The sequence below is a fragment of the Streptomyces sp. NPDC053673 genome, from assembly GCF_055585225.1.
Map to the genome: position 1 here is coordinate 610,778 of NZ_JBVJKN010000001.1, position 55,683 is coordinate 666,460.

General features: G+C 71.0%; 50 protein-coding genes (2 of these 50 only partly in view). 29 read left to right on the top strand and 21 right to left on the bottom strand.

From position 1 onward, the window contains the following. Nucleotides 1–196 carry the end of an aspartate 1-decarboxylase gene (gene panD / locus ACZ6ZQ_RS02750; protein WP_469766721.1) on the top strand. 239 nt of this gene lie to the left of the window's left edge, so only the last 196 of its 435 coding nucleotides appear in the window; its start codon lies beyond the left edge, outside the window; its stop codon occupies nucleotides 194–196. A 741-nt stretch (nucleotides 197–937) separates the two neighbouring features. Here the strand turns inward: panD and gndA are convergent. After that, nucleotides 938–2,380 carry an NADP-dependent phosphogluconate dehydrogenase gene (gene gndA / locus ACZ6ZQ_RS02755; protein ID WP_469766722.1) on the bottom strand — a complete coding sequence of 481 codons (1,443 nt, stop codon included), beginning with the start codon at nucleotides 2,378–2,380 and terminating at the stop codon, nucleotides 938–940. 230 nt (nucleotides 2,381–2,610) lie between these two features. On the opposite strand from gndA, the gene ACZ6ZQ_RS02760 reads away from it, so the two are divergent. Then, entirely contained in the window at nucleotides 2,611–3,915 is a 1,305-nt protein-coding gene (locus ACZ6ZQ_RS02760) for a peptidoglycan DD-metalloendopeptidase family protein (RefSeq protein ID WP_469766723.1), read from the top strand. Here ACZ6ZQ_RS02760 and ACZ6ZQ_RS02765 read toward each other — a convergent pair. Beyond that, nucleotides 3,796–5,019 carry a DMT family transporter gene (locus tag ACZ6ZQ_RS02765; RefSeq protein ID WP_469766724.1) on the bottom strand — a complete coding sequence of 408 codons (1,224 nt, stop codon included), beginning with the start codon at nucleotides 5,017–5,019 and terminating at the stop codon, nucleotides 3,796–3,798. The genes ACZ6ZQ_RS02760 and ACZ6ZQ_RS02765 overlap by 120 nt on opposite strands. Nucleotides 5,020–5,137: 118 nt before the next feature. Next, on the bottom strand, nucleotides 5,138–5,779 hold the full coding sequence (locus tag ACZ6ZQ_RS02770) for a carbonic anhydrase (RefSeq protein WP_469766725.1): 642 nt from the start codon (nucleotides 5,777–5,779) through the stop codon (nucleotides 5,138–5,140). A 130-nt stretch (nucleotides 5,780–5,909) separates the two neighbouring features. On the opposite strand from ACZ6ZQ_RS02770, the gene ACZ6ZQ_RS02775 reads away from it, so the two are divergent. Genes ACZ6ZQ_RS02775 through glgC form a run of 3 tightly spaced genes read left to right on the top strand, consistent with a single transcriptional unit; the run spans nucleotide 5,910 to nucleotide 9,068 of the window. Beyond that, entirely contained in the window at nucleotides 5,910–6,590 is a 681-nt protein-coding gene (locus tag ACZ6ZQ_RS02775; protein WP_469766726.1) for a (2Fe-2S)-binding protein, read from the top strand. A 50-nt stretch (nucleotides 6,591–6,640) separates the two neighbouring features. Beyond that, nucleotides 6,641–7,804 (top strand): glycogen synthase, encoded by a 1,164-nt coding sequence (glgA, locus tag ACZ6ZQ_RS02780; protein ID WP_469766727.1) that lies wholly within the window; start codon nucleotides 6,641–6,643, stop codon nucleotides 7,802–7,804. 46 nt (nucleotides 7,805–7,850) lie between these two features. Continuing rightward, a complete protein-coding gene (glgC, locus tag ACZ6ZQ_RS02785; protein ID WP_469766728.1) occupies nucleotides 7,851–9,068 on the top strand; it encodes a glucose-1-phosphate adenylyltransferase in 1,218 nt (405 codons plus the stop codon). A 33-nt stretch (nucleotides 9,069–9,101) separates the two neighbouring features. Here the strand turns inward: glgC and ACZ6ZQ_RS02790 are convergent, their stop codons facing one another. The 3 genes from ACZ6ZQ_RS02790 to ACZ6ZQ_RS02800 form a co-directional block, all read right to left on the bottom strand. Beyond that, nucleotides 9,102–9,452 carry an SH3 domain-containing protein gene (locus ACZ6ZQ_RS02790; protein WP_469766729.1) on the bottom strand — a complete coding sequence of 117 codons (351 nt, stop codon included), beginning with the start codon at nucleotides 9,450–9,452 and terminating at the stop codon, nucleotides 9,102–9,104. Nucleotides 9,453–9,622: 170 nt separating this feature from the next. Beyond that, entirely contained in the window at nucleotides 9,623–11,164 is a 1,542-nt protein-coding gene (locus tag ACZ6ZQ_RS02795; RefSeq protein WP_469766730.1) for a protein kinase domain-containing protein, read from the bottom strand. Between the two features lie 64 nt (nucleotides 11,165–11,228). Next, entirely contained in the window at nucleotides 11,229–12,047 is an 819-nt protein-coding gene (locus tag ACZ6ZQ_RS02800) for a serine/threonine protein kinase (RefSeq protein ID WP_469766731.1), read from the bottom strand. 219 nt (nucleotides 12,048–12,266) lie between these two features. Here ACZ6ZQ_RS02800 and ACZ6ZQ_RS02805 point away from each other — a divergent pair, with 219 nt between their 5' ends. Beyond that, the gene (locus ACZ6ZQ_RS02805; protein ID WP_469766732.1) at nucleotides 12,267–13,763 is read left to right on the top strand and encodes an SDR family NAD(P)-dependent oxidoreductase; all 1,497 of its coding nucleotides are present in this window, start codon (nucleotides 12,267–12,269) and stop codon (nucleotides 13,761–13,763) included. A gap of 304 nt (nucleotides 13,764–14,067) precedes the next feature. After that, on the top strand, nucleotides 14,068–14,238 hold the full coding sequence (locus tag ACZ6ZQ_RS02810) for a hypothetical protein (protein WP_469766733.1): 171 nt from the start codon (nucleotides 14,068–14,070) through the stop codon (nucleotides 14,236–14,238). Between the two features lie 80 nt (nucleotides 14,239–14,318). Here ACZ6ZQ_RS02810 and ACZ6ZQ_RS02815 read toward each other — a convergent pair whose 3' ends face one another. The 3 genes from ACZ6ZQ_RS02815 to ACZ6ZQ_RS02825 are packed head-to-tail and all read right to left on the bottom strand — an operon-like array spanning nucleotide 14,319 to nucleotide 17,409. After that, entirely contained in the window at nucleotides 14,319–15,752 is a 1,434-nt protein-coding gene (locus ACZ6ZQ_RS02815) for a lipase maturation factor family protein (protein ID WP_469766734.1), read from the bottom strand. Further along, complete coding sequence (locus ACZ6ZQ_RS02820; protein WP_469766735.1) at nucleotides 15,719–16,297, bottom strand: DUF1990 family protein; 579 nt, start codon at nucleotides 16,295–16,297, stop codon at nucleotides 15,719–15,721. The genes ACZ6ZQ_RS02815 and ACZ6ZQ_RS02820 overlap by 34 nt, the downstream gene beginning before the upstream one ends. A gap of 17 nt (nucleotides 16,298–16,314) precedes the next feature. Next, nucleotides 16,315–17,409 (bottom strand): YndJ family protein, encoded by a 1,095-nt coding sequence (locus ACZ6ZQ_RS02825; RefSeq protein ID WP_469766736.1) that lies wholly within the window; start codon nucleotides 17,407–17,409, stop codon nucleotides 16,315–16,317. 443 nt (nucleotides 17,410–17,852) lie between these two features. Here ACZ6ZQ_RS02825 and ACZ6ZQ_RS02830 point away from each other — a divergent pair, with 443 nt between their 5' ends. The 4 genes from ACZ6ZQ_RS02830 to ACZ6ZQ_RS02845 all read left to right on the top strand — a co-directional run bounded on the left by ACZ6ZQ_RS02830 (nucleotide 17,853) and on the right by ACZ6ZQ_RS02845 (nucleotide 23,525). Next, nucleotides 17,853–18,917, top strand: coding sequence for a DUF6777 domain-containing protein (locus tag ACZ6ZQ_RS02830; protein WP_469766737.1), 1,065 nt, complete (start codon nucleotides 17,853–17,855; stop codon nucleotides 18,915–18,917). Nucleotides 18,918–18,972: 55 nt separating this feature from the next. After that, nucleotides 18,973–21,045: a SpoIIE family protein phosphatase gene (locus ACZ6ZQ_RS02835; RefSeq protein ID WP_469766738.1), complete on the top strand. Its 2,073-nt coding sequence runs from the start codon at nucleotides 18,973–18,975 to the stop codon at nucleotides 21,043–21,045. 108 nt (nucleotides 21,046–21,153) lie between these two features. Further along, on the top strand, nucleotides 21,154–22,545 hold the full coding sequence (locus tag ACZ6ZQ_RS02840) for a wax ester/triacylglycerol synthase family O-acyltransferase (protein WP_469766739.1): 1,392 nt from the start codon (nucleotides 21,154–21,156) through the stop codon (nucleotides 22,543–22,545). A gap of 116 nt (nucleotides 22,546–22,661) precedes the next feature. Further along, nucleotides 22,662–23,525: an Fpg/Nei family DNA glycosylase gene (locus ACZ6ZQ_RS02845; protein WP_469766740.1), complete on the top strand. Its 864-nt coding sequence runs from the start codon at nucleotides 22,662–22,664 to the stop codon at nucleotides 23,523–23,525. A gap of 1 nt (nucleotide 23,526) precedes the next feature. Here ACZ6ZQ_RS02845 and ACZ6ZQ_RS02850 read toward each other — a convergent pair whose 3' ends face one another. After that, complete coding sequence (locus ACZ6ZQ_RS02850) at nucleotides 23,527–24,198, bottom strand: zf-HC2 domain-containing protein (RefSeq protein WP_469766741.1); 672 nt, start codon at nucleotides 24,196–24,198, stop codon at nucleotides 23,527–23,529. A gap of 356 nt (nucleotides 24,199–24,554) precedes the next feature. Here ACZ6ZQ_RS02850 and ACZ6ZQ_RS02855 point away from each other — a divergent pair, with 356 nt between their 5' ends. From ACZ6ZQ_RS02855 to ACZ6ZQ_RS02875, 5 genes are all read left to right on the top strand, one after another. Continuing rightward, nucleotides 24,555–25,430: a LytR/AlgR family response regulator transcription factor gene (locus ACZ6ZQ_RS02855; protein WP_469766742.1), complete on the top strand. Its 876-nt coding sequence runs from the start codon at nucleotides 24,555–24,557 to the stop codon at nucleotides 25,428–25,430. 160 nt (nucleotides 25,431–25,590) lie between these two features. Next, nucleotides 25,591–25,893 (top strand): hypothetical protein, encoded by a 303-nt coding sequence (locus ACZ6ZQ_RS02860; RefSeq protein ID WP_469766743.1) that lies wholly within the window; start codon nucleotides 25,591–25,593, stop codon nucleotides 25,891–25,893. Between the two features lie 133 nt (nucleotides 25,894–26,026). Continuing rightward, the gene (locus ACZ6ZQ_RS02865; RefSeq protein ID WP_453663816.1) at nucleotides 26,027–26,407 is read left to right on the top strand and encodes a DUF485 domain-containing protein; all 381 of its coding nucleotides are present in this window, start codon (nucleotides 26,027–26,029) and stop codon (nucleotides 26,405–26,407) included. 22 nt (nucleotides 26,408–26,429) lie between these two features. Then, nucleotides 26,430–28,163, top strand: coding sequence for a sodium/solute symporter (locus ACZ6ZQ_RS02870; RefSeq protein WP_469766744.1), 1,734 nt, complete (start codon nucleotides 26,430–26,432; stop codon nucleotides 28,161–28,163). Next, a complete protein-coding gene (locus ACZ6ZQ_RS02875; protein ID WP_469766745.1) occupies nucleotides 28,160–29,371 on the top strand; it encodes a histidine kinase in 1,212 nt (403 codons plus the stop codon). The genes ACZ6ZQ_RS02870 and ACZ6ZQ_RS02875 overlap by 4 nt, the downstream gene beginning before the upstream one ends. A 109-nt stretch (nucleotides 29,372–29,480) precedes the next feature. Here the strand turns inward: ACZ6ZQ_RS02875 and ACZ6ZQ_RS02880 are convergent, their stop codons facing one another. Further along, a complete protein-coding gene (locus tag ACZ6ZQ_RS02880) occupies nucleotides 29,481–29,999 on the bottom strand; it encodes a hypothetical protein (RefSeq protein ID WP_469766746.1) in 519 nt (172 codons plus the stop codon). Between the two features lie 222 nt (nucleotides 30,000–30,221). Here ACZ6ZQ_RS02880 and ACZ6ZQ_RS02885 point away from each other — a divergent pair, with 222 nt between their 5' ends. Next, nucleotides 30,222–30,668 (top strand): nuclear transport factor 2 family protein, encoded by a 447-nt coding sequence (locus ACZ6ZQ_RS02885; protein WP_469766747.1) that lies wholly within the window; start codon nucleotides 30,222–30,224, stop codon nucleotides 30,666–30,668. Here the strand turns inward: ACZ6ZQ_RS02885 and ACZ6ZQ_RS02890 are convergent. Then, nucleotides 30,617–31,183 (bottom strand): sigma-70 family RNA polymerase sigma factor, encoded by a 567-nt coding sequence (locus ACZ6ZQ_RS02890; RefSeq protein ID WP_469766748.1) that lies wholly within the window; start codon nucleotides 31,181–31,183, stop codon nucleotides 30,617–30,619. The genes ACZ6ZQ_RS02885 and ACZ6ZQ_RS02890 overlap by 52 nt on opposite strands. 306 nt (nucleotides 31,184–31,489) lie before the next feature. Here ACZ6ZQ_RS02890 and ACZ6ZQ_RS02895 point away from each other — a divergent pair, with 306 nt between their 5' ends. Further along, nucleotides 31,490–32,626: a CapA family protein gene (locus ACZ6ZQ_RS02895; protein ID WP_469766821.1), complete on the top strand. Its 1,137-nt coding sequence runs from the start codon at nucleotides 31,490–31,492 to the stop codon at nucleotides 32,624–32,626. 31 nt (nucleotides 32,627–32,657) lie between these two features. On the opposite strand, the gene ACZ6ZQ_RS02900 is transcribed toward ACZ6ZQ_RS02895, so the two are convergent. Both ACZ6ZQ_RS02900 and ACZ6ZQ_RS02905 read right to left on the bottom strand, forming a co-directional pair. Further along, nucleotides 32,658–34,091 carry an amino acid permease gene (locus tag ACZ6ZQ_RS02900; protein ID WP_469766749.1) on the bottom strand — a complete coding sequence of 478 codons (1,434 nt, stop codon included), beginning with the start codon at nucleotides 34,089–34,091 and terminating at the stop codon, nucleotides 32,658–32,660. A 154-nt stretch (nucleotides 34,092–34,245) separates the two neighbouring features. Then, the gene (locus tag ACZ6ZQ_RS02905; RefSeq protein ID WP_469766750.1) at nucleotides 34,246–34,731 is read right to left on the bottom strand and encodes a universal stress protein; all 486 of its coding nucleotides are present in this window, start codon (nucleotides 34,729–34,731) and stop codon (nucleotides 34,246–34,248) included. A 60-nt stretch (nucleotides 34,732–34,791) separates the two neighbouring features. Here ACZ6ZQ_RS02905 and lysX point away from each other — a divergent pair, with 60 nt between their 5' ends. After that, complete coding sequence (gene lysX, locus ACZ6ZQ_RS02910; RefSeq protein WP_469766751.1) at nucleotides 34,792–38,100, top strand: bifunctional lysylphosphatidylglycerol synthetase/lysine--tRNA ligase LysX; 3,309 nt, start codon at nucleotides 34,792–34,794, stop codon at nucleotides 38,098–38,100. Between the two features lie 270 nt (nucleotides 38,101–38,370). Next, nucleotides 38,371–39,063 (top strand): polysaccharide deacetylase family protein, encoded by a 693-nt coding sequence (locus tag ACZ6ZQ_RS02915; RefSeq protein WP_469766752.1) that lies wholly within the window; start codon nucleotides 38,371–38,373, stop codon nucleotides 39,061–39,063. A gap of 85 nt (nucleotides 39,064–39,148) precedes the next feature. Here ACZ6ZQ_RS02915 and ACZ6ZQ_RS02920 read toward each other — a convergent pair whose 3' ends face one another. Beyond that, nucleotides 39,149–39,808: a class F sortase gene (locus ACZ6ZQ_RS02920; protein ID WP_469766753.1), complete on the bottom strand. Its 660-nt coding sequence runs from the start codon at nucleotides 39,806–39,808 to the stop codon at nucleotides 39,149–39,151. 310 nt (nucleotides 39,809–40,118) lie between these two features. On the opposite strand from ACZ6ZQ_RS02920, the gene ACZ6ZQ_RS02925 reads away from it, so the two are divergent. Then, complete coding sequence (locus ACZ6ZQ_RS02925) at nucleotides 40,119–40,976, top strand: hypothetical protein (RefSeq protein WP_469766754.1); 858 nt, start codon at nucleotides 40,119–40,121, stop codon at nucleotides 40,974–40,976. A gap of 102 nt (nucleotides 40,977–41,078) precedes the next feature. Here ACZ6ZQ_RS02925 and ACZ6ZQ_RS02930 read toward each other — a convergent pair whose 3' ends face one another. The 3 genes from ACZ6ZQ_RS02930 to ACZ6ZQ_RS02940 form a co-directional block, all read right to left on the bottom strand. Beyond that, entirely contained in the window at nucleotides 41,079–41,630 is a 552-nt protein-coding gene (locus ACZ6ZQ_RS02930) for a hypothetical protein (protein ID WP_469766755.1), read from the bottom strand. Nucleotides 41,631–41,825: 195 nt separating this feature from the next. Further along, nucleotides 41,826–42,596: a bestrophin-like domain gene (locus tag ACZ6ZQ_RS02935; protein ID WP_469766756.1), complete on the bottom strand. Its 771-nt coding sequence runs from the start codon at nucleotides 42,594–42,596 to the stop codon at nucleotides 41,826–41,828. Between the two features lie 23 nt (nucleotides 42,597–42,619). Continuing rightward, on the bottom strand, nucleotides 42,620–43,129 hold the full coding sequence (locus ACZ6ZQ_RS02940; protein WP_469766757.1) for a hypothetical protein: 510 nt from the start codon (nucleotides 43,127–43,129) through the stop codon (nucleotides 42,620–42,622). 193 nt (nucleotides 43,130–43,322) lie between these two features. On the opposite strand from ACZ6ZQ_RS02940, the gene ACZ6ZQ_RS02945 reads away from it, so the two are divergent. From ACZ6ZQ_RS02945 to ACZ6ZQ_RS02955, 3 genes are all read left to right on the top strand, one after another. Continuing rightward, entirely contained in the window at nucleotides 43,323–44,297 is a 975-nt protein-coding gene (locus ACZ6ZQ_RS02945) for an SCO0930 family lipoprotein (RefSeq protein WP_469766758.1), read from the top strand. A gap of 225 nt (nucleotides 44,298–44,522) precedes the next feature. Further along, the gene (locus ACZ6ZQ_RS02950) at nucleotides 44,523–45,335 is read left to right on the top strand and encodes an SAM-dependent methyltransferase (protein ID WP_469766759.1); all 813 of its coding nucleotides are present in this window, start codon (nucleotides 44,523–44,525) and stop codon (nucleotides 45,333–45,335) included. Further along, entirely contained in the window at nucleotides 45,335–47,503 is a 2,169-nt protein-coding gene (locus tag ACZ6ZQ_RS02955) for a putative bifunctional diguanylate cyclase/phosphodiesterase (RefSeq protein ID WP_469766760.1), read from the top strand. Before ACZ6ZQ_RS02950 ends, ACZ6ZQ_RS02955 begins: the two co-directional genes overlap by 1 nt. A gap of 214 nt (nucleotides 47,504–47,717) precedes the next feature. Here the strand turns inward: ACZ6ZQ_RS02955 and ACZ6ZQ_RS02960 are convergent, their stop codons facing one another. Continuing rightward, nucleotides 47,718–48,614 (bottom strand): LysR family transcriptional regulator, encoded by an 897-nt coding sequence (locus tag ACZ6ZQ_RS02960; RefSeq protein ID WP_469766761.1) that lies wholly within the window; start codon nucleotides 48,612–48,614, stop codon nucleotides 47,718–47,720. A 97-nt stretch (nucleotides 48,615–48,711) separates the two neighbouring features. Here ACZ6ZQ_RS02960 and ACZ6ZQ_RS02965 point away from each other — a divergent pair, with 97 nt between their 5' ends. Genes ACZ6ZQ_RS02965 through ACZ6ZQ_RS02975 form a run of 3 tightly spaced genes read left to right on the top strand, consistent with a single transcriptional unit; the run spans nucleotide 48,712 to nucleotide 52,170 of the window. After that, nucleotides 48,712–49,416: a succinate dehydrogenase gene (locus ACZ6ZQ_RS02965; protein WP_469766762.1), complete on the top strand. Its 705-nt coding sequence runs from the start codon at nucleotides 48,712–48,714 to the stop codon at nucleotides 49,414–49,416. Between the two features lies 1 nt (nucleotide 49,417). Continuing rightward, nucleotides 49,418–51,364: a fumarate reductase/succinate dehydrogenase flavoprotein subunit gene (locus ACZ6ZQ_RS02970; protein ID WP_469766763.1), complete on the top strand. Its 1,947-nt coding sequence runs from the start codon at nucleotides 49,418–49,420 to the stop codon at nucleotides 51,362–51,364. Nucleotides 51,365–51,423: 59 nt separating this feature from the next. After that, the gene (locus ACZ6ZQ_RS02975) at nucleotides 51,424–52,170 is read left to right on the top strand and encodes a succinate dehydrogenase/fumarate reductase iron-sulfur subunit (RefSeq protein ID WP_469766822.1); all 747 of its coding nucleotides are present in this window, start codon (nucleotides 51,424–51,426) and stop codon (nucleotides 52,168–52,170) included. On the opposite strand, the gene ACZ6ZQ_RS02980 is transcribed toward ACZ6ZQ_RS02975, so the two are convergent. Both ACZ6ZQ_RS02980 and ACZ6ZQ_RS02985 read right to left on the bottom strand, forming a co-directional pair. Beyond that, nucleotides 52,160–53,185: an MBL fold metallo-hydrolase gene (locus tag ACZ6ZQ_RS02980; RefSeq protein WP_469766764.1), complete on the bottom strand. Its 1,026-nt coding sequence runs from the start codon at nucleotides 53,183–53,185 to the stop codon at nucleotides 52,160–52,162. The two genes, ACZ6ZQ_RS02975 and ACZ6ZQ_RS02980, sit on opposite strands and share 11 nt — an antisense overlap. A gap of 57 nt (nucleotides 53,186–53,242) precedes the next feature. Beyond that, on the bottom strand, nucleotides 53,243–54,187 hold the full coding sequence (locus ACZ6ZQ_RS02985; protein ID WP_469766765.1) for a serine hydrolase: 945 nt from the start codon (nucleotides 54,185–54,187) through the stop codon (nucleotides 53,243–53,245). A 44-nt stretch (nucleotides 54,188–54,231) separates the two neighbouring features. On the opposite strand from ACZ6ZQ_RS02985, the gene ACZ6ZQ_RS02990 reads away from it, so the two are divergent. Together ACZ6ZQ_RS02990 and melC1 are read left to right on the top strand one after the other, a co-directional pair. Then, entirely contained in the window at nucleotides 54,232–55,188 is a 957-nt protein-coding gene (locus tag ACZ6ZQ_RS02990) for a LysR family transcriptional regulator (RefSeq protein ID WP_469766766.1), read from the top strand. A gap of 364 nt (nucleotides 55,189–55,552) precedes the next feature. Next, a protein-coding gene (gene melC1, locus ACZ6ZQ_RS02995) for an apotyrosinase chaperone MelC1 (RefSeq protein ID WP_469766767.1) crosses the window boundary here: on the top strand, nucleotides 55,553–55,683 show its 5' portion. It continues 259 nt past the right edge of the window; only the first 131 of its 390 coding nucleotides appear in the window; the start codon lies at nucleotides 55,553–55,555; its stop codon lies off the right edge, out of view.

The window sequence follows — 55,683 nt, forward strand, 5'->3', positions numbered from 1 at the left end:
CCCTGGCGATCTGGTGATCCTCATCAGCTACGCCCAGGTCGACGACGCCGAGGCCCGCTCGCTGGTGCCCCGCGTCGTCCACGTCGACACCCGCAACCGCATCGTCGAGCTCGGCTCCGACCCGTCGCAGCCGGTGCCCGGCAGCGACACCGAGAGCAGCCCGCACGCCGTCCCGGCCACCGCAGGCCGGGCCTGAACGGACCGCACGCGCCTGAAGCAGACCCCGAGCTCCGGGACGACCGCGCCGCCGGGCGGCTGGAGGCGGCAGCTGAAGGAGAACCACCCGGGACTGTGACGACGCCGGACTCTCAGTCCCTCGGAATCCGTGTCCTCGGAATCCTCGGCCTGGGAATCCTCGGTCTGGGACTGGAGCTGCGACATCCCGTCGACGGTGACGCGTGGATCCGCCGCGCGTGGGCACCCGCAACGGAGGAACCTGGAGCCATAGGGCTCCATCGACTCCCGGGAGCTTTCTATGACCCATCCGCAGCCCCCTCCCGTACCGCCCATACCGACCCCGCCCCCGGACCCGCTGGGCCCGGGGCCGGGCCCGCCCCCCAGTCCTGTCCCGCCGCCGGAGCCGCCGCCCGGCCCCGCACCGGAACCGATCCCCGAGCCGCCGGGACCGACACCGGTACCGGAGCCGGAACCGTCGCCCGCTCCTCCCGGCTGACAGGATCCAGTGCCCGTCCCGGCACTAGGGCGTGTTGCGAAAGTCCCGCCTGGCCCGCGACGCCTGGCACGCGCTCCCCCGTAGCCCTTCGGGCACGGGAGGTGCTCGCACGCTGCGTTGTCGGACTCATCCATGTACGTCCAGTACGAGGGCGATCTGCCCCAGAGCTGCGCCTGGGAGGTGCCCCCACCGCCTTGCGATCGCACGCACCAGACGCCGCGGGCCCCGCCCTCCGGGCGGACGGCGCTACTTTCGCAACACGCCCTAGTCCGTGCGCACCTCCGACCGGTCGCCGCCCCAGAGCGTGTGGAACGAGCCGTCACGGTCGGTGCGCCGGTAGGTGTGGGCGCCGAAGAAGTCGCGCTGGCCCTGGGTCAGCGCCGCCGGCAGCCGCCGCGCACGCAGCGCGTCGTAGTACGACAGCGCGGCCGAGAAGCCGGGCGTCGGCACGCCCTGCCGCGCGGCTGCCGCCACCACCGCACGCCAGTCGTCCTGGGCCACTCCGATCTCCTCGGCGAACTGCTTGTCCGAGAGCAGGCTCGGCAGCTGGGGCTGCGCGTCGTACGCGGACCGGATGCGGTCGAGGAACGCGGCCCGGATGATGCACCCCGCACGCCAGATCGACGCGACGGCCCCCAGATCGATGTCCCAGTCGTAGGCAGCACTGCCGGCCTGGATCTGGTGGAAGCCCTGGGTGTACGACACGATCTTCGACGCGTACAGAGCCTGCTCTACCTGGCTCGCGAAGCGCGCCGCCTTCTCCTCGCCCAGCGGCTGAGGGGTGGGCCCGGGCAGGGCGTGCGAGGCGGCCCGCAGGTCCGCGTGCCCGGAGACCGAGCGGGCGAAGACCGCCTCCGCGATGCCGGAGACCGGAATCCCGAGGTCCAGGGCGATCTGCACGGTCCAGCGGCCGGTGCCCTTCTGCTCGGCCCGGTCGGCGACGACGTCGACGAACGGCTTGCCGGTCGCCGCGTCCGTGTGGGCCAGCACCTCGGCCGTGATCTCGATCAGATACGAATCCAGCCTGCCGGTGTTCCAGCCGCGGAAGGTCTCGGCGATCCTGGTGGGGGAGTAGCCCGCGACGTCGCGCAGCAGGTGGTACGCCTCCGCGATCAGCTGCATGTCCGCGTACTCGATGCCGTTGTGCACCATCTTCACGAAGTGGCCCGCGCCGTCCGGGCCGATGTGCGTGGTGCAGGGGGTGCCGTCCGAGGCCTTCGCGGCGATCTTCTCCAGCAGCGGGCCGAGCGAGCTGTACGACTCGGTTGAGCCGCCCGGCATGATGCTCGGCCCGTGCAGCGCACCCTCCTCACCGCCCGAGATACCCACGCCCACGAAGTGGATCCCGCGCTCGCGCAGTTCGCGTTCGCGGCGCCGGGTGTCGGCGAAGTGCGCGTTGCCGCCGTCGATGATGACGTCGCCGGGCTCCAGCAGCGGCGCGAACTCCTCGATAACCGCGTCCGTGGGATCGCCCGCCTTGACCATGATCACGAGGCGGCGCGGACGCTCCAGGGCCGCGACGAACTCCTCGGGGCTCTCGGCGGGGACGAAGGAACCCTCTTCGCCGAACGCCTCGACGAGCTCGCGTGTGCGGGTGGCGGTCCGGTTGTGCACGGCGACCGTGAAGCCGTTGCGCGCGAAATTGCGTGCGAGATTGCGGCCCATCACCGCGAGCCCGGTGACGCCGATCTGGGCGGTACCACTCATGCGTGTGCTCCTGGAGTCCGTCGGAAGTGCCCCTCCCCGTGGCCAGTATGAATACGGGTCACGGGACTGCGGCGTTCATGAGACCTCAAGTCGCTCGAGGGGCGCAGGATTCCCCGGTTCCGCCGAACGACGGCCCCCCTGTGCGCCGTGGCGCCTTGCGCACACCCTTGTCATGGCCTCTTCCGAGCCCATAGTTTTGTCCGCTGCTGATGCGTTCAATGGGGGGACTCATGGCCGTTCGCGGACGACACCGCCGATACCAGCCGAGCCGTATCAACCGGGCCTCGCTCACCGTCACGGCGGGTGGCGCGGGAATGGCCCTGCCGCTGATCGGGGCGGGCATGGCGAACGCCGCGTCCGTGGACGTCTGGGAGAAGGTCGCTGCCTGCGAGTCGACCGGCAACTGGCACATCAACACCGGCAACGGCTACTTCGGCGGCCTCCAGTTCAGCCAGTCCACCTGGGAGGGCTACGGCGGCACGGTTTATGCCGCGCGCGCCGACCTCGCCACCAAGGACCAGCAGATCGCCGTCGCCGAGAAGGTGCTCAAGGGGCAGGGACCGCGCGCATGGCCGGCCTGCTCCGTACGGGCGGAACTCACCCGAGGCGGAGACGCACCCGATGTCTCACCGGAGCGGCGGCGCGAGCCGCGATCCGGCGATAGCCGACAGGCCGGGGAGTCCGGTCAGGCCGGTCACGCCGGGGAGAGCGCGCGCAGTGGGCGCACCGTGCGGGCCGGGCATGTGGCGACGCCGACCACCGTCCCCACGCAGCGCGAGAGCTACACGGTGGCGCGCGGCGACTCGCTCTCGCGCATCGCGCGGTCCGAGCGGGTCAAGGGTGGCTGGCAGGCACTGTACGAAGCCAACCGCGAGGTCGTCGGCGACGACCCCGATCTCATCCATCCGGGCCAGCGGCTGGTGATCCGGGCCACGGCGTCCGCACCCGCGCGGCCGAAAAGTCCGCCGAAGAGCCCGCCGAAGGCTCAACCGCCCGAGGCCCGGCAGTCCGTCGCCGGGCCGCAGCAGCAGAAGCCGCAGGCGGCGAAGCCCAAGCCGAAGCCCAAGCCGAAGGCGTTGCCGAAGCAGGAGCAGCGGCACAAGGAACGGTCCGACCGGGCCGGACGCGCCGCCGGCTTCAGCGCGCCCGTCGCCGCGAGCACCGGGACCCCTTATGGCAAGGCCGGTTCGTCCTGGTCCAGCGGCTACCACACGGGCGTGGACTTCCCGGTGCCCACCGGGACCTCGGTGAAGGCCGTCGCCTCCGGCCGGGTTGTCTCGGCCGGCTGGGCGGGAGCGTACGGCTACCAGATCGTCATCCGGCACACGGACGGCAAGTACAGCCAGTACGCGCATCTGTCCGCGCTCAATGTGCGCGAGGGGCAGCAGGTCAACAGTGGCCAGCGGATCGCCCGCTCAGGATCCACCGGCAACAGCACCGGACCGCACCTCCACTTCGAGGTGCGTACGGGCCCGGGGTACGGCTCCGACATCGATCCGCTCGCGTACCTGCGCTCGGGGGGCGTCACGATCTGACGCCTCTGACGCCTCTGACGCCTCTGACGTCTGTGACGCCTGCGACCTCCGTGAGGCATACGGCGTATCCGGGGCAGGGGCCGCGGCCTGCCGTTCCGCGGTGAGCAGCGTCAGCCCGGCGGCCGCGGCGGTCGCGCACACCAGCGCCAGCACCGCGCCCGTCGCCCCGTACCGGAACCGCTCTCCGAGGAGCGCGATGCCGACCGCCGCGGCCACCACCGGATTGACGACGGTCACGGTCGCCAGCGGTGCGGTGAGCCCGGCGCCCCGGTAGGACGCCTGGGACAGCAGCAGCCCCGTCGCGCCGAGGCCCGCGATCACCAACAGACTCGGGACCGGGACCGCACCGCCGGGTGCGCCGCCGAGCCAGTCCGCCACGACGGTCTTGGTGAACACCGAAGCGACGCCGAAGGCGACCCCCGCGCCGCCGGCCAGCATCACGCCCCGTACGACGGCGCGGCGCACCCGCCGTGCGGCGACGAAGAAAGCGGCGATGGTGCCGAACGCCGCCGCGCTGAGCGCCGACCGGTCTCCGCCGCCGAGTTGTCCCGCACCTGCCCCGGGGTCCGCCGCACCCGTCAGTGCCAGCAGCCCGGCCAGACCCGCCGTGGCCATCAGCGCGCCGCGCCATGCCGTCGCCCCGGCACCGGCCCCGGCTCCCAGGGCCTGTCCGGTGGATCTTGCTGGGCTCGCGACGCCCTGCGACTCCGTCTCCTGCGTTGTCGTCAGTCGGCAGGGCTCCGCCATGTCTCCTTTCTCCGCCTTGGATCCGAAGCCGCACGACGCCGCTCGCTGATCCAGCCTGATCCCCCGGACAGGCCCTGCCGCGCCGCCGGCGAACAGCGCCGCCATCGGCAGGGCGAGCACGAGCGTGAGCGCGCCCAGCGGCTGCACCAGACTGAGCGGCCCGTACGCCAGCGCGAGCACGTGCAGCAGCGCCCCCAGCCCGTTGAGTGCGATCGCCACCCACCACACGGCGCTGTGCAACGGTGCGTAGGACCGGGCGGGGGTGCCGACGGCAACGCGCTCCTGCACGATCGCCCCGGCCGCGTAGGCGGCCGCGGAGACCAGGGACAGCAGCACGGACAGGGCGAGGGAGCTCATGGGCTCCACGATCTCCCCCGCGGGCTGCCCGCGTCGTCGTCCTTGAGCACACACTGGGTCGTACTGCCGACGGAGTACGGGAGTACAACCGCGGTCGTGGCCCCCGCGAATGACCTGATCAGATCCGGTCGAAGCGCACCTTTGCGGTGTCCAGGTCGAAGCGTGCCCCGGCCACGACGGCTCCCTCGAAGGCCGGGTCCGCGGCCAGGGTGTGGCGTATGCGCGCGACATTGGCCCGCACCGTGTTCTCCACCCAGTCGCCGGGCAGGTGCTGCGTCGCGCGCGCGGACGGTGCGATGTCATCGATCACCCGGGAAAGATGGCCGGTCGCCGGCCGGCCCGTCCGCACGTGGTCCACCGCCGCGGACACCGCCCCGCACCGCTCATGGCCGAGGACCAGCACCAGCGGGATGTGCAGCTCCTCCACTCCGTACTGGATGCTGCCGAGCACGGCCTCGTCCAGCGCCTGGCCCGCCGACCGTATGACCATGAGATCCCCGAGTCCCTGGTCGAAGACCAGCTCCGGCGGCACCCGTGAATCGATGCACCCGAGCACGACGGCGAAGGGGTGCTGCGCCACGGCGACCTCGCGGCGGCGCCCCGCGTCGTCGTGCGGGTGGCGCTGCCGCTCGGCGGCCCACCGTATGTTGCCCGCGCGCAGCAGGGCCAGGGCCTGGCCGGCGGTCGTGGGGCGTGGCGCGTGCGTTTCGCGGGGAGCCGTGGGCGTCGCGGCGCGGGCCGAAGGCAATGCCACGGTCATGGCCGCGGCCGTCATGCCGAGTACCGCTCGGCGGTTTCGAAGAGTCACATGGCAAGGTGACAGTGGACCGACAGCGGCCGTTCTGAATTTGATCGATCTTCTACCGGACTTTGACTGAAGCAGGGCGTGAGTGGATTTCGAACAGCTGGAATCGGTGGGCGGTTTCTTCGCCGTACGGCACGGGGAACCCGGCACCGGACATGTTCCCCTCGCCCGGCTGTACGCGGGAGACCTCGCCCCGCTCACCGCGCGCGTCGACCTGGTCGCGGCCCGGCTGCGCACCCCCGAACGCAGGGTCGCCGCCTCCCTCGCACAACTCGGGCTCGCCGCCCGGCTCTGGTCCACGGCACTGGGGGCCGCCGCGCTCCACGGCGAGTTCCCCGACCCGGCAGCCGCGACCCTGCACTGGGACCCGGCCCTCACCGCGCCCGACGATCTGCGCTGGACTCGGACACGGAGCCTCCCCGGCACGGTCGAGTCCATCCGTGCGGCCGTGCAGTACGGACATCTCGTCCCACTCGCCGAAGCCGTCCGCGGCGATGTCCGTATCTCGCCCCGGCTGCTCTGGGGCAACGCGGGCTCCGCGCTCGCCGGCGCCCTGCGCGAACTCGTCCGCTGGGCACACGCACAGGGCCGCCCCGAGGTGGCCGAGCGGGCCGCGGACCTCACGGCCGGACTCCTGAGCCACCCCGACCTGACCGGCACCGTACGCGGCCCGGCGCTGCGCCGGACCAGCTGCTGCCTCTACTACCGCTGCCCCGGGGGCGGACTGTGCGGCGACTGCGTCTTCGACCGCCCGCCGCAGCAGTAAGCGCTCGCCGTGGTCTTCCGCCCCGGCCCGGTCTGAGTGACCATCAAGACATGAGGGTGGGACTGCTCACACGCGAGTATCCGCCGGACGTCTACGGCGGCGCCGGAGTCCATGTGGAGTTCCTCGCCCGGGAGTTACGGGCACTGACCGACCTCGACGTGCACTGCTGGGGCGAAGGCGACGCCGACGGAGTGGTACGCCACACCGCACTCGCCGGACTCGACCGGGCCAATGACGCGCTGCGCACCTTCTCCGTCGATCTGTCGATGGCCGCCGCGCTGGAGGACCGCGAAGTCGTCCACTCCCACACCTGGTACGCGAACCTCGCCGGTCATCTCGCCAAGCTCCTCCACGGCATCCCGCACATCGTCACCTCCCACTCGCTGGAACCCCTGCGGCCCTGGAAGGCCGAGCAGCTCGGCGGCGGCTACGCCCTGTCCGGCTGGGCCGAGCGGACCGCGATCGAGGCGGCGGACGCCGTCATCGCCGTCTCACGAGGGATGCGCGCCGACATCCTGGACTGCTACCCCGCCCTCGACCCGGCCAAGGTCCGCGTCGTCCACAACGGCATCGACACCTCCCTCTACCGGCCCGACCCCGGCACGGACGTACTGCGTCGCATCGGCATCGACCCCGCCCGCCCGTACGTCCTCTTCGTCGGTCGTGTCACGCGCCAGAAGGGCGTCCCGCACCTGCTGCGCGCCGCCCGCGCGCTGGACCCCGGCGCCCAGCTCGTGCTCTGTGCCGGCGCACCCGACACCCCGGAGATCGGGGCCGAGTTCCGGGAGCTCGTCGACGAGCTCGGGAGGGCGCGCGACGGGGTGCACTGGATACCCGAGATGCTGCCGCGGGCCCAGGTCGTCCAGCTGCTCAGCCATGCGGCCGTGTTCGTCTGCCCCTCCGTCTACGAGCCCCTGGGGATCGTGAACCTGGAGGCGATGGCCTGCGGCACCGCGGTCGTGGCGTCCGCGGTCGGCGGCATCCCGGAAGTCGTCGAGGACGGCCTGACCGGATTGCTCGTGCCGTACGACTCCGGGCATCCGCAGGACTTCGAGACCGGGCTCACCGAAGCGCTGAACCGGGTGCTGGACGATCCCGCCACGGCACGGCGGATGGGCGAGGCCGGACGGGAGCGCGCGGTCCGCGGGTTCGGCTGGGACCGGGTGGCCCGGCGCACGTACGAGGTGTACGAGGAGACGCTCAAGTCGAACTGACGAACTGACGAACTGACGGCGCGAGCCGACGGCGTGAGGGGGCGCGATGCGCGGTGGATCTTCGGTACTCGGGATCGTTCTGGCGGGCGGGGAGGGCAAACGGCTGATGCCGCTCACCGCCGACCGGGCGAAACCGGCGGTCACCTTCGGCGGTACGTACCGGCTCGTCGACTTCGTCCTGTCCAACCTCGTCAACGGGGACGTCCTGCGGATCTGCGTACTGACCCAGTACAAGTCGCACTCCCTCGACCGCCATGTCACCACCACCTGGCGGATGTCCAGTCTGCTCGGCAACTACGTGACGCCCGTACCCGCACAGCAGCGCCTCGGCCCGCGCTGGTATCTCGGCAGCGCCGACGCCATCCTGCAGTCCCTCAACCTGGTCCACGACGAACAGCCCGACTACATCGCGGTGTTCGGTGCCGATCACGTCTACCGGATGGACCCGCGGCACATGCTCGAACAGCACATCGGGAGCGGGGCGGGCGTCACCGTCGCGGGGATCAGAGTGCCGCGCACGGACGCCTCGTCGTTCGGCATCATCACCCCCGCCGCCGACGGCACCCGGGTGGAACGCTTCCTGGAGAAGCCCGCCGATCCTCCGGGACTGCCCGGCGATCCCGGCCGGGTGTTCGCGTCCATGGGCAACTACCTCTTCACCACCAAGGTGCTGGTCGACGCCCTCCACCGGGATGCCGAGGACCCGCGCTCGGTGCACGACATGGGCGGATCGATCCTGCCGATGCTCACCGAGCGGGGAGTGGCGCAGCTCTACGACTTCGACGGCAACCACGTGCCGGGCGAGAGCGCGGCGGAACACGGCTACTGGCGCGATGTGGGCACGCTCGACTCGTACTACGAAGCCCATATGGATCTGATCGCGGAACGGCCCGTCTTCAGCCTGGAGAACCGCCGCTGGCCCATCTACACGCACTCGGGGCAGCTGCCGCCCGCGAGGTTCTGCGCGGGCGGGATCGCGAGCGAGTCGGTCGTCAGCCCCGGCTGTGTGATCCGCGGCCAGGTCACCCGGTCCGTGCTCTCACCGGGTGTGAGCGTCGAACCGGGAGCCGTCGTCCAGGGCTCGGTCCTGCACGACAACGTACGGATCGGGCGCGGCGCGGTGGTGCGAGGCGCCGTGCTCGACAAGAACGTCGACGTCCCGCCCGGCGCCACGATCGGCGTCAACCCGGAGCGGGACCAGGAGCTGTACACGGTGTCGAAGGGCGGAGTGATCGCCCTGGGGAAGGGGCAGCCGGTGCTGTGAACCGGGCCGCAGCGGCCGCCCCTTCGGCCCGCGTCAGCAGTCCAGGTAGGCCACGTGGATCCAGACACCGGTGCGGCCGCCCCACAGGTCGCCCATCACCCAGTTCCCCTCCTGTCCCCGCGCCTCGAACCCCTGTCCCTTGTCGACCTGGCCCAGCACGGGGTAGTCCGTGCCCGGGCCGCCGCGGTAGTTGACCCCGTTGTCGTTCACGAAGCACGTCTGCTGTGCCTGCTGCGAGGCAGCCTGGCGGGACTGCGCGGCTGCCGGCGCTGCCGTCGGCGCGGCGGATGCGGCCGCCGCGCCGGTCGTGGCGACGACGGCCCCGGTGGTGGCGACCGCCACGGCGATCCCCGTCAGCGCCTTCTTGAACCTGGCCATCTGCATGTCCGGTGTTCCTTCCTGGTCCGGCGATGTGGTGCCGCACCGGCCTTCCGCCGGATCCCCCGAAGGCCGGTGCGGCTTTCCCCTGCGTGATCCACGATCTGCCAGAAGTGCCTCACGGTGTACCTGACGTATGTCAGGGCGGGCCTCGGACACCCCACTCTCACGGACCCTCAGCGCGAGTACTCCGCCAGGTGCTTCATCACCTCGTCCACATACGGCCGGGTGCGGGCCGGGACACCGCGCTCCTCCACGACCACGCGGGCGCTCGTGCGGTACCCGGCGGCGATCAGCGCCGGCAGATCCCGGTGCAGACCGTGCTGCTTGAACTGGTTGTCGAGATAGCAGAGATACGGTCCCATCGTGGCAATGGCGTCCGGCGCCGACATGTAGTCCTTGCGGCCGTCCCCGTCGCCGTCCAGGGACCAGGGCCCGAAGACCTCCGGCGTCCACATCGCGATGCCGTGCTCCCTGATGCGGATGCCGTTGCTGGTCCTGACACGGCTCGCATCGGGGTCGAAGCCGCTCTCCGCCTTGAGCATCGCGGCGATCAGCGCCGGGGTGACCTCCCGCTGGGCGCAGCGCATCGCGGCATTGACGATGTGCGGGCGCAGTGCCTGTGGGACGTCGGAGCGGTCCGGCAGCGCACCGGCGGGCGCTCCGCTCCGGACGGACGCCGTGCTGCCGTTCGCCCCCGTCGCGCCGCCGTCAGCCCCCGTTCCGGTGGCCAGTACCACCGCCGTGCCGGCCGCGGCGGCGAGCAAGGTCGAGCCGACGGCCAGCAGGACCGCCGAGCGCCGGCGCCGTACCGCACCCGCGTCGTGGCACAGCAGCCTCACCCGCCCGGCCAGTTGGCCGGCGGTGAGCCGGGCGCGGGAGGCGTGGTCCGGGCGCAGGCACTCGGTGATCAGCTGCCGCCAGCCCTCGGGCACGCTCTCGTCGAGACGAAGCCGGGCGCCGCCCCGCGCATACGTCTGGGCGGCCAGCGCACGCGCCCGCGCGGTGGCGCCCGGGAAGGGGTGCTGTCCGCCCGTGAGCGCCTGATGGGCCAGTACTCCGAACGCCCACACGTCCGCCGTGGGTCGCAGCTTCGTACCCCGGCAGCCGGTGCGCTCGGACCACCACTCGGGCGGTACGTGGTCGAGTGAGCCGAGCGGGAGCACGTAGGCGTGGGTGCCCTCCAGCTCGGCGGTGAGGCCGAAGTCGGCGAGCCAGACCGCACCGCCGGGCCCCAGCAGCACATTGGCGGGCTTCAGGTCGCCGTGCACCCGGCCGCGCGCATGGAGGTGTGCGAGACCCGAGGCCACTCCGTCGAGCACCTGGCGCGCCACGGCCGCCGGGACGCCCGTCGCATCGGCGAGCAGATCCTGCACACTGCGCTCCGCCCGGTCCATGACCAGCGCCGTCAGGCCGTCCAGCTCAGGGCGGTCCGGGTCGCGGACCGTGAGGACCGTGTGGGTCCGTACGAGATGCGGATGGTCCGCCTCCAGCGCGAACCGCACCTCGCGCCTGACCAGCTCGTCCATCGAGGTTCGCTGGCCGGGGGTGAGCAGATCGGTGCGCAGGAACTTGATCGCGGCGGGGTGGCCGTCGGCCGTGCGCTCGGCGGCGTACACGCTGCCCCAACTGCCCGCGCCCACGGGTTCGGTCACTGTCCACGGCCCGACCCGGTAGCCGGGGGAGATGCTGATGGAGGGCATGCTGCCGCGAGCCATCCCGTGCGCCTTTCGCGTCGCTCCTGCCGTTGCTGCTGTCGGTCGCCGGGGCCCGGACAGGCTCCTAGGTCCTGTCCGGGCCCCGGGTGCTGTCCGGTCTTCCGGGCGTCGGCGCGAGCAGCGCGAGGTGCTCCTCGCGGACGAGATCGAAGCGGAGCGCGAACGCCACCAACTCGTCCCGCTTGCCGCCCACGGTTCCCTCCGGCTCCTCGGTCCCGTCGCGCAGCCGCAGCTTCACCGAGGTGAGGTAGTCGATGTGATAGTTCACGGCGGACCGCGTCAGGCTCCGGCAGGCCGCCAGCGGACGCAGCCGCTCCAGGACCTCGCCGACACCCGGCACGGCTCCGCTGGAGGCGCGGCGCAGCCGTGGCTCGCACAGGGCGAGCAGCACCAGGAAGTACTTCGACGTCGGATCGAGGGTGAACGGGCTCATCGTCGGCTCGCCTATGCGCGGCAGCGGCTCCCCGTCCAGATACGTGTGTTCCGGTGCGAAGACCTTGAAGGACGCCTCCGTGTCCCTGGCCGGCAGCACCACACGTGAGAATTCGAACGGAATGGGCGCCCCGAGTCTGCCGGGTGCGACCTTGACGTGCTCTCCGGCGCCTTCGAGATTCTCGACGACGTAGGTCACCGTCCGGCTGAAATTCGACAGTCGCCAATAGTCCTCGGCAGCAGTGATCTGCCCGGCCCGGCGCGACACTCCGGGATCGTCCAAGGCCACGGGCACCGGGGTGTCCGGCGCGCCGCGACCGAATTCCGCCGTGTTTCCCGGACCGAGGCGCAGCAGCCGGGGGCTGTCCTGCCTGTTTCCCGGGCGCCTGTCCTGAGGTCCGCCCCGCCGCACTTCCTGGCGTTCCGGTAATTGCACGATGACGGTGTCCATACTTCGCCTCCCCCGCATCAGGCACCGCCATTCTAATACCGCGGCCGTTACTCCCGTGCCATCTGTCGCGACGGAGGGTAACGGTTCGCTCGTCCCGGGCGTCCGGCAAGAGGCGCGGTTTGGCATCCGGACTCCCGGCTGGCGTAAAGTTCCGCTTTTGGAAACTTCACGCGGGACATGCGCGACACGCGCGACACAGGGAACGGAACGGCAGCGGCGATGACGGTGACACAGGACGGCCCCGTTCAGGAGAGCGGGCCGGACGAGGAGTACGGGCCGGGCATCGACCCGGAGCGCCTGGCCGTCTGCCTGAGCGTTCTCGAAGAACTCGACCGGCTCGAGGTCGACCACCCGGACGCGATCACGGTCCGCCGGGCGACCGCCGGGATCTACCGGACCGTGAAGCAGCGCCGCCGCCAGGAGCGCCGGGCCGCCAAGACCGCCCACGACAAGTCCGTCACCGAGGCCACCGCCACCGGCTCCGCCGAGCGCATCGACGACGAGACCCAGGGCCTGCTGCCCTCCTCGTCCGTGGCCGGCGAGATCGCGGGCATACTCCAGCGCCCCCGGTCCTGCTACATCTGCAAGACCCGGTACGTCGAGGTGGACGCCTTCTACCACCAGCTGTGCCAGAAGTGCGCCGCCGAGAACCGGGCCCGCCGTGACGCCCGCACCGACCTGACCGGCAGGCGGGCACTTCTCACCGGTGGCCGCGCCAAGATCGGTATGTACATCGCGCTGCGGCTGCTGCGCGACGGCGCCCACACCACGATCACCACCCGCTTCCCCAACGACGCGATCCGCCGCTTCAAGGCGATGCCGGACAGCGACGAGTGGATCCACCGCCTCAAGATCGTCGGCATCGATCTGCGCGACCCGGCGCAGGTCGTCGCGCTCGCCGACTCGGTCGCCGCCGAGGGCCCGCTGGACATCCTGATCAACAACGCCGCGCAGACCGTACGCCGCTCCCCGCAGGCGTACAGCGAGCTGGTCGGGGCCGAGGGCGCCCCGCTGCCCGCGGGCGAGCTGCCCTCCGCCGAGGTGATCGGCACCTTCGGCAGCGGCAGCGTCGACCGGGTGGCCGCGCTGCCCGCCGCCCGCTCCGGTGAGTCCGACGTGCTGAGCGCCCAGGACGTCACCGAGCTGGCGCTGGTCTCCGGCTCGGCGTCGCTCGCCCGGATCGAGGCGGGCACCGCCATCGACGCCGGCGGTCTCGTTCCCGATCTGCACGACACCAACAGCTGGATCCAGACGGTCTCCGAGGTCGACCCGGTCGAGCTGCTCGAAGTGCAGCTGTGCAACTCCACCGCGCCGTTCATCCTCATCAGCCGGCTGCGCCCGGCGATGGCCGCGTCGTCCGCCAAGCGCAAGTACGTCGTGAACGTCTCCGCCATGGAGGGCGTCTTCAGCCGCGGCTACAAGGGCGCGGGACATCCGCACACCAACATGGCCAAGGCCGCGCTGAACATGCTGACCCGTACCAGTGCGCAGGAGATGTTCGAGGCCGACGGCATCCTGATGACCGCAGTCGACACCGGCTGGATCACCGACGAGCGCCCGCACCCGGACAAGATCCGGCTGGCCGCGGAGGGCTTCCACGCCCCGCTCGACCTGGTCGACGGCGCGGCCCGGGTCTACGACCCGATCGTGCGCGGCGAGGACGGCGAGGACCTCTTCGGCTGCTTCCTCAAGGACTACGCGCCGGCGAACTGGTAACCCGGCCCTCACCCGAACAGCCGCAACCCCCGGGCGCACAGGGCCGTCCGGGGGTTTGCTGTACCCGATGGGCCGTCATCTCCGCACGCTTTCCGGTAAAGAAACACCCAATGTGACGTTCCCCATCGAGCGCAGGGGCGCTCATTTGGTTACCCTGGAGCCCACGGACGGCCACCAAGGGCCCACGAAACCCCTCGGCCGCCCTGGGACAGGCCCGCATCACGGCCGCGATCCCGCCTGGAAACGGCGCCACCGCGACCGGAATGCCCATGTCCCCCTGTTACGCGACACAGAGGAGTGCGCGGTGACAACTGAAGTGACGAAGCAGGACCAGCGGCCGGCGCCACGCAGCGAACGGGCCGGGCGGCCCGACGAGCTCGGCAGCCTCGAGGTCTGGGCCAGGTCCGCGCCGATCCGGCTCGCCGGATACGAGGACGACCTCGAGGAGCCGCACATCCTGCCCGGCGTCGACTGACGCCGGTCGCTGGATCATGTACCCCCTGGCCATGACGGGCCGGGGGGTACGACACGTTTCGCACCCCTGTTGCGTCGCTTTCACACCCGTTCGGCCGTCACATCGGTCGTGCTCAGCCGCGTCGGCGGCAGGAAGTCCCGCAGATAGCGCCGCTGCCACCAGGCGCCCGTGGCGCGCAACTGCCGCCAGGTGGTGTACTCGTAGTGGTAGAGCCGGGCGCGGATGTACAGCGGCGGGGTGTCGGGAAACGGATTGCGGCGCAGCAGCCGGATCGTGTCGCGGTCGTTGTCGAGCAGCCGTTCGACGAAGCCGCCGAACCACGGGCGGGCGTACGCGGGGGAGAGTGCCGCGAACCACATCAGCCAGTCGAGGCGCAGATGGTACGGGGCGAACTGGCGCGGCAATCGCCGGATGTCTCCCGGTTTGCCGTGGAACTCGTACTCCCGCCACACCGTGCCGGGGCGCAGTACCCGCTCGTCCGTGCCCTCGACGACGACCTCGAACCGGACCCGCCCGACCGTGCCGAACGCACCGTACGTGTTCACCAGGTGCAGCGGGTCGAAGGAGCGGTTCATCGTCTGGTGCCGGGAGAGCAGATTGCGGACCGGGCGGTAGCTGAGGGCCAGCACGAGCACGGTCACCGCGATCACCAGGGCCTCGTACCAGAGGGGCGGCCCGGGGAGCGGATGTGGCCCGGCGAACGGGGAAACGTCGACGGCGGACAGCGCCAGCGTGATCGTCAACCAGTTCAGCCAGGAGAAATTGCCGGACAGGACCAGCCACAGCTGGGTCGCGATGATCAGCCCGGCCGCCGCGCTCGCGATCGGCTGAGGGGTGAACAGCAGGACGGGGATCAGAAGTTGCGTGACATGGTTGGCGCCGGCCTCCACCCGGTGCAGCGGCCCCGGCAGATGGTGGAAGAACCAGCTCAGCGGTCCCGGCATCGGCTGGGTCTCATGGTGGAAGTAGAGGCAGGTCAGCCGCCGCCAGCACTCGTCGCCGCGGATCTTGATCAGCCCGGCGCCGAACTCCACCCGGAAGAGCAGCCAGCGCAGCAGCCACAGCACCAGCACAGGTGGTGCCGCACGCTCGTTCCCCAGGAAGATCGCGAGGAATCCCGTCTCCAGCAGCAGTGACTCCCAGCCGAAGGCGTACCAGGTCTGTCCCACATTGACGATCGACAGATACAGCGCCCACAGCACCGCCCACCACAGCATCGCGGTCCACAGCGGCAGCCGATCGGCCGCACCGCCGACCAGAGCGGCCGCGAGTACCGCCCCGGCCCAGGCGCAGCAGGCGAAGAACCGGTCCGAGTAGTGCAGTTGGAAGATGCTCGGTGCCCGCCGCAGGGGTACGAACCGTACGTACGCGGGCACCGGCAGCATGCCGCGCTCACCGATCAGGGCACGGAACTGGAGGGCGGCACCGAGAAAGCCGACGAGATAGATCACGGCGAGCGCCCGCTGGAAGACCAGTCTGCTCAGCCAGTAGTCGGGTGCCGTGAACCACTCCATCGCGTTCCTCCGGTACCTCCAGTATCGGCCTCGGCCGCGATCCGTCGCAGTACGGCACCGAGCCGGCGTGCGTACAGCCGCTGCAGCACCGGTACGAGGGGTCCTGCGAGCCGCGAGTACCAGCGGGCCGGCCTGCTGAAGGCCAGCACGGTGAACCAGACCGAACCGTCGTCCCGGAGCTCCACCGTGAAGGACTCCTCGCCGCTCTCCGGATGACCCGCCAGGGTGCCGTACGCGAAGCCGGTGCGGTCCGGCTCGTACTCCGTCCAGATCACCCGGCAGGGCGCCCTGAACCGCAGCGGGCCGATGCCGAGCGACACCTCGACGGCGGTGCCCGGCTCGGCGTGCGGGGAGGCCGCCCGTACCCGCGCGCCCGTGGCGCGATGCATCCGCCAGGTGGTGACCGCCGTACCGGCGGCCTCGAAGACGGCGCGGCCGCGGCCGATGCGGGTGCGGTGGTGGAGGTGGTTGTAGCCGTCCGGGAGCGGGCCGAGGCGGGTGGCGCCGGTCTCCCGGTAGTTCGGGACTGCTTCGGTGGTGCGCATGGGGCGGTTTCCTCCGGTCATACGGTGTTGGTGCCCGGTGGCAGCGGGGCGATGCCCGACGGGGGTACGAGGGCGTGGAGCCGATGCCACGCCAGCACCGAGCAGAGCGCGAAGCCCAGCGCGTTGCCGAGGCCGTGCGTGGCGGCCATCCAGGTGAGGTTCGGGTGCGGCAGGCCGGTGGCCTCGCCCACCGCCCAGCTCAGCGCCAGCAGCATCGTCGCCACCAGGACGGCCGCCGATACGGCGAGCAGGCCGCGCGTCAGCCGCCCGGCGCCGGCGGTGCGGACGTCCCGCCAGGTCAGCAGGGCGACGGCCCACATTCCGGCGGTCAGTACGAGCGCCCCGGCCAGCTCGGCCCAGTCGTCGAGGAAGTATCCGGCGAGTACGAGAAGGGTGCCGAGGGGGACGCTGAGGGCGGCGAAACGGGCAGTGGGGCCGTGTGCCACCCGGCTGACCAGCCCGGCCACCAGCGCGGCGGCGAAGCCGGCGAAGTGGAAGTGCGGCACGGTCAGCGCCAGGATCTCCAGGTCGAAGCCGAAGAGGCGGTGGCCCGAGCGCTCGGTCACCAGGGCGACTCCGGCGACCGCCGGGGTGACCAGTGCCGTGAGCACCGCGATCTCTGCGGGGGTGATGAGGGCGCGTGCCGCGTCCGGCGATCTTGTCGGGCCCGCGACGCCGGCTACGGTACCTCGCTGCGTTGTCGGAGTCGCCCAAGTACGTCCAGTACGAGGGCGATCTCCCCCAGCTACCGCTGGGAGGTGCCCCCACCTCCTTGCGATGCGTCCCCTCGGCCCTCTCGGCCTTGGGAGACCCCATGCATCTGATGTCGCGGCCCGGTCCTCGAAGATCGCCCGGACAGGACCTTGGCGGACGGTGCGGCGCAGTCGCGCGGGGGCGTGCACGGCCAGTGCCAGGGTGGCGAGGGCGTAGACCGAGGCCAGCGCGGTGGCGGCGGGGCCGCGCGGCAGCCACAGGGAGACCGCGCCGGGCACGGCGAGCAGCGGCCACAGCCTGCGCAACAGCACCGGAGCGGGTGCGGTGACGAGTCGGAGACCCGCCGGGACGATCACCAGCATGCCCAGCATGACGATCGCGTTGACCAGAGCGGTCATCACGCCCCACCCCCTGCTTGAACGTGTTCAATTTCTGCTCATGAGCTTAGAGTAGGAACTGAACACGTTCAAGTCGCGGGTTCCGCCGGAATGCGGCATGACAGGAGGGATCGCAAAGATCACTCCGGGTGCAATTCGCAACAGGCGGGAGATGGCGGGACATGTTCGTGCGCTCACCGAAGCAAGGCCGGTACGCGGGGCCGGCCGCGCTGTCGGCAGGCCTGACGGCCGCTCTACTGGTCACGGGCTGCAGCAGCTTGGCAGGTCAGGGGCAGCCGGGTACCTCGGCCTCGCAGCAGGTACATCTGCAGGCGGCAGCGGATCAGGGTTCTGATCCGTTCACCCCTTCGACGGCAACCACCACGGGCGCGTCCGGGGAGTTCCACGCGCCGCGTACCACCGGGGCGAGCGGCCCCGAGTCCACCGTCCGGCCCATCCGGACCGTGCTCGGTTCCACACCGGGGCTGTACGGCGGTACGCGCTCGGTCGCGAGCTGCGACGTCGAGCAGCAGATCCGCTTCCTCATGGCCGACCAGGTGAAGGGGGACGCGTTCACCCAGGGGGCCGGCGTGAGCCAGCAGGACATCCCGGCGTTCCTGCGCGGGCTCACCCCGGTGCTCCTCAGGGCCGACGCGCGGGTCACCAGCCACGGCTACCGCGACGGCACCGCCCAGCGCCACCAGGCTGTCCTGCAGGCCGGGACCGCCGTCCTGGTCGACGAACACGGATCGCCCCGGGTCCGCTGCGCCTCGGGCAGTCCACTGGCCTCGCCCGTGGTCACGGCCGGGACCCCGGAGGAGCAGGGCAAGCCGTGGAAGGGCTACGACCCCGGGCGCGTCGTCGTCATCACCCGCGCGGCGCATGTGATCGACAGCCTGGTGATCGTCGACATCATCGGCAACGCCTGGATGGAGCGGAAGAGCGGTACGGACGGCGAGGCGGATCGCAAGCCCGACGTGCCACCGCCGTACGACCCCGGCACCCATGTCACCGAGGCGCCGGCGGGCCTGCCGGCCGGTCCGGTCACTTCCAGCCCCCAGCAGGTGAGCCCCGACGCCACCGCTCCGCAGCCGAGCCGTCAGGACCCGGGCACCAGCCGTCCCGGTGTGCCCAGCGCCCCGACCGGCGGTCCCGACGTCATCCGGCCCGACGTCATCCTTCCCGACGCGAGCGCCCCCGGCGCGAGCAGCCCCGATGCGGGCGCGGCCCAGTCCGTGCCCGCCGGCCCGGGCGATCCCAACGCGCTGCCGGAGCCGCAGCAGGACGACCAGGGCGCGTTCGATCCGTCCGGCACCGAGCTCTGGGGCCCGGGCGACCGCCCCGGCGGCGGTGGCGGCACGAGCGGCGAGCCTGATGCGATCCTCCCGGATGCCGTGCCTCCGGATGCCGCGGCGCCCGACGCCGGCGGGGACTCCGCGGAGCCCGACACCGGCGGGGACTCCGCGGAGCCCGGCGCCGCCGGGGACTCCGCGCCACCGCTCGCCGACGGGCAGACCGCGCGGAGCTGAGCGGGCAGTCGGCCCGCCGCTCGATAAATCGGACAAACGATGGCAGAGTTTCACCATGGTTGATCGGGCAGCGGGTGCCCTGTCGCTTCCCGACGACTGGCCCGCCCACCCGGATCTGAGTCTGGCCCTCAACCGCATGGGCAGCTTCGACTGGGACCTCGACAGCGGGCTGATGCACCTGGACCAGCCCGCTCTCGATGTGTTCGACGTGCCGGCCGAAGAGTACGACGGACGCCCCGAGAGCCTCGCCCCCCGCTTCCCGCGCAGCGAAGCGATCCGGCTGGACGGGCTCGTGTCCCAGGCCCTCAAGAGCGGCAGCACCAGCTACGGGGCGTACTTCCGTATCCGGTGCCGGGACGGCACTCTGCGCTGGACCCACACCCAGGGGTCGGTGCTGCGCGACGCCTCGGGCCGACCTCACCGCATCATCGGCATCGTCCGTGACGCGACCCAGGAGCTCGCCGACTCCAGCGCCCGTGTCGAGCTCGACACGGAGCGCCGGCGCCAGACCAGCGTCGTCGAGACCACCACGGCCGCGCTCGCGCACGCCAGGACGGTTCAGGACGTCATCGACGTCCTGAAGGACTCGCACGGACTCGAGCGCCTCGGCGCCACCAGCATGGTGGTGGGGCTCCTGGAGTCGGGCCGCATCCATCTCGTCGCCGAAGGTCCCGCAGGCTCGTTCGTGCCCGGGACGCGGTACACCCGGGTCGACGAGCAGTACCCGATGAGCGAGGTCATCCGCACCCTCGCGCCCCGCTTCATCGAGTCGAAGGAGGACTTCGCCGGCTCCTATCCGAGGCTGTGGCCGCACATCAGCGGTCTCGGAATCACCTCGGCCGCCTACATGCCGCTCATCGCCCAGGCCCGCCCCATCGGCGCACTCGGCCTGCTCTACAGCGACAAGACCGGTTTCACCACCGAAGAACGCAATCTGCTCGTCGCACTCGGCAGCAGCATCGCGCAGAGCCTCCAGCGGGCGGTCCTCTTCGAGCAGGAACACGACCTCGCCGAAGGACTGCAGCAGGCGATGCTGCCGCGCCGTATCCCCTCGGTGCCGGGAGCTCAGATCGCGGTCCGCTACCGCTCCGCCAGGCTGGGCCGGGACATCGGCGGCGACTGGTACGACGTCATCCCGCTGCCCGGCGGACGCGTCGGCGCGGTCATCGGCGACGTCCAGGGCCATGACACGCACGCCGCCGCGGTGATGGGGCAGCTGCGCATCGTCCTGCGCGCCTACGCCGCCGAAGGGCACACCCCGGCGACCGTGATGGCCCGCGCCTCCGTGTTCCTCCACGAGCTCGACACCGATCGCTTCGCGACCTGCATCTACGCGGAGGCCGACCTGGCGACGGGTGTGGTGCAGATGGTCCGGGCCGGGCACATCGACCCGCTGATGCTCACCACGGACGGGGACTGCCGCCGCATCCCGGTGGACGGCGGACTCCCGCTCGGACTGTCCGCCGAGTTCGGCAGCCTCGAATACCCCGTCGCCACCGTCGAACTGGACCCTGGGCAGAGCCTGCTGCTCTACACCGACGGACTCGTCGAACAGCCCGGCGCCGACCTCGACGACGGGATGCAACTGCTCACGGCGACGATCCGCGGCGGCCCCAAGGACCTCCAGTTGCTCGCCGACCAGCTCTGCGACGAGGTCGACGAGCGGGCGGGCGACGACGACGTGGCGATCCTGCTGCTGCGCCGCCATGGCGCGTACGCCCCGCAGACGGGTGGAAGGCTGCAGCAGCACGTCGCCCAGAACGACCCCGAGGCGCTGAGCTCCGCCCGGCACATGATCCGCGCCGCGGTGCGCGCCTGGGGAGCGGCGGACAAGTCCGACGAGATCGAGCTGGCGGCGGACGAGCTGATCACCAACGCCCTGATGCACACGGACGGCGGCGCGATCGTGACCGTACGCGTGCTGTCGGGACCCGAGCGGCGGCTGCGGGTGGAGGTCGAGGATCCGTCGAGCGCGCTGCCGCGGCGCCGGGAGGCGGGGGAGTCCGGGGTCTCCGGCCGGGGGCTGATGCTGGTGGACCGGCTGGCGGACGTCTGGGGTGTGGAGTCGCGCGGCAGCGGCAAATGTGTGTGGTGCGAGTTCATCGTTCCGGACCGGCAGGCAACCTGAACACTACCGGATGGTAACCGTATGTAACCTGATTGTACTTGACCGTAACCGACTGCAGGCGATTGACTGCGTACTCCTGTGTTCCGGCCCTAGGACATGAGGACCCCTTTGAGCAGCGAGCTTCTGGCACCTCTCGATCTGGCTTTCTGGCACCTCGAAACCGCCGACCACCCGATGCACCTCGGCGCGCTCGCCCACTTCACCCCACCCGCACCCGCGGCCGGGGACGGCGGCAGCGGCGACGGGAACGGCATCGGCAGCGAGGAGATCCTCGGACTGCTGGCTTCCCGCGCCGCCGCGATTCCCCGGCTCAGAATGCGGGTGCGCGACGTCCTGCTGCCGGTCGGCGGTGCCGCCTGGATGGTGGACACGGACTTCGACGTACGCCGGCACCTCCGCCAGGTGCGGCTGCCGGCCGGTGACTTCGCCGCGGAAGCCGCCAGGCTCGCCGGAGAACTGATGGAACGTCCGCTTGAACGCGGGCGGCCACCGTGGGAGATGTACCTCCTCACCGGAGGCCGGGGCGACCCGTTCGGCGTGCTCGTCAAACTCCACCACGCACTCGCCGACGGCATGCGCGCCGTCGCCATCGGCGCCGGGATCTTCGACGAGATCGCCGACCCCCGCGGCCGCAGGAACGGACGCAAGGCCCGGACCGTGCCGCCCCGCTCCTGGCTGCCGGGGCCCTGGCAGGTCGCCGGTATGGCCCGCGGCCGGATCGAGGAGCTGGGCCGGGCCGTGGGCGTCGGCGCCTCCCTCGTCGGCGCCTCGCTCGCCCGCGCCGGGCGGCTCGACCCGCGCGGTACGGCCGCGCTCAGTGCGACCTCCAGCGGGACACGCCGGCTCGCCACCGCCGTCCTCTCCCTGGACGATGTGCACCAGGTGCGCAGGACCGCCGGTGGCACCGCCAACGACGTGCTGCTCGCCACCGTCGCCGGGGCGCTGCGGCGCTGGATGACCGCGCGCGGCGACGCCCTGCCCCTCGCCGACCCCAGTGCCCTGGTCCCGGTGTCCCGGCGCCGCCCCGGCAGCCCGTCCGGCTCCGGCAACAAGCTCTCCGCCTATCTGCTGGGGCTGCCCGTGTCCGAGGCCAACCCCTGGTTCAGGCTCCACGCCGTCCGCAGCGGCATGGACCGCAACAAGGCCGCGGGCCCGATGCGCGGCGCCGGGGCGGTGGCCCTCATCGCCGACCAACTGCCGCCGCTCGCCCACCGCTTCGGGGCACCGCTGGCCGGAAACGCCGCCCGCATGCTCTTCGACGTGCTCGTCACGAGCGTGCCGCTGCCGCGCTCGGCGCTCTCGCTCGCCGGCTGCCCGCTCAGCGAGATCTACCCGATGGCGCCGCTCGCCCGCGGGCAGTCGCTCGCGGTGGCGATGTCGACGTACGGCGGGCACGTGCACGTCGGCCTGGTCGCCGACGGCAAGGCGCTGCCGGACGTGGACCGGCTCGCGCGCAGCATGGAGGAGGAGCTCGCGGCGCTGGTGGCGCTGACCCGGTAGAGGCGGGAATCCAGCCCGTCCGGCTCATGGAGCACGGCCGAAGGCCGTACCCGGGGGTGTGGGGGGCAGGGCTCCCCACGCTCGCCTCGCCGGGCCGGTGCTGGCACGCTGGATCCATGCCGGAACTGCCCGAGGTCGAAGCGCTCAGGGAATTCCTCGACGAGAACCTGGTGGGCAAAGAGATCGCCAAGCTGCTGCCCGTGGCGATCAGCGTGCTCAAGACGTACGACCCGCCGCTCACCGCCGTCGAGGGCGCCGAGGTCACCGCCGTGCACCGGCACGGGAAGTTCCTCGACATCACCACCACCACCGGACTGCACCTCGTCTTCCACCTCGCCCGCGCCGGCTGGCTCCAGTGGAAGGACGTCCTCCCGTCCGGCGTGCCCCGGCCCGGCAAGGGTCCGCTCGCCCTGCGCGCGGCACTCACCGGCGGTGACGGCTTCGACCTGACCGAGGCGGGCACCACGAAGAGGCTCGCCGTGCATCTCGTCCGCGACCCCTCGGACGTCCCCGGCATCGCCCGCCTCGGTCCCGACCCGCTCGCCGACGACTTCGGCCGGGACGCCTTCGCCGCGCTCCTCGCCGGTGAACGCCGCCAGATCAAGGGCGCACTGCGCGACCAGAGCCTCATCGCCGGAATCGGTAACGCCTACAGCGACGAGATCCTGCACGTCGCGAAGATGTCTCCGTACAAGCTCACCTCGAAGCTCGGCGACGACGAGATCACCGGACTATACGAGGCGATGCGCACGACTCTGAAGGAAGCCGTCGAGCGTTCGCACGGCCTCGCCGCCGGACGCCTCAAGGCCGAGAAGAAGAGCGGACTGCGCGTGCACGGCCGCACCGGCGAACCCTGCCCGGTGTGCGGCGACACGATCCGTGAAGTCTCCTTCCACGACTCGTCGTTGCAGTACTGCCCCACCTGCCAGACCGGCGGCAAGCCGCTCGCCGACCGCCGGATGTCCCGGCTGCTGAAGTGACTCAGCGCTCCAGGGACACCAGGCGGTCGCCGTTCACCGTACGGACCTCGAAGCGGTCGATCTCGCGGTGCTGCAGCGCGGTGCCCACCTCGATGTCCAGCGGTTTCTCGTGCCCGGGCGAGCCGGGGATGCCGTAACCGCCGCTCGGCACCGACCAGGAGGTGACCGTGTGCTCCTCGCCGTCCTTGCCTATCGCGACCAGCTCACAGGTCCGCGGCCCACGCAGCCGGGCCACCCGCAGTGCGACCTGGGTGCCCCAGTCCGACGCCCGCAGATCGACCGCGCCGTACACCCCGCTCGCACCGTCGGTCGCCGCGATCCGCTCGTCGGGGCCGCCGCCCGCGTCGTGCGACAGCCCCACCACGAGGGCGGGCAGCGCGACGATCAGCGCGGCGGCCGCCGCCACCAGCTGCAGCCTGCGGCGGGAGCTGCGCCGGTGGAACACCCCGACCTCATGGAGCATCCGGTCCAGTAACCGCGGCGCCGGAGGGGTCTCGGGCCGGCCGGGACCGGCGAGATCGGACAGTGCCGACACGACCGGCGTGAAGTCGGTCAGGCGTACGGCACAGAGCACGCACTCGGACAAATGCTCCTCGAAGCGGAACGCGTCCGCGGGGTCGAGGACGCCCAGCGCATAGGCGGCCACATCCCGGTGCCGCTCCCGCAGATTCATGGACCAATCCTTCGGCTCGCCGGCTACGAACGGTCCATACACGTCGTACGTACCGTGGGTCACTTGGGAATACGCAGAGGAACCCTTCCGTGCTCATCCGTGAGCCCGGAAAGTGTGCACGGGCACGATCCGGCGCCCCTTCCGCCGTGGCCGGCCCGTGGTCCCGCGCATGCCGCGCGCTTAGGGCCTGTCCGGTGGATCTTGCTGGGCTCGCGACGCCCTGCGACTCCGTCTCCTGCGTTGTCGTCAGTCGGCATGGCTCCGCCATGACTTCTTCCTCCGCCTTGGATCCGAAGCCGCACGACGCCGCTCGCTGATCCAGCCTGATCCACCGGACAGGCCCTAAAATCCGCAGCATGCTGCGCGTACTGGCGGTCGACGACGAGACACCGGCACTCGAGGAACTGCTGTATCTGCTGCGCTCCGATCCACGGGTGCACAGTGCGGAGGGAGCCACCGACGCCACCGAGGCGCTGCGGCGCATCAGCCGGGCACTCGACGCGGGTCCCGACGGCGAGGACGCCATCGATGTCGTCTTCCTCGACATCCACATGGCCGGGCTGACCGGGCTCGACGTCGCGAAGTTGCTCGCGGGCTTCGCGAGGCCCCCGCTCATCGTGTTCGTCACGGCCCACGAGGGCTTCGCCGTCCAGGCCTTCGACCTCAAGGCCGTCGACTACGTCCTCAAGCCGGTTCGCCGGGAGCGGCTCGCCGAGGCGGTGCGGCGCGTCAGTGATCTGGCCGGCGCGGCGCGGGACTCCGGCCGGTCCACGTCCGCGCCCGCGCCCACGCCCGCCCCCGTGTCCTCGCCCGGGTCCGCCCCCGCGCCCTCACCCGGGCCGGAACCGTTGTCGCCGACCGGGCCCGTGGTCACCGGACCCGCCGCGCCCGGCGGCGCTCCCGAGCAGATTCCGGTGGAGCTCGGCGGTGTGACACGGTTCGTCGCGATAGACGACATCGCGTACGTCGAGGCCCAGGGCGACTACGCCCGGCTGCACACGGCCGACGGCAGCCACCTCGTCCGGATCCCGCTGTCCACCCTGGAGGAACGCTGGGCGTCCCGGGGCTTCGTCCGGATCCACCGCAGCCATCTCGTCGCCCTCGGCCGCATCGAGGAGCTGCGCCTGGACGCCGGCGCCACCACCGTCCGCGTGGGCACGGCGGAGCTCGCGGTGAGCCGCCGGCACGCGCGCCAGCTGCGCGATCTGCTGATGCGCCACGCGCGGGGCTGAGCGGCCGTACGCGACCGTTCGGCGCGCGCGGGGTGCCGTTCGTCGTCCCGTCGGGCCCGTACGGCGACGGGCGCACCCCGCTGACCGAGCCGCACCCGGAATCCGCGCTGCCGCTCCCCGCACCCGCCTACGCTTGATCGGCCAGGGGAGAAGGGGCCTGATGTCGGACATCGAAGCGCTGCTCGAGGAGCTCGGCGGGCTGCAGGCGATCCGGCCCGCAGGCCCGGACGACGTCGAGGCGCTCCTCGCCAGGGCCAAGAGCGCCGCCGGCCGGTGGGCCGATGTGCTGTACGAGATCCAGGAGTCCACGCAGGGACTGGTCGGACCGCGCGCGGAGGCCGCCCTGGAGGTCGCGTTCCGCCGCGCCGAGGAGTCGTACGTCGAACTGGAGATCGCCCTCGCGGACTGCACCGGCCGACGCGCCGCGACCTGCGACCGGGGCGGCGCATCCGCGCCACCGTGATCGGGCCGAGACCATCGGGCGCCTACCCTCCGTCATTCCCCCTGCGTAGACTCCGTAGATCCTCGGACCTGCACCTGCCCGAACGTGCCGCCCGTCCGAACGAGTCGCCGAGAGATGCCGGGAGCGGACACCGATGTCTGCAGAGCAGCCACCCCGCCGTGAAGTGGTCACCGGAGTGCCCCGTGGAGCCCGCCGCCGGCCCGGTCACGCGCCCGCGCGCTCCGAGATCAGCGAGCAGACCCCCCTCGGCACGGTGTACGTCCGCTCCCTGATGCGAAGCCAGCTCCGCACGGCGCTGTACGCGCTGGGCACGCTCGTCCTCCTCGTCGGCACGCTCCCCCTGCTGTTCGCCTTCCCCGCCGCCGTCCTCGGCTCCTTCTCCTCTCCCGAGCCGTTCGTCTGGGCGGCGCTCGGAGTGGCCGTCTATCCGGTGATGTGGCTGATCGCGCGCTGGTACGTCCGCCGAGCCGAGCGCAACGAACGCGACTTCACCGGGCTTGTCGAGGGCCGCTGACGCCGCGAGCGGGGGACAACCGGTGAACCAGACCTATGCGGTGACGGCCGTCATCTTCGTCGTCCTCGCGACCGTTCTCATCGGCGCCCTCGGCCTGCGCATATCCCGTACGACGTCCGACTTCTACGTCGCCTCGCGTACCGTCAAACCCGGCCTCAACGCCGCGGCCATCAGCGGCGAGTACCTCTCCGCCGCCTCCTTCCTCGGTATCGCGGGACTCGTGCTCCTCCAGGGCCCCGACATGCTCTGGTACCCCGTCGGCTACACCGCCGGCTATCTCGTTCTGCTGGTGCTCGTCGCCGCCCCGCTGCGCCGCTCGGGGGCGTACACCCTCTCCGACTTCGCCGAGGCCCGGCTCGAATCGGCCACGGTGCGGCGACTCGCCAGCCTCTTCGTCGTCGGCATCGGCTGGCTCTATCTGCTCCCGCAGCTCCAGGGCGCGGGGCTGACCCTGGAGATACTCACCGGTGCACCCGACTGGGTCGGCGGACTCGTCGTCGCCGTCGTCGTCACCGGCGCCGTCGCCGCCGGCGGCATGCGCTCCATCACCTTCGTGCAGGCCTTCCAGTACTGGCTGAAGCTCACCGCGCTCCTGGTGCCCGCCCTGTTCCTCGTCGCCGCCTGGCTCGGCGACGACGCCCCCCGGGCCCGCTTCGACGCCCCCACCGTCTTCCGCGAGCACACCGTCGTCAGGATCGACGACACCGTACGGGTCGAGCTCGAAGGACCGCTCACCGTCAGCGTCTCCGGTACGGTCGACGGCGCCCGGCACGACGCACAGCGGCTCACCCTCGGTGAGGGGACCCACCACATCGACGCCGGGACCACCCTCTCGTTCCCCACGGGCGCCGAAGTACCCGAACGTGCGTCCACCGGCGCGGACCCGTTCAGCTGGTCCCAGCCGCTCGCGGGCGGACGCGACGGCTACCAGCTCTATGCGACCTACGGACTGATACTCGCCACCTTCCTCGGCACGATGGGACTGCCCCATGTCGCCGTCCGCTTCTACACCAGCCCCAACGGCCGTGCCGCGCGCCGCACGACCCTCGTCGTGCTCGGTCTGATCGGCTCCTTCTACCTGCTGCCGCCCGTCTACGGCGCCCTCGGCCGCATCTACGCCCCCGAACTCGCCCTCACCGGAGAGGCCGACGCCGCCGTACTCGTCCTGCCGGAACGGATCGTCGGCGGTCTCGCGGGCGATCTGCTCGGCGCGCTCCTCGCCGGCGGCGCGTTCGCCGCGTTCCTGTCCACCGCCTCCGGGCTGACGATGTCCGTCGCGGGCGTCCTCACCCAGGACATGCTGCCCTCGCGCGGCGTAGGGCATTTCCGGCTCGCGACCGTCCTCGCCATGGCGGTTCCGCTCGCTGTGAGCGTCGTCGCCACCAATGTGCCGGTGGCGGACGCCGTCGGGCTCGCGTTCGCCGTCTCCGCCTCGTCGTTCTGCCCGCTGCTCGTCCTCGGCATCTGGTGGCGGCGGCTCACACCGCCGGGCGCCGCGGCCGGACTCGTCGCCGGCGGCGGCGCCGCGCTGACCGCCGTCATGGCCACCCGGGCGGGCCTCGCCCCCGAAGGCTGGGCGCACACCCTGATGGCCTGGCCCGCCGTCTGGTCGGTGCCTCTCGGCTTCCTCACCATGGTGCTGGTATCGCTCGCGACCCCCCGCCACATACCGTCCGGAGCCGCCGCCATCCTCGCGCGCCTCCATCTGCCGGAAGACCTCGTCGGACGGCCGCAGCCCGAAGGAGCGCAGCGATGACCGGAACGGCACTGGCCGCTCTGAGCGCAGCCGGAGCCGTCCTGCTCGCTGCGGGGTTCGCGCTCGGCCGGCTCACCGCGCGGCGCGACACCGACCCCGACCTGGACCTCGGTACCCCGGTGGAGCGCGCGACCTTCCACACCCTGCACACCGCCTCGCTCGCCGCGCCGCCGCTACGGGCCGGGCTCACCGAGGACACCGCCCGCAAGGCGGCCCGCCGGCTGCGCTCGCTGCTCGGCACCGAGGCCCTCTGCCTGACGGACCGCGAAACCGTCCTCGCCTGGGACGGCCTCGGCGGGGACCACCACCAGCAGCGGGTGATGCGCCGGGTCGCCGAGGTGCTGGACTCCGGCCGCAGCCAGAGCATCCGCACCGGCTGCGACGACGTCGAGTGCCCACTGCGCTGGGCCGTCATCGCCCCGCTCACCGGCGAGGAGGGTGTGCTCGGCGCGCTCGTCGCCTATGGCTCCAAGGAATCGGCGGTCCTCGTACGGGCCGCCACCGAGGTCGCCCGCTGGGTCTCCGTACAGCTGGAACTCGCCGAGCTCGACCGTTCCAGGACCCGGCTCATCGAGGCCGAGATCCGCGCCCTGCGCGCGCAGATATCCCCCCACTTCATCTTCAACTCGCTCGCCGCGATCGCCTCCTTCGTCCGCACCGATCCCGAGCGCGCCCGTGAACTCCTCCTGGAGTTCGCCGACTTCACGCGATACTCGTTCCGCAGGCACGGCGACTTCACCCACCTCGCCGACGAACTCCGCTGCATCGAGCAGTACCTGGCGCTCGCCGGGGCGCGCTTCGGGGACCGGCTCAAGGTGACGCTCCAGATCGCCCCCGAAGTGCTCCCGGTCGCCCTGCCCTTCCTCTGCCTCCAGCCGCTCGTCGAGAACGCCGTCAAGCACGGACTGGAGGACTCCAGGGACGAGTGCCGCGTCTCGATCTCGGCACAGGACGCGGGCTCCGAGGCGGTGGTGACCATCGAGGACGACGGCGTCGGCATGGACCCCGCCGAGCTGCGCCGGATCCTGGCGGGGGAGGGCTCCCGTTCCTCCGGCATCGGTCTGTCCAACGTCGACGAACGGCTGCGGCAGGTGTACGGGGACGACTACGGGCTGGTCATCGAGACGGGTACCGGGGCAGGCATGAAGATCACCGCAAGGATCCCCAAGTACCGCGCCGGGGTGCACAAGAACTCCGGCGGGCGCTGAGCCGCACAGCACGTGTGTCCCCTCGTCGACGGCAGTGGCGTGCAGCAGCGTCGACGGCGCAGGACGCCGGACGGCGCCGGTCGCCCGGGCAGCGGGCCGGACCGCGAGCTCAGAAGAGATGGACGGCCAGGTGCCCCAGCGGAAGTCCCAGCCGCCAGGCCGGCGTCCACACCTGCGACGACTCGTCCAGGGCCGCGCCCACCGGCAGAGCGGGATGCCACGGCCCGGGGTCGTCGCCGAGGTCGGCGGCGAGCAGCTCGGTCTGTTCCAGCCACCGCCAGGCGTCCCTGGCCAGCGCCAGATCGGGGTCCGGCCGTCCGGTGTCCTGCTCGAAGGCCTCCCGGACGGACATGTGCTCGCGTACCCACTCCTTCCAGGGGTGCCCGTACGCGGTGACCGACAGCCACTCGTCCAGCCCGGACAGCATCCGGACACCGGGTTCGTCCTTGCTGTCGCACAGGTAGACCGTCAGGGCCAGGGTCTCCCGGCCGGCTCTGAACTCCAGTGAGCCGGTCTCCACCAGGCCGCCGGCGCGCAGCACGTGATCCGCTATGTACTCGGCGCACAGCCAGGCGATGGGGACCGCCAGATCCCCTCCACTGGTCCCGTTCGTACTCTCGGGCAGCACAATCTCCACCTTCTCCCGGATGCTTCGGTACGGGTCTCGACGACGAGCCTCCACCGAGAGACACGCCTCAGGGTTGCTCTTTACTCAACTCGAGCGGCTCGTTTCGAATCCGGTCGCCGCGAATTCGTGTCACGAGGGAGACCAGGGGACGGATGGGGAAGCGGGGGTCGAAGTGACAGGCCCGCGGCTGCGTCCGCCGCATGCGCTTCGTACCGTTGCCCTATGAATCCGGTACAGGACCACCCCCTCGTCGAGACCGCGATCCGTTACCACCGGGCGGTGGCGGGATTCGCGACGGGGAAGGAGCTCGGACGGTTCTTCCACGAGGACGCCATTCACGACGAACTGCCCAACGCCCTCTTCCCCGACGGTGTGCGACGCGACCTCGAAGGTCTGCTCGCCGCTGCGGAACAGGGCCGCAAGACGCTCACCGAGCAGAGCTTCGAGGTGATCAACGCGGTCGCGCACGGCGACCGGGTCGCCCTCGAGGTGACCTGGACCGGCAGACTCGCCGTCCCGCTCGGCGGTCTTCCCGCGGGACATGTCCTGCGTGCGCACATCGCCACGTTCCTGGAGTTCCGCGACGGTCTGATCGTCGCGCAGCGGAACTACGACTGCTACGAGCGGATCGCGCCGGCCCGGGAGCCGGAGCCGGATGTCCGGCTGTAGCCGGGCAGACAGCGGGCGAGGGCGCGCAGGGCGTAGTGCGAACGCGACTTGACCGTGCCCGCCGGGATGCCGAGCGCCCGGGCCGCCTCGCCCACGCTCCGGCCGTGGAAGTAGATCTGCACCAGCACGGCACGGTGCTCGGGGCTCAGCCTGCCGACCGCCGCGCGGACGTCGAGCGCGGCGACCGCGCGGTCGGTCACGTCGGACGGGTCGGGCGTGGCGGCGAGGACCCCGTCGCCGATCTCGACCGGCCGGGCCAGCCGGGAGCGGCGCGCGTCGATCGCGAGACGGCGGCCGACGGTGAAGAGCCACGGCCGCATCGACTCGTACGGCGCGTCGAACGCCTCCGGATGCTGCCAGGCCCTCAGCAGGGTCTCCTGGAGGAGGTCCTCGGCCCGCTGCCGGTCCCCGTAGGTCAGTCCGAGGAGATAGCTCAGCAGGGCGGGACCGTGTTCGTGCTGCAGCTCTGCCAGCGTCCGCTCGTCGGTCGTCGCCGTCGCTGTCGCCGTCGCCATCGTCGGCATCCTTTCGCGCAAGAATCCCCGGAGAGTTCGCTGCTACGTGGCGTATTCGAACGCATGGGGGCGGGAAGGGGCAGGCGCCGCACACGGATGTGCGTTGAGCGGTCGCACGATGCGGCGAATGGTGCGGCGAGCGGTCGGTCGGCCCTCAGTGAGTGGTCAGCCGGATGAGTGGCATCCATTTGGTCATGATTTGATCGAATTGTGCGTTTTGATGCTTGACTGAGGCTTGTGATCAGGTATGGACGCACGGCTTCGCTGGCTGTGCTGGCTGTGAACGCCGCCGCGCTGCTCGGCGCCATGGCGGGCTGCGGCGGGCCCGGGCTGACGCAGGGCGCCGCCCCCGGCCGGCGGGAGCCCGAACCTCCCACGCACCCCACCGCGGCCGGATCCTCGACAGCCCGCGGCTTCACGCTTGTCGCCGCCGGCGACGTCCTCCCGCACGCCTCGGTCATCCGCCAGGCGGCGGCGGACGCGCATGGCGACGGCTACGACTTCCGCCCCATGCTCGACGGCATCAGATCCGTCGTGTCCCGGGCCGACATCGCGATCTGCCACATGGAGACGGTGTACGGCGAGAACAGCGGGCCCTACACGGGCTACCCCGCCTTCAAGTCCCCGCCGCAGATCGCCGAAGCCCTCCGCGCCACCGGCTACGACTCGTGCTCCACCGCGTCCAACCACAGCCTGGACGACGGAGCCGACGGCGTACGCCGCACACTCGACACGCTCGACCGGGCCGGCGTCGAGCACGCCGGCACCGCCCGCAGCGCGGCCGAGGCCCGCCGGCCCGCCTGGCTGCACGCCGGATCGGCGAAGGTCGCCCAACTCGCCTACACCTACGGAACCAACGGCATCCCGCTCCCCGAGGACCGGCCATGGGCGGTCAACCGCATCGACGAGCGGCAGATCCTCCAGGACGCCAGGGCCGCCCGCAGAGCAGGCGCCGACGTCGTCGTGGTCAGCGTGCACTGGGGCACCGAATGGCAGACGGCGCCCGACCGGCAGCAGCTGCGGCTCGGCAACACCCTGACCGCCGCCCGTACCGGCGGGCGGCCCGACATCGACCTTGTCATCGGCACCCACGCCCACGTCCCGCAGGCCTACGAGAAGGTCAACGACACCTGGGTGGTGTACGGCATGGGCGACCAGATCGCCGGCCCCATGACCAACCACGACGGCCACCACGACCCGCGCGGCAGCCAGGGCACCATCGGTCGCTTCACCTTCGCCCCGCCCGCCCGGCCCGGTGGGCGCTGGGTGGTGACCAAGGCCGAGTTCATCCCGCAGTGGATGGACACGGCCGCCGGTCGCGTGGTCAACCTGAACGCGGCGATCGACCGCGGTGCGGCGCACCACACCGCCATACGCGACCGGATCCGCGACGTCGTCCTGAGCCGCGGGGCCGCCGCCGACGGTCTCGTCATGGGCCGTTGACCGGGCGCGCGGCCGGCACCTGGATCACGGATCACAGTGTCTTCGGCCCGGCCTCCGCCTCCGCCTTCGCGAGCCCCGAGTTCCGGTACGAGTACGTGAAGTAGATGATCAGGCCGATCACGAGCCACACAGCGAAACGGATCCAGGTGTGCACGGTCAGAAACGTGACCAGCCAGAGCGAGAACGCGACACCGATCGCCGGCACGAAGGGCATGCCCGGGCAGCGGAACGCCCGCGGCAGATCCGGCTGCCGGTAGCGCAGTACGATCACCGCGATGCACACCACGACGAACGCCAGCAGAATGCCGATGTTCGTCAGCTCCGCCGCCTCGCCGATCGGCAGGAACCCGGCGATGACCGCCGACGCCACACCCACGATCCAGGTCACCCGCACCGGCACATGCCGTTTCGGGCTGGTCTTCGCGAACCAGTGGGGCAGCAGACCGTCCCGGCTCATCGCGAACCAGACCCGGGTCACACCCAGCATGAAGGTGAACATCACGGTGATGATGCCGATGATCGCGCCCACCGCGATGACATCCGCGAGCCCGCCAAGACCCACGGACTTGAAGGCCGAGGAGAAGCCGCTCTCCGGGTCGATCTCCGTGTAGTTCTGCATGCCCGTGAGCACCAGACACGCCAGCACGTACAGCACCATCGAGATCGCCAGCGAGTAGAGGATCGCCTTCGGCATATGGCGTTGCGCGTCCTTGGACTCCTCGGCCGCCGTCGACATCGCGTCGTACCCGAACACCGCGAAGAAGACCGTCGCCGCCCCCGCGAACGCCCCGCTGATGCCGAACGGGAAGAACGGGTTGTAGTTGGACGTGTCGATGTGGAAGAAGCCGACCACGATCACCAGCAGGACGACCAGGACCTTCAGCACCACGACGACCGTCTCGAAACGGGCCGCGTTCTTGATGCCGAGCGTGAGCAGATACGCGGTGAACAGACACAGCAGCGACGCGAACAGATCGACCTGGTGTCCCTCGCCCGTGCCTGGCGCACCCAGCATCCAGACGGGCAGCGGTGCGCCCAGCTCGACGAGGAGGAAGTTGAAGTACCCGGAGATGCCGATCGCGACCACCGCCACGATCGCCGTGTACTCCAGCAGCAGATCCCAGCCGATGAACCAGCCTGCCAGCTCGCCGAGCACCGCATAGCCGTAGGTGTATGCCGACCCCGCCTTCGGGATCAGACCGGCGAACTCGGCGTACGAGAAGGCCGCGGCCGCGCTCGCCACGCCCGCGATCAGGAACGAGATGACGACCGCGGGGCCCGCCTTTTCGTTCGCGACCGCTCCGGTGAGGGCGAAGATCCCGGCACCGATGATGCCGCCGATGCCGATGGCCGTGAGCTGCCACAGACCCAGCGTTCTCGTGAGCTGTTCGCTCGGCGCGCCTTCTTCGATCAGTTCGATGGGCTTGCGGCGCAGTACGCCCTGCCCCATCCGGAGCCCTGCCATTCGTCACCTCTTCGCGCACCGCTGTCGGACAACGGCGGCTCATGATGGACCAGGGAAGCCGGTGACGGAAGGCGACATGCTGCAGCGGAGGTGAGGACTCCGTACGGGCTACAGGACCACCGTCACACGGGCTACGGGGCCACCGTCACACGGGTTACGGGACCACCGTCACCGGCCAGCGACCGGCCTTGACCAGCCGTACCGCCACCGAGCCGATGATCCGGTGCCCCGCCGACTCCGACGCCCCCACCACGACCGCGTCCGCCCTCAGCTCGTCCGCCGCCGTGACCAGCCCGCCGTACGGATCGCCGCGGAACGTGTGGAACTGCCAGCGCACGTCCCAGATGCCCCGCACCCTCTCCGCCGCCTCACGGATCTCCTTGACCAGCCCCTCGGCGATCTCCCCGGTGGTGTCGGCGATCGGCGCACCCAGCGCGGCTCCGGCGGGCATGACGGGCTGCACGTACACGATGGCGAGCAGGGCGTTCTGCCGCCGGGCGAGGCCGCCCGCGTACGCAGCCGCCCGCAGCGACGAATCGGAGCCGTCCACGCCCACGACGATGACCTTCGGACCGTCGGTACCGCGTTCGAAGCGGTGGGGCTGCTGCCGGGGCTGCTGCTCGGGCTCCTGCTCACTCACACCGTCGAGGCTATCGCTGCCGACAGGCGCCCGGCCGAGGGGCTCCCTAGAGTGCGGAGCATGAGTGTCAGCGTGGAGGAGCGCGCAGCCGGCACCCGCCGCCGCTTCACGAGCAAGGTGCCGGACGGCTTCGCGATGTTCTTCGCCCTGCTCGGAGTGTTCTGCGCGATCCTGGCCCTGATCGTGCCCCTGCGCAGGCTGCTGCGCCCCGTCGCGCTCTTCCTCGACCAGGTTGCCGTCCCCGTCAGCGCCAACCTCGCCTACGCCGTCTTCCTGCTGCTGCTCGCGGCCGCGATCGGAGCCCGCAAGAAGGTCGCCTGGTGGCTGGTCGTGGCCTACCTGGCACTCCTCGTCGTCGCCGACGTCCTGGTCCTCGTCTTCTACCGGGACACGGACTGGGTGCCCAACCTGGTGCTTTGCCTGATCGCCCTCGCGATCCTCCTCCTCGCACGGCACGAGTTCTACGGGCAGACACGGCGCGGCGCCCTGCGGCACGCGATCCTCGTCCTGATCGTCGGACTCGCCGCCGGAATCCTGGTCGGCTGGGGACTCGTCGAACTCTTCCCGAACACCCTCGTCAGCGAACAGCGGCTGCTGTGGTCCGCCAACCGGGTGCTCGGCGGCCTCGTCTCCGGCGCCCAGTTCGACGGCAGCCCGTCCCGCGCCCTCTTCTTCCTCCTCGGCCTCTTCGGTGCGCTCGCCCTGCTCAACTCCGCCCGTACGCTCTTCCGCTCACAGCGCATGGAAGCCGCCCTCCACGGCGACGAGGAACCCCGTCTGCGCGCGCTGCTCGGGGCGTACGGCTCACAGGACTCCCTCGGCTACTTCGCCACCCGGCGCGACAAGGCCGTCGTCTTCGCACCCAGCGGCAAGGCCGCCGTCACCTACCGCGTCGAGGTCGGGGTCGCCCTGGCCAGCGGCGACCCCGTCGGCGACAAGGAGGCATGGACCCCCGCCGTCGAGGCCTGGCTGGACGTCGCCCGCCGCTACGCCTGGGCGCCCGCCGTCATGGGAGCCTCCGAGGACGGTGCGCGGTCGTACGCCCGCTCCGGACTCGGCGCCATCCAGCTCGGTGACGAGGCGATCCTGTACGTGGACCGGTTCGACCTCGACGGCCGGGACATGCGGGTCACCCGGCAGGCCGTCGGCCGGGTCCGCCGGCTCGGCGCGACCGCCCGGATCCGCCGCCACTCCGCCCTCACCGCCGAGGAGATGAAACAGATCATCGCCCGGGCGGACGCCTGGCGGGACACCGAGACCGAGCGGGGCTTCTCCATGGCCCTCGACCGGCTCGGCGACCCCGAGGACGGCGAATGCCTGCTCGTCGAGGCCTTCGACGCCGACGACAGGCTCATCGCGCTGCTCTCCTTCGTCCCCTGGGGGCGCGACGGCATCTCCCTCGACCTCATGCGCCGCGACCGCCACACCGCGCCCAACGGCATCATGGAGTTCATGGTCGCGGAGCTGTGCGACCACGCACCGCAGCTCGGCGTCCGCCGGATCTCCCTCAACTTCGCCGTCTTCCGCTCCGCCTTCGAAGAAGGCGCCCGGATCGGCGCCGGACCGGTGCTGCGGCTCTGGCGCCGCCTGCTGCTCTTCTTCTCCAAGTGGTGGCAGCTGGAGGCCCTCTACCGGTCCAACGTCAAGTACCAGCCCGCCTGGTACCCGCGGTTCCTCTGCTACGGAGACGCCGGCTCCCTCGCCCGGATCGGCCTCGCCTCCGGGATCGCCGAGGGCTTCGTCTCCGTACCCAGCCTGCGCAAGATGTGGGGCAGGGGCCGGCCGCGCGGAGACACCGGGCCCGTGGCCGGCACCGCGGGCCTGCCGCCGATCGACTCCCTGCAGCTGGCCGGGCCCGACACCGTGCGCCCCATGGGGGAGCGCAGACTGCCCGAGCAGGTACGGATCCGCCACCGCAAACTGGAGCGGCTGCGCGAACAGGGCATCGACCCCTACCCGGTCGGGGTTGCCGCACGCAGCGGCACCCTCGCCGGGGTCCGCGCCGCGCACCCCGCCCTCCGGGCGGGAGCGCGCACCGGCGAACAAGTCACCGTCGCCGGGCGCGTCATGGCCGTACGCGACTTCGGAGGCGTCGTCTTCGCGGTGCTGCGCGACTGGTCGGGCGACCTCCAAGTCGCCTTCACCCGCGACGGATCGGGCCCCGGGGTGCTCGCCGCGTTCACCGCCGACGCCGATCTCGGGGACCACATCACCGCCACCGGCGAGATCGGCGCCAGCGATCGCGGCGAGTTCACCGTCTTCGTCACCGCCTGGCAGCTCACCGCCAAATGCCTGCGTCCACTGCCCGACAAACGACGTGGACTCGCCGACCCCGAGGCCCGCGTCCGCCGCCGCTATCTGGACCTCGTCGCCAGCCCCGACGCGCGCAGTGTCGTACGCGAACGCTCCACCGCGGTCCAGGCACTGCGCCAAGGGCTGCTCGACCGCGGTTATCTCGAGGTCGAGACCCCGATGCTCCAGCAGATCCACGGCGGCGCCAACGCCCGCCCCTTCACCACCCACATCAATGCCTACGACATGAACCTCTATCTGCGCATCGCCCCCGAACTCTTCCTGAAACGGCTGTGCGTGGGCGGCATGGAGAAGGTCTTCGAGATGGGCCGCACCTTCCGCAACGAAGGCGTCTCGTACAAGCACAACCCCGAGTTCACGATGCTGGAGGCCTATCAGGCCTTCGCCGACTACGACGTGATGCTCGACCTCACCCGTGAACTCATCCAGGGCGCCGCCACCGCCGCCTTCGGATCGCCCGTCGCACACAAGGCGGGAGCGGACGGCAAGCTCGTCGCGCACGACATCTCCGGGCCGTGGCCGGTCAAGACGCTCTACGGCGCGGTCTCGGAGGCGCTCGGCGAGCAGGTCGACGCCGACACCGACGAGGACACCCTGCGCAGGCTCTGCGATCTGGCCGGAGTCCCGCACAGCCCCGACGACACCCGTGGCGACGTCGTGCTGGAGATGTACGAGCGGCTGGTGGAGGAGAAGACCCAACTGCCCACCTTCTACAAGGACTTCCCGACCGACGTGTCCCCGCTGACCCGCCAGCACCGCCGCGACCCGCGCCTCGCCGAACGCTGGGACCTCGTCGCCTTCGGTACGGAACTGGGCACGGCCTACTCGGAGTTGACCGACCCGGTGGAGCAGCGACGGCGCCTGACCGCCCAGTCGCTCCTCGCCGCGGGCGGCGACCCGGAGGCCATGGAGCTCGACGACGACTTCCTGGACGCGCTGGAGTACGCGATGCCGCCGACCGGCGGACTCGGTATCGGCGTCGACCGGCTGGTGATGTTCCTGACCGGCCTCACCATCCGCGACACGCTGCCGTTCCCTCTGGTACGCCGCCACTGATCGGGCAACTGTCCGATCACTTGCGCCAAATGATCGCCCCATCGGGTGTTTCGCACCGCCGAACCGGTGTTGTTGAGGGGCACCGGCCATCGCCCGTGGCAGCCATTGCTCATGGAGAAGGATCAGATGATGTTGGGGCGGCGGTCGGTACTGGGCATCGCCGCCTGTGTCGGAGCCGCCGCCGTCACACCCCTGTTCATTTCGGAACGGTCCAAGTCGCCCGGCGGGTCCGCGGCCCCGCCTCCGGCGGCCGGCCCACAGGCGAGTGCGGTGAGAAAGACTTCCGAGTACCGGCTGCAGCCGATGACGGCGTTCGCCCCGACACCTCTCACCAGAGCGGCGACTCCCGTACGGCGGCGGCCCTTTCTGAGCATGCCGTCGCTGGGCCGCTCCATGGTGCTGAGCTTCGACGACGGCCCCGACCCCCGCTACACCCCGGAGATCCTGAAGACGCTGCGACGGTACGGCGTACCTGCCATGTTCTTCGTCTGCGGGGAGAAGGCGGTCGACAACCGGGACCTGCTGCGGCACATGGCCGACGACGGCCATGTGGTGGGCAACCACTCCTGGTCGCATCCGCTGATGTCCCGGCTCGGCCCGTCCGGCATCCGTGGCGAACTGGCCGGCACCAGCGAGCTCATCGAGAAGACGCTCGGCGCCCCGCCGCGGTGGTACCGGGCGCCGTACGGGACGTGGAACAGGTATTCCTTCGAGATCGGTGCCGAGCTGGGCATGGAACCGCTCGCCTGGACCATCGACACCGTCGACTGGAGCGAGCCCGGCACCAGCGCCATCGTCAGCAGTGTCCTGGACGAGGCTGAGCCCGGCGCGATCGTCCTCTCGCACGACGCGGGCGGCAACCGCTCGCAGAGCGTGGCGGCGCTGCGCCACTATCTGCCGCGCCTGCTGGACTCCGGATACCGCATCGCGGTACCGAGCGCTGAACAGCGCGGATCCGTGTAACAGCGCGGATCCGCCGACCAGTGCGGACCGTCCGGCCCACTGAGCGGAAAGGACTGTCCGGCCCGCCGAAGGGCGGGCCGGACGCTCAGCGCGCCGCGATCATGCGGGCGAAGACGACGACGTTGCCGTCGTAGCCACCGGCCCGGGAGTATCCGCCGCCGCAGGTGATCACCCGCAGCTCCGGGGTGCCGGTGTCACCGTAGACTCGGGCGCCCGGGAAGTTGTTCTTGGAGAACACCTCGACGCCGTACACCTCGAAGATCGCGACCTTGCCGTCGTAGCGGGTCACCTCGACGAACTGGCCCTTCTGCAGCGCGCCCAGACCGTAGAAGACGGCGGGCCCTCCGGCGTTGTCGACATGGCCCACGACCACCGCGGTGCCCTGCTGGCCGGGTGCGATGCCGTTCTGGTACCAGCCGGCGAGGTTGGGGTCCTGCGGAGCCGGCGCCTGGATCCAGCCGTTCCCGTCCAGCCCCACGTCGACCATCGGCGCGTCCACCCGGATCGCCGGGATGGCGATCCGCGAGGCGGGGGCGTACGGGAGCGGCTCGACGTAGCCGGTCAGAGGGACCGAGTCCAGACCGGAGCGGCGGCTGTCCAACGCGGCCGCGACGGCGGGCTGGGGCGGCCCCATCCCCACGTCGATGCCGTTCCGCACCAGCGCGAGACCGGTGAGCATGACGAGAGCCAGCACGCCCCACGGTGAGCGTTTTCTGGACTCCGAGCCGGTGTAGTCCTGGCCCATGGTTCTCCCATCTCATCGTCTGGCAGGCACGCTAAGCGCCCGGATCGGACGCGGCGACCGGAGAGGGGCGAACGGGTGGTACGGCCACTCGGGGTGACCCGAACGAGTACATAGCCATATAAAACTTCTGATGGTCCGTGACCTGCGACTCCGTCAGGTCCGGGCGCTGAGCACCGGCGTGTCGGCTCACTGGGGTGGACCAGTCCCGGAATGCGGTGAATGCGCGAGCCGGTGAATGTTCGTCATGGAGGGCGTTCTCGTCGATCTCCCGGAGCACCGTTCCGGGGCGTCTTCTACTGGAGGTTCAACCATGCGTGCTTCACGCACTCTCGCGGTGGCCTTCACCGCATGCGCGGCCGTCGGGCTCTCAGCACCGCTGGCCGCCGCCACCACCAGCAACGGGGGCAACAGCGGACCGAGAAACGTCTCCCTTTCCCCGAACGCGGTTCACCAGGGCGGGACCATCACCATCCTTGTCGACGGCTGCGGCCGTGGCGGCACGGTCACGTCCAACGCCTTTCCCGCGGCCAATCTCTTCAGAGACGGCGGGATCGGGTTCGGGAACTACGGTGCGAACCGTGACCAGGGGCGCAATGGCGACGGCCGTGACGACGAGGGAGAGGGCGGCTGGGACGAGGGGGGCAATGAGAACGGCCTTGGCCAGGGCGGGAACGGCAATGGGAACGGCAACGGCCGTGACCAGGGCGGCAACGGGAACGGCCGTGGCAACGGCAACGGGAACGGCCGTGACCAGGGCGGCAACGGCAACGGCAACGGGAACGGGAACGGGAACAACAACGGCAACCGTCGTGACCAGGGCGGCAACAACGGCCGCAACGACAACCGCCGGGACCAGGGCGGCAACGGCAACCGTCGCGACAACGACCGGGGCCGCGGCGGCGTCGGCGCCTATCTCGCCACGGCGCGGATCTTCGACCACGCGACGCCCGGCCAGTACAACCTCGCCGTCCGGTGCAACGACCACAACCGGATCGCCACCCATACGTTCACCGTTCTCGCCGCTCGCGGCGCGCAGGGTGGCCTCGGTGGTTCGCTCGGCCCCTCCAGCACCGAAATGGCCGTCGGCGGCGGACTCGTCGCCGCAGCGGCCGTCGGCGGCACCTTCTTCATCATCCGGCGCCGCCGCACGAGCAGCGGGAAGGCCTGACCGGCCGAACCTCCCGGTCGGCCTGAACCGCCCGTCGCCCCGAGTCCTCGGCCAGGACTCGGGGCGACGGGCGTGGTGGGGGATCTCGGTGCGGGGGAGCGGTCAGTGGAGCCGGCCCGACCGGCGGCGCAGGACGTAGAACACTCCGCCGGCCGCAACCAGGACGAGCACGGCACCGGCCGCGATCTCCTCGGCGTCCATCTCGCGGATGCTGCCGCCGAGACCACCCCTGACACCCTGCGGGGCGGAGGTGCTCGTGGAGCGCGCAGTGGCTGTGGCCGGGGCCGGGGCAGCCGTACCGCCGGAGATGGTCAGATCGGTCGTTCCGGTCTGGCCGTTGCAGCTGAACTGCACCGAGTACACCGCGCCCCGTCTGGCGTCCCAGTCGACCGTCGCCGTGCCGGTCAGGCCCGGCGCGATGGTCACGGTGTCGAAGACGCCTGATGAAGCCGTGGCCGTGGTGGTGCAGCCCGACACCCTCAGGGTGACCTGCCCGCCCGGGGCGACGGTCGACGGTGAGACGGCGAACGAGAACGGCTGCTTGCGGGCCGCGTCGGCGGCGCCGCCCGCAGTGTCGGCCGTCGCGGTGGGAGTGGTCAGAGCGAGGGCGGCCGCTCCCAGCAGAGCGGCCGACGCGACGGGTATCGCGCGCATGGGCAATCCTCCGGGTCTCCGAGGAGCAGCTGCGGAAGGGGTTTCCACAAAAGGCAGGGAATGCACCTCGATACCCGAAACGCTAGGAGCGGCCTATCACACCCGCGATCTCAGACGGGCGAATGGGGCACGTGCGTCACCCGGGTGGCGGACATTCGTGTCCCCGCCGCCGTACGCCACCCGGGTTCGTCACGGTCAGTCGCGGAGATGGAGATGCGGGAAGAGATCGGTGAACGGCGTGGCGGTGGCCGAAATGCCTCGGCCGAACGGTGCGTCGAAATCCCAGATGAGAAAGAGCAGAAACGCGATCAGTGCACTGAACAGGCCGGCCAGGAGCAGTTCCCGGAATGTGCGGCGGATCTGAAGCGTAAAGATCAGGCCAACGGTCACCAGCGCTCCGGTGATCAGCCCGAACCACACCACGCCGGGCATGGTCGGCTCGATGCCCTCTCCCCGGAGTCCCCGCGCGTCATCCGCGGCCGCCACCTGATCGACCAGGGGCTGATACGCCTGGCCCTCGTGGTCGGTCTTCGGCGCATAGTCCGTCACGTCCCGGCGTACCTGGTCGAGGAGCTGCGTCCCCTTGTCGCTGAGCGATCCCTTCTCGGCCATATGGCGCCACTCGGCGCCCACGACATGCATGACATACGCGTCCACGCCGGCACGGATGCGGGCACGGACCTCGGCCGGATAGACCTCGGCCCGGGCGTGCACCTCGTGCAGCGCCTGGGCCTCGTGGCGCACCGAATCCTGCGCCGCGCCGCGCGCCTCCCAGACACCCGCGATGGCAAGGCCCAGCACGATCGCGTACACCACGCCGATCATCATCGTCATGTACTCGATGACGTCGGGGGTCTCCGACGGGTCGTCGTCGTCGCCGACACGGCGGTGGTTGATGACGGTGATGGTCAGGACGACCGCGCACGCCGCGGCCATCGCGATCGTCAGTACGGCCCATTCCGACATGAGAACCTCCGGGAACTGCGGAACTAGCGGGATCGGGGGCGCAGAAAGGCCGCGGCGAGCACCGCGGGGGCCGTGACCAGGAGCGTCAGGGAGACCAGTGACGGCCCGCCCCGCGGCTCCTCGCGCTGCGGTCTGCGGTAGTGGGGGAGCGCGACCGGGGTCGGCCGCGGTGGTTCGGGCCGGGCCTTCGGCGGGGGTGGAGGCGACGGGGTCGGCGGAGGTGGTGGAGGCGGCTCCGGCGGAGGGGGCGGGGCGGGCGCGGGCTCGATCCGCGGCGGCGGGGGCGGGGGCGGTGGCGGCGGAGGCGGTTCCGGAGTGGGCGGAGGCGGTTCCGGAGTGGGCGACGGCCCGGCCACGCAGTGACCGCTCCCCGCGACCGCGACTGCGGAACCGGAGCCGCCGGGGCCGCCGGGGCCGATCGAGGCGTACGAGCAGGAATCGGCAGCTGAGGGCACCGGGGCCGCCAGCAGCCAGGCGAGTGCGGCGGCTGCCAACAGCCGCCCGACGAGCGATCCGTACACGCGGATGAGCATGATCCGCAGGGTGCCCTGACACGCCCGAACGAGTGCCGATTCCCCTGATGGAGCGGTTGTCGGCGGATCGGGTTTGCGGTTGCGGAGAATTTTTCCGGAACCGTTGAACACAGCACGCCCTCCCGCCCGTACCTAGGGCCATGAACGGCGCACCCAGGCGCCAGAACAGACACCGGGCACAACGGGAGTTGACATGAATACCTGGCGGAACGCCTCGCTCGCGGTGACTGCGGCGGCCGTACTCGCGCTGACGACGGCGTGCGGTCAGGACAAGGGAACGCAGACGAACGGACAGGCGGTCGGCGCAGTCAACCCGGCCGGACAGCCCGCCGCCGACAGTGGCTACGGCTCCGGTTACGGATCCGGCAGCGACGCCGCGGCCACCACCCCCAAGACGGCCGGGCAGCTCGCCGTCTGGGACAGCAAGAAGCTCGGCAAGGTTCTCACCGACAGCGAGGGCTTCACCCTCTACCGCTTCGACAAGGACACCGCCAGCCCGCCGAAGTCGAATTGCGAAGGCGACTGCGCCAAGGCCTGGCCCGTCGTGTCCGCCGGCGATGTCACGCCCGCCCCCGGCACCGACGCCTCCCTGATCGGCTCGGTCACCCGGGCCGACGGCAGCAAGCAGCTCACGATCGGCGGCTGGCCGATGTACCGCTACGCGAAGGACACCAAGGCCGGAGACGCCAACGGCCAGGGCGTGGGCGGCACCTGGTTCGCCTCGGCGCCCGACGGGAAGAAGGCCGCGCCCGGCGGTGGTGGCGGCGAGGAAGGCGCGGAGGAGGCGGGCGGCGAAGCCGCGGACCTCGCGGGCCTCTCCGTCCGCAAGGACCCCAAGCTCGGCGAGATCGTCGTCGACAAGAACGGTATGACCGTCTACCGCTTCATGAAGGACTCGGCCTGGCCGATGAAGACGGCCTGCACCGGTGCCTGCCTGGAGAAGTGGCCGGTCGTCGAGCCCGTCGACAAGAACGACACCGAAGGCATTCTCAAGAAGGGCTTCGTCACCTTCGACCGCCCCGACGGCATCAAGCAGCAGACCATCGACTGCTGGCCGATCTACACCTTCTCCGGCGACGACAAGCCCGGTGACACCAACGGACAGGGCGTGGGCGGCACCTGGTTCGCCGTCTCACCCCAGGGCAAGCCGGTCGGAGCGCCCAAGTAGCCCCCACGCTGCGCCTCCGGCCACCGGCCCGCCGCCACGCCCCCCGCGTGCCGGCGGGCTGGGTGCATGTGCGCCAACAGGCCGCACGTGCCGGTGGCGTGTGACCAAGAACGGATCGGTAATTTCCGTTTCTGCTCGCTCTCTTGGCGGCCGATCAGTAGCCTCGGCTCGAACACCGGCCATGGACATGGCCGTATCCCCCGTGGCGACTTGTTGGAGACATCAATGGAGCGTCCCGCCTGGGCCCCGCCGGGCATCGACATTTCGGTGCCGAGCGTGTCCCGCATTTACGACTACTATCTGGGCGGCTCGCACAATTTCGAGGTCGACCGGGAAGCCGCCCGCAGGGCCATGCAGTTCATGCCGGGCCTCCCCAAGATCATGCAGGCGAACCGGGCGTTCATGCGCCGTGCCGTGAACTTCGCCGTGAGCGAGGGCATCACCCAGTTCCTCGACATCGGCTCCGGCATACCGACCTTCGGCAATGTGCACGAAGTCGCGCTGAGAGCGACCCCGCAGGCCCGGGTCGTCTACGTCGACCACGACCCGGTCGCCGTCGCACACAGCCAGGCCGTGCTCGAGGGTAACGACAACGCCGGCATCGTAGGGGCCGATCTGCGCAAGCCTGTCGAGATCCTCAACAGCCCCGAGACCGTCCGGCTCCTCGACCTCGAACGGCCCGTGGCCCTGCTCCTCGTCGCCGTGCTCCACTTCCTGGAGGACTCCGACGACCCGAAGCGCGCCGTGACCGAGCTGTGCGACGCGCTCGCACCGGGAAGCCTGCTCGTCCTCACGCACGCCTCGTACGAGGGCATACCGATCCCCAAGGAGCAGGCAGGCGGCGCCGTCGGCGTCTACAAGGACATCCGCAACCCGCTCGTCATGCGCTCCCGTGAGGAGATCCAGCAGTTCTTCGACGGGGTCACGATGATCGAACCCGGACTGGTGTCGATGCCCGACTGGCGGCCCGACACCCCGGCCGCGCAGGAGGATCCATACGCGTTCTCCGGCTTCGCAGGGGTGGGGCGCAAGGGGTGATGACGCCGTCGCAGGCAGCGGGATCCGCGACGGACCCGGACGGCCTCGAGGACAGACTCCGGCGGTTCGCGACCATCTGGAGCCGGGCGATCTTCCCGGTCACGGCCACGTCGCTGACCCGCCCCGAGTTCGAACAGCATCTGCTGCCGCTCGCACGGCAGCTCAGCGACGCGCTGCACGCGCGTCCCTTCGACACCGCCCCCGCCCATCGGGTCGGTGCCGCCCTGGTCGGCGCGCACTGCACCGACCCCGACGCGCTCAGCCGCACGCTCGGCGTGATCGACGCCTATCTCGTCCTCTACTGCGGGACGGACCAGGAGCCCGCCGAGGACAGCCGCGCCCGCTGTGCCCGGCTGCAGCACGCGCTCGCGGCCGGCTACGCCCAGGCGCTGCGCGAGCGCACCCTCACCGAGCAGGAGGCAATCGCCAGATCGGCGCTGTCGGCCCGCAGCGATGCCATGGACGCCCTGCACGCCACCGAGACCCGCTTCCGTGCGGTGTTCGAAGGGGCGGCCATCGGCATCGGCATCGCCGACCTCGAAGGCAATGTGCTGGAGGTCAACGACACCCTGACCCGGATGTTCGGCGGCCTCGAGCACCATGTCCGCGGCCGCAAGGTCAACGAGTGGGCCCACCCCGAGGACCAGCCCCAGACCTGGGGCCTGTACGACGAGCTCGTACGCGGCGAACGCGAGCACTACCGGGTCGAGAAGCCCTTCTACCGCAACGACGGCACGGTGCTCTGGACCAACCTCACGGTCTCGCTGCTGCGGGACCCCGACGGACGGCCGCAGTACCAGCTGGCGCTCATGGAGGACACCACCGAACGCCGGCTGCTCAACCTGCGGCTGCGGTACGAGGCCACGCACGACGCGCTCACCGGGCTGCCCAACCGCACGCTCTTCTTCGAACGGCTGGAGAAGGCCCTGGCCGCCGGCGAGGGGGCGCGCTTCGGGCTCTGCTATCTCGACCTCGACGGTTTCAAGGCGATCAACGACAGCCTCGGCCACTCGGCAGGGGACCGCCTGCTCGTCGAGATCGCCGACCGGCTGCAGAGCTGCGCGACGGCGGCCGGCGAGATGGTGGCCCGGCTCGGCGGCGACGAGTTCGTGGCGCTGACGACCGGCCCGGACACCCAGCGCGAGGTGAGTGACCTCGCGGCCAGGATCCTCACCGTACTGGCCGCGCCGGTCATGCTCGACGGCCGTGAGATCAGCGTCCGGGGCAGCATCGGGATCGTGGAGGGGCCCGCGGGCGAGCGCACCTCCGCGGAGGTGCTGCGCAGCGCCGACATCACCATGTACCGGGCCAAGTCGGCGGGTGGCAACCGCTTCGAGCTCGCCGACCCGGAGGCGGACGCCCGCGCCATCACCCGGCACGGGCTGACCACAGCCCTGCCGGCGGCCCTGGAGCGCGGCGAGTTCTTCATCGAGTACCAGCCGCTGGTGCATCTCGGCGACGGCAGTGTGCACGGGGCCGAGGCGCTGGTGCGCTGGTGCCACCCGCAGCACGGGGTGCTCGGCCCCGACCGGTTCATCCCGCTCGCCGAGCACACCGGACTGATCGTCCCGCTGGGTCGCTGGGTGCTCCAGGAGGCCGTACGCCAGGCCCGGTTCTGGCACGAGGAGGCCGCCCTCGGCGGGACCGCCCGGCCGCTGCGGATCAACGTCAACCTCTCACCGACCCAGCTGCACCACCCCGGTCTGGTCGCCGACACGGTCGACGTCCTGGAGCGCTCCGGGCTCGAACCGGGGGCGCTATGCCTGGAGGTCACCGAGTCCGCGCTCATCGGCGCCGACGAGGATCTCCTCAAGCCGCTGCGTCAACTGGCCGAGATGGGCGTGGACATAGCGCTCGACGACTTCGGCACCGGCTACTCGAATCTTGCGAACCTGCGGCGGCTGCCGGTCAGTGTGCTCAAGCTGGACCGCTCGTTCACGCAGGGCATGCAGCAGCATCCGGCGGACCCCGTCGACATAAAGATCGTCGAGGGCATCGTCTCGCTGGCGCACAGCCTGGAACTGGCGGTGACGGTCGAGGGCGTCGAAACGGGCGCGCAGGCGGAACAACTCCGGGAACTGGGCTGCGACACGGCGCAGGGCTGGTACTACGCCCGTCCGGGCCCCCCGGACCGCCTCCACGCGCTGTCCCTGCTGGACGCGGTGTAGGGCCTGTCGTTCGGATCTTGCCGGGCTTGGGTGGGGGTGATGGGCGTCTGCACACCGCCCTGGGTCGTGGGCAGTCGTACCGCACGGCGAGCGAAGCGAGATGGGGGCACCCCGAGCGAGGCTCTGGGGAAGGGTGAGCAGGACCCGACCACCGGGCCGCAGTCGCCCGACGTACGTCGGTGCCCACGGGCCCGGCCGCGCCCGCCCGGCGCCGTCACGGCGTAGGTACCGGCGGGTGCGTGCGCAGCAGCAGGCGCTGGAACTCCCGCGCAGCCCGCGGCGGCGCCACGTCACTGCGGTGGGCCAGCGCGATGGTCCGCCGCAGCCCCGGCCGGGCCAGCGCCGTCACGCGCAGGTCGCGCCCCGCCCGCACGGCCACCATGCGCGGCACCACCGCCACCCCGAGGCCCGCCCGCACGAACCCCAGCACCGCGTCCATCTCCCCGCCCTCCACCGTGAACGCCGGCTCGAAGCCCTCCGCCCGGCACGCCGCGACCGTCAGCTCCCGCAGGTCGTACCCGTGCCGGAACATCACCAGCGGCTCCCCCTGGAGGTCCGCGATCCGCACCGGACGGCGCGGCGCGGGCGCCGCCGCCGAGGACACCACCACCAGGTCCTCCTGAAGCAGCTCCACCGCCGTCAGCGCGGGCGACGGAGTCGGCAGCGGCAGCACCACCAGTGCCAGATCGAGGGCGCCGCGCGCCAGCTGCCGTACGAGATCGTGCGAGCCGCCCTCCTCGATCAGCAGCTCGATCCCCGGGTGCAGATCGTGAAAGGCCCGCAGCACGTCCGGCAGCAGTCCGGTGCACACACTCGGCGTTGCCCCGAGCCTGATCCGCCCGCGCCGCAGCTGCGCCAGCTCCTGCACCTCGTGCCGGGCCGTGTCCGCGTCCGCGAGGATCCGCCGGGCCAGCGGCAGCAGCGCCTCGCCGGCGTCCGTGAGCGCGATACTGCCGCGAGCCCGGCTGAACAGCTCCGCCCCCAGCTCCTTCTCCAGCGCCCGGATCTGCTGCGACAGCGACGGCTGCGAGACGTGCACCCGCTCGGCGGCCCGCGTGAAGTGCCGGGTCTCGGCCACGGCCACGAAGTACTGGAGCTGCTGGAACTGCATGCGCTCCACCCTACGCGCCGTGATAGGCATTGCCTATCGAGATGAGCCGGAGCATGTCTTGGACCTTTCGACACTCCCCGCCCTAGCGTCTGTGTCCATGGCTCTGGCAACGCGGACGGACCGACGACCGTCCATGACGCGCACGCTCTGGGGATCGACCGTCGGCAAGAAGACGATCATGGCCGTGACCGGCCTGATCATGCTCGGATATCTGGTCGTCCATATGCTGGGCAACCTCAAGATCTTCTTCGGATCCGACGAGTTCAACGGCTACGCCCACTGGCTCCGCACCATGGGCGAGCCCTTCCTGCACTACGAGTGGGCCCTCTGGATCGTCCGCGTGGTGCTGCTCGCCGCCGTCGTGCTGCACGGAGTGTCGGCGTACCAGCTCAGCAGGCGGGACATCAGGGCACGCCCCGGCAAGTACGTCCACAAGCGGCCCCGCGCGAGCTATGCCGCCCGCACCATGCGCTGGGGCGGGATCATCCTCGGCCTGTTCATCGTGTGGCACCTGCTGGACCTGACCACGCTCACCGTCAACGAGAACGCGCAGCACGGACGCCCGTACCAGAACGTCGTCGCGACCTTCTCCACCTGGTACGGCAACACCATCTACCTCACCGCGATGCTCGCCCTGGGCCTGCACATCCGGCACGGCTTCTGGAGCGCCGCCCAGACCCTCGGCGCCGGCAACGCGAAGCGCGACCGCATTCTCAGGACCGCCGCGAATGCGCTCGCGCTGGTGCTGACGGTGGGCTTCATCTCGGTACCCGTCGCCGTCATGACCGGATTGGTGAGCTGACATGAGCTATCTGAACCACGCGACCGGCGAGCCGATCGCCGACGCCAAGGCGCCCGAAGGCCCCATCGCAGACCGCTGGGACCGCCGCCGCTTCGAGGCCAGACTCGTCAACCCGGCCAACCGCCGCAAGCACACCGTCATCGTGGTGGGCACCGGCCTCGCCGGCGGATCCGCCGGAGCGACGCTCGCCGAACAGGGCTACCACGTCGTCCAGTTCTGCTACCAGGACTCCCCGCGCCGCGCCCACTCGATCGCCGCCCAGGGCGGCATCAACGCGGCGAAGAACTACCGCAACGACGGCGACTCCGTCCACCGACTCTTCTACGACACCGTCAAGGGCGGCGACTTCCGCGCCCGCGAGTCCAACGTCCACCGCCTCGCGCAGATATCAGTCGAGATCATCGACCAGTGCGTCGCCCAGGGCGTCCCCTTCGCCCGCGAGTACGGCGGCCTCCTCGACACCCGCTCGTTCGGCGGCGTCCAGGTCTCCCGTACGTTCTACGCCCGTGGCCAGACGGGCCAGCAACTGCTGCTCGGTGCCTACCAGGCGCTGTCCCGGCAGATCGCCGCCGGCAACGTGGAGATGCATCCGCGTACGGAGATGCTCGACCTGATCGTCGTCGACGGGCGGGCCCGCGGAATCGTCGCCCGCGACCTCGTCACCGGGAAGATCGACACCTACTTCGCCGACGCGGTCGTCCTCGCCTCCGGCGGCTACGGCAATGTCTTCTATCTGTCGACGAACGCCATGAACTCCAACGCCACCGCCATCTGGCGGGCCCACCGGCGCGGCGCGTACTTCGCCAATCCCTGCTTCACCCAGATCCACCCCACCTGCATCCCGCGCACCGGCGACCACCAGTCCAAGCTGACGCTGATGAGCGAGTCGCTGCGCAACGACGGCCGCATCTGGGTGCCCAAGGCGCGCGGTGACCAGCGGCCCGCGCACGAGATCCCCGAGGACGAGCGCGACTACTACCTGGAGCGCATCTACCCCTCCTTCGGCAACCTCGTGCCGCGCGACATCGCCTCGCGCGCCGCGAAGAACGTCTGCGACGACGGCCGTGGCGTCGGTCCCGGCGGCCAGGGTGTCTACCTCGACTTCGCCGACGCGATCCGCCGCATGGGCAAGGAGAAGGTCGCCGAGAAGTACGGCAACCTCTTCGACATGTACGAGCGGATCACCGCGGAGAACCCGTACGAGGTGCCGATGCGGATCTACCCCGCCGTGCACTACACGATGGGCGGCCTCTGGGTGGACTACGACCTGCAGACCACCGTCCCCGGGCTCTTCGCCATCGGCGAGGCCAACTTCTCCGACCACGGCGCCAACCGGCTCGGCGCCTCGGCGCTGATGCAGGGGCTCGCCGACGGCTACTTCGTCCTGCCCTCGACCATCAACGACTACCTCGCCCGCAACCCGCACCACGACGAGATCGACGACAGCCACCCCGCCGTGACCGAGGTGGTCACCGAGACCGAGGACCGGCTGAATCTGCTTCTCTCCGTCGACGGCGACCGGACCCCCGACTCCTTCCACCGTGAACTCGGCGAACTGATGTGGGAGTTCTGCGGAATGGCCCGTACCGACGAGGGCCTGCGCAAGGCACTCGAACGGATCCCGCAGATCCGCCAGGAGTTCTGGCGCCGGATCAAGGTGCCCGGCACCGGCGAGGAGTTCAACCAGTCGCTGGAGAAGGCCAACCGGATCGTCGACTACCTGGAGCTCGCCGAGCTGATGTGCCTCGACGCGCTGAACCGCAGCGAGTCCTGCGGAGGCCACTTCCGCGAGGAGTCCCAGACCCCGGACGGCGAGGCGGCACGGCGGGACGAGGAGTTCTCGTACGCCGCGGCCTGGGAGTTCACGGCGACCGGTGAGTCGCCCGTCCTGCACAAGGAAGACCTCGTCTTCGAGTACGTCCACCCCACCCAGCGGAGCTACGCATGACTGCAATCTCCCGGGGGGCACAGAGCCCGACAGCGGCTTCGCCGCGGGGCGTACCCCCGATGTCACTCACCCTGCGCGTCTGGCGCCAGAAGAACGCCGACGCCCCCGGCGCCATGGCCACCTACGAGGTGGACGGCATCTCGCAGGACATGTCCTTCCTGGAGATGCTCGACACCCTCAACGAGGAACTCATCCTGCGCGGAGAGGACCCCGTCGCCTTCGACCACGACTGCCGTGAAGGCATCTGCGGCGCCTGCTCGCTCGTCATCAACGGCGACGCCCACGGACCCGAGCGCACCACCACCTGCCAGCTGCACATGCGGTCCTTCAAGGACGGCGACACCATCGACATCGAGCCGTGGCGCGCCTCCGCCTTCCCGGTGGTGAAGGACCTGGTGGTGGACCGGTCGGCCTTCGACCGGATCATCCAGGCCGGCGGGTACATCAGCGTCCCGACCGGCGCCGCCCCCGAGGCCCACGCCACGCCGGTCCCGAAGGCGGACGCCGACTACGCCTTCGAGCACGCCGAGTGCATCGGGTGCGGCGCCTGTGTCGCGGCCTGCCCCAACGGCTCGGCGATGCTCTTCACCTCGGCGAAGGTCAACCACCTCAATGTGCTCCCGCAGGGCTCGCCGGAGCGCGAGACCCGGGTCCTCGACATGGTCGCGACCATGGACGAGGAGGGCTTCGGCGGCTGCACCCTCACCGGCGAATGCGCCACCGCCTGCCCCAAGGGCATCCCGCTGCCGTCCATCGCGGCGATGAACAAGGAGTGGCTGCGGGCGACCCGGAAGGTCAGCCGGTAGGACCTCCGGCCGGAACGGGCCTCATGTCCGCCCCGTATACCGTGCGGTAGTCGGGGACGACCACCCTGGACGCGGGGCTGTGCCGGTGGATCCCGGCGACGAATCCGTCCAGGTCCATCGCGGGATCACGCCGAGGCGGGGCGCTCAGTGGCCTCTCGAAGTCGTCCCAGTGCACCGGGACGACCGTCGCGGGGTTGCCGAGCGCCCCCAGCAGCCGCGGGAGATAGCGGTACGTCGCCTTGCTCGACGGTGTTGCCGCCATCAGGATGTCGGGCCGCAGCCCGTCCGCGGCGCGCTCCTCGAAGTCACTCGCCCCCATCAGAAACACCGAGGGACCGCCCCCGACGCTCAGCTGGAACGCGAGCGTGTCACCCTCCGGCAGATCGGAGATGGTCTCCGGGGCGCGGGCCGGCGGGGCGCACAGCGTGCCGGGAGCGAAGTACGAGTAGCTCGCGTTGCGGCTGTGCCGGCTGGAGACGACCTCGACCGTGTAGCCGTCGAAGTCCAGCACCTCGCCGCCCTTGACGACACTGATCTGTGCCTTGTCGACCCCGAGCGCCCGCAGCACGTGATACGTCGTCTCGGTGCCGATCACCCGGGCACCGGTGGACCGGGCGATGTACGGAACGTCGTTGATGTGGTCCCAGTGGGTGTGGCTCACCAGCACCACCTCGGGCCGCCCGGCGTGCTCGCGGACCAGAGGCTGGTCCGTGGTGAGCTTCGTGGCCGGGTCGAAACTGCCCTTGGTGGCGAACAGCCCGGTGCTGAAACGGGTGATGTACGGGTCGAAGAGCACGGTCCGCTCGCCGATACCGATGCGCCAGCCCGTGGTGCCCAGCCACCGCAGGACCGCCGAGTCCGCAGGGGCGGGGGTGGGGGTGGGGCGCGTCGAGCCCGCCGCCGTGGCCGTGGCCGCCGTGGCGGGAAGCAGCGGGGCTGCCGCCCCAAGAGCCGCGCCCCGCAGCAGCGTTCGCCGTACAACCCTTCGCGTGGATCGTTCTTGTGCATCGCTCATGGGACGCAGAAGATCACCCCGGATCCGCGCACGTCCAAGACCGGGTCGGTGACCGACTCATACCCGGCGATGCATGAGGCCTGGTCGGAGGGGAGCGGAGGCTTTCGAGCCGCGCAGAAACTCCACGGCCGTCCGCGCCGCCGTGCCGATCGCGGAATCCGTCGCGGTGCGGTTCGCGGCGAGGTCCGGGGTACGGGCGAACACCGCGACCGCGTACCGTCCGCCGTCCGGATACTCGGCCACCCCCGCCTCGTTGTGCAGCCCCGGCAGCGTGCCGGTCTTCGCCGCCACCCGTACGTCGTCCCCGAACCCCGAGGCGAGCCGGTGCCGGAAGACCTGCCGGGCCATCAGGTCCCGTACCTGGGCGCAGGCTTCCGGAGGCCCAGCCTCGTCGCGCCAGACCATCCGCAGCAGCCGTGTCATGTCGCGCGGCGTGCTCGCGTTCGTACGCTCCGGGTCGAGCACCGCGAGCCGGTGCACGCGGGCCGGGGGCAACGTGGGAAACACAGCCGCGAACTCCTTCTCGTCCCGGGCTCCGACCTCCGTGAGCATCGACTCCAGCACCTGCCGGGGCCCGCCCACGACACGGGTGTCCGCCAAGCCCAGTTCGGCGGTGAGCAGCCGAACGGTGTCCACTCCCACCCGGGCCAGCAGCAGATCGGCGGCCGAGTTGTCGCTGACCGACATCGCGAAGTGCGCGAGATCTCGCAGGGACAGCTCCACATCGTCCGCGCAGCCCGCTGTGCCCCAGCCGCCCAGCCGGTGTTCCGCCGTGACCCGCACCCGCTCCCGGGGGTCGAGCTGGCCGGCCGCGGACTGCCGGGCGAACTCCAGCGCCAGCAGCACCTTGAACACTGAGGCGATGACGACAGGTTCGTCGGCTCCGTACCCGACCCCGGCCAACTCGTCGGTCCCGCCTTGCGCGTCGATGTCCACCGCGTGGAGCCGGCCCTCGGCCCCGGCCGCCGTGAATATCGTGCGCAGCTTCTCCTCGATCAGCATCCCGGCCTCATCCGGTCCCTGCTCCCATCGCTTAGGGTCGTGGCGTGGATCTCTTGCGCCACCTGCGTATCTTCGTCGTCGTCGCCGAGGAGTTGCACTTCGGGCGGGCCGCCGAACTCCTCGGTATGGCCCAGCCGCCCCTCAGCCGCTCCGTACGGCGGCTGGAGGACGACCTCGGCGCCGAGCTCTTCGACCGCTCACGGCGTCAGGTCCGGCTCACCCCGGCCGGGACGGTGCTCCTCGAGGAAGCGAGGGAACTGCTGGCCCGTGAGCAGCGCACCAGGGCACTGGTGCGCCGGGCTCGCGACGGCGACCTGGGCACCCTGCGCGCGGGGGTGCCGCCGGACACCACGGCCGCGGTGCTGGGCGCGCTGCTCACCGAGTGTGCCGAACGGGCTCCGGGTCTCCGGGTCGACCTCCAGGAGGTGACGACGGACGAGCAGGTGAGGCTGCTGGCCTCCGGAGGACTGGATGTCGGGCTCGTCCACCAGCCGGTCGACGCCACCGATCTCGTCCTGGGACCCGAGGTCGGCGTCGAGCTGGGGGTGGTGCTGCCGCGCACCTCCCCGCTGGCCCGGCTGCCCGAGGTCGGGCTCGGCGACCTCGCGGGGCATGACCTCGTTCTGTTTCCACGGGCCGCGGCGCCCGGCTGGTACGACAGGACGCTCGCCGTCTGCCGGGACGCGGGCTTCGTACCCGGCCGGGTACGGCACGCCCGGAATCCCGAGTTCCTCATCGGTCTGGTGACCGCGGGCTGCGGAGTCGCCTTCGATCAGGGCCCCGTGGCCCGCAAGGAGCCCAGGGTGGCCTGGCGGCCGCTGGCCGGCCGGCCCCTCGCTCAGCGGATCTGTGCGGTCTGGCCCCGCCGTGCGCCGCACGCGGCGGCCGTTGAATTCGCCGCCCTCGCCGCGGACGTGCTGTCCCGGGACCGTACGACGGCACTGCGGAGCACCGGGCCCGAGCAGGACGGACCGCGCCCGTGGTCGGTGGTCTACGGCTGACGGGTGACGCCCTTGGTCCGTGGTCCACGGCTGACGAGTGCCGCCCGGGTGCAGCGGAGCCCGGCATGTGTTCCGGACAGTTTTCCGTTGTGAGGCCCGGCACAGCCGAACGGTGTGATCCGAAGATATTTCACAGGACTGTCACATTCGGCGCAGGATTTCCATCTCATGGATCGACTGAAGGCGTGGAGCGCAAGATCGACTTCGTTCAACGCTGCACTTTGTGTGGCGAGATGTCCGTATAGCGGCCAACCGGTTCCCGGCGACTTCTGCCGGTCGACGGCAGACCTGTAGGCATGGCCTCGGCGGTACCGACCGACCGACGGACCGCCGTCCGAGCACCGACATACCTGGGGGTTCCGCCATGTCCAGATTCACCCGCCGCCAAGCCCTGGGCGCCGCCGCCGGCGCCGTCGCGGGCATCGCCGTGACCGGCGTCGCCCGCGCCACGGCACAGGGCGCCGGATCACCCGGCCAGGCCGCACCCGGTTCCTT

Excerpts from the sequence above, each read along its gene's own strand:
- gndA (WP_469766722.1), bottom strand. The coding sequence starts at position 2,380 with ATGAGTGGTACCGCCCAGATCGGCGTCACCGGGCTCGCGGTGATGGGC.
- ACZ6ZQ_RS02760 (WP_469766723.1), top strand. The coding sequence starts at position 2,611 with ATGGCCGTTCGCGGACGACACCGCCGATACCAGCCGAGCCGTATCAAC.
- ACZ6ZQ_RS02765 (WP_469766724.1), bottom strand. The coding sequence starts at position 5,019 with ATGAGCTCCCTCGCCCTGTCCGTGCTGCTGTCCCTGGTCTCCGCGGCC.
- ACZ6ZQ_RS02770 (WP_469766725.1), bottom strand. The coding sequence starts at position 5,779 with ATGACCGTGGCATTGCCTTCGGCCCGCGCCGCGACGCCCACGGCTCCC.
- glgA (WP_469766727.1), top strand. The coding sequence starts at position 6,641 with ATGAGGGTGGGACTGCTCACACGCGAGTATCCGCCGGACGTCTACGGC.
- glgC (WP_469766728.1), top strand. The coding sequence starts at position 7,851 with ATGCGCGGTGGATCTTCGGTACTCGGGATCGTTCTGGCGGGCGGGGAG.
- ACZ6ZQ_RS02790 (WP_469766729.1), bottom strand. The coding sequence starts at position 9,452 with ATGCAGATGGCCAGGTTCAAGAAGGCGCTGACGGGGATCGCCGTGGCG.
- ACZ6ZQ_RS02795 (WP_469766730.1), bottom strand. The coding sequence starts at position 11,164 with ATGGCTCGCGGCAGCATGCCCTCCATCAGCATCTCCCCCGGCTACCGG.
- ACZ6ZQ_RS02800 (WP_469766731.1), bottom strand. The coding sequence starts at position 12,047 with ATGGACACCGTCATCGTGCAATTACCGGAACGCCAGGAAGTGCGGCGG.
- ACZ6ZQ_RS02805 (WP_469766732.1), top strand. The coding sequence starts at position 12,267 with ATGACGGTGACACAGGACGGCCCCGTTCAGGAGAGCGGGCCGGACGAG.
- ACZ6ZQ_RS02815 (WP_469766734.1), bottom strand. The coding sequence starts at position 15,752 with ATGGAGTGGTTCACGGCACCCGACTACTGGCTGAGCAGACTGGTCTTC.
- ACZ6ZQ_RS02820 (WP_469766735.1), bottom strand. The coding sequence starts at position 16,297 with ATGCGCACCACCGAAGCAGTCCCGAACTACCGGGAGACCGGCGCCACC.
- ACZ6ZQ_RS02825 (WP_469766736.1), bottom strand. The coding sequence starts at position 17,409 with ATGACCGCTCTGGTCAACGCGATCGTCATGCTGGGCATGCTGGTGATC.
- ACZ6ZQ_RS02835 (WP_469766738.1), top strand. The coding sequence starts at position 18,973 with ATGGTTGATCGGGCAGCGGGTGCCCTGTCGCTTCCCGACGACTGGCCC.
- ACZ6ZQ_RS02845 (WP_469766740.1), top strand. The coding sequence starts at position 22,662 with ATGCCGGAACTGCCCGAGGTCGAAGCGCTCAGGGAATTCCTCGACGAG.
- ACZ6ZQ_RS02850 (WP_469766741.1), bottom strand. The coding sequence starts at position 24,198 with ATGAATCTGCGGGAGCGGCACCGGGATGTGGCCGCCTATGCGCTGGGC.
- ACZ6ZQ_RS02855 (WP_469766742.1), top strand. The coding sequence starts at position 24,555 with ATGCTGCGCGTACTGGCGGTCGACGACGAGACACCGGCACTCGAGGAA.
- ACZ6ZQ_RS02860 (WP_469766743.1), top strand. The coding sequence starts at position 25,591 with ATGTCGGACATCGAAGCGCTGCTCGAGGAGCTCGGCGGGCTGCAGGCG.
- ACZ6ZQ_RS02865 (WP_453663816.1), top strand. The coding sequence starts at position 26,027 with ATGTCTGCAGAGCAGCCACCCCGCCGTGAAGTGGTCACCGGAGTGCCC.
- ACZ6ZQ_RS02875 (WP_469766745.1), top strand. The coding sequence starts at position 28,160 with ATGACCGGAACGGCACTGGCCGCTCTGAGCGCAGCCGGAGCCGTCCTG.
- ACZ6ZQ_RS02885 (WP_469766747.1), top strand. The coding sequence starts at position 30,222 with ATGAATCCGGTACAGGACCACCCCCTCGTCGAGACCGCGATCCGTTAC.
- ACZ6ZQ_RS02890 (WP_469766748.1), bottom strand. The coding sequence starts at position 31,183 with ATGGCGACGGCGACAGCGACGGCGACGACCGACGAGCGGACGCTGGCA.
- ACZ6ZQ_RS02895 (WP_469766821.1), top strand. The coding sequence starts at position 31,490 with ATGGCGGGCTGCGGCGGGCCCGGGCTGACGCAGGGCGCCGCCCCCGGC.
- ACZ6ZQ_RS02900 (WP_469766749.1), bottom strand. The coding sequence starts at position 34,091 with ATGGCAGGGCTCCGGATGGGGCAGGGCGTACTGCGCCGCAAGCCCATC.
- lysX (WP_469766751.1), top strand. The coding sequence starts at position 34,792 with ATGAGTGTCAGCGTGGAGGAGCGCGCAGCCGGCACCCGCCGCCGCTTC.
- ACZ6ZQ_RS02920 (WP_469766753.1), bottom strand. The coding sequence starts at position 39,808 with ATGGGCCAGGACTACACCGGCTCGGAGTCCAGAAAACGCTCACCGTGG.
- ACZ6ZQ_RS02925 (WP_469766754.1), top strand. The coding sequence starts at position 40,119 with ATGCGTGCTTCACGCACTCTCGCGGTGGCCTTCACCGCATGCGCGGCC.
- ACZ6ZQ_RS02930 (WP_469766755.1), bottom strand. The coding sequence starts at position 41,630 with ATGCGCGCGATACCCGTCGCGTCGGCCGCTCTGCTGGGAGCGGCCGCC.
- ACZ6ZQ_RS02935 (WP_469766756.1), bottom strand. The coding sequence starts at position 42,596 with ATGTCGGAATGGGCCGTACTGACGATCGCGATGGCCGCGGCGTGCGCG.
- ACZ6ZQ_RS02940 (WP_469766757.1), bottom strand. The coding sequence starts at position 43,129 with ATGCTCATCCGCGTGTACGGATCGCTCGTCGGGCGGCTGTTGGCAGCC.
- ACZ6ZQ_RS02945 (WP_469766758.1), top strand. The coding sequence starts at position 43,323 with ATGAATACCTGGCGGAACGCCTCGCTCGCGGTGACTGCGGCGGCCGTA.
- ACZ6ZQ_RS02950 (WP_469766759.1), top strand. The coding sequence starts at position 44,523 with ATGGAGCGTCCCGCCTGGGCCCCGCCGGGCATCGACATTTCGGTGCCG.
- ACZ6ZQ_RS02955 (WP_469766760.1), top strand. The coding sequence starts at position 45,335 with ATGACGCCGTCGCAGGCAGCGGGATCCGCGACGGACCCGGACGGCCTC.
- ACZ6ZQ_RS02960 (WP_469766761.1), bottom strand. The coding sequence starts at position 48,614 with ATGCAGTTCCAGCAGCTCCAGTACTTCGTGGCCGTGGCCGAGACCCGG.
- ACZ6ZQ_RS02965 (WP_469766762.1), top strand. The coding sequence starts at position 48,712 with ATGGCTCTGGCAACGCGGACGGACCGACGACCGTCCATGACGCGCACG.
- ACZ6ZQ_RS02970 (WP_469766763.1), top strand. The coding sequence starts at position 49,418 with ATGAGCTATCTGAACCACGCGACCGGCGAGCCGATCGCCGACGCCAAG.
- ACZ6ZQ_RS02975 (WP_469766822.1), top strand. The coding sequence starts at position 51,424 with ATGTCACTCACCCTGCGCGTCTGGCGCCAGAAGAACGCCGACGCCCCC.
- ACZ6ZQ_RS02980 (WP_469766764.1), bottom strand. The coding sequence starts at position 53,185 with ATGAGCGATGCACAAGAACGATCCACGCGAAGGGTTGTACGGCGAACG.
- ACZ6ZQ_RS02985 (WP_469766765.1), bottom strand. The coding sequence starts at position 54,187 with ATGCTGATCGAGGAGAAGCTGCGCACGATATTCACGGCGGCCGGGGCC.